Annotated in this window: 48 protein-coding genes; 27 read left to right on the forward strand and 21 right to left on the reverse strand. The window is 68.8% G+C overall.

Annotated features, from left to right (window positions below; genetic code table 11):
* The first annotated feature begins 17 nt into the window (after positions 1-17).
* The 4 genes from D0D37_RS04280 to D0D37_RS04295 are packed head-to-tail and all read left to right on the forward strand — an operon-like array spanning position 18 to position 4,539.
* Positions 18-1,250, forward strand: a complete 1,233-nt coding sequence (locus D0D37_RS04280) for an ABC transporter substrate-binding protein (RefSeq protein ID WP_208719801.1) — start codon at positions 18-20, stop codon at positions 1,248-1,250.
* 31 nt (positions 1,251-1,281) lie between these two features.
* Positions 1,282-2,142 (forward strand): branched-chain amino acid ABC transporter permease, encoded by an 861-nt coding sequence (locus D0D37_RS04285; protein WP_116199195.1) that lies wholly within the window; start codon positions 1,282-1,284, stop codon positions 2,140-2,142.
* Complete coding sequence (locus D0D37_RS04290; protein WP_116199196.1) at positions 2,129-3,847, forward strand: branched-chain amino acid ABC transporter ATP-binding protein/permease; 1,719 nt, start codon at positions 2,129-2,131, stop codon at positions 3,845-3,847. Before D0D37_RS04285 ends, D0D37_RS04290 begins: the two co-directional genes overlap by 14 nt.
* Positions 3,844-4,539 (forward strand): ABC transporter ATP-binding protein, encoded by a 696-nt coding sequence (locus D0D37_RS04295; RefSeq protein WP_116199197.1) that lies wholly within the window; start codon positions 3,844-3,846, stop codon positions 4,537-4,539. The genes D0D37_RS04290 and D0D37_RS04295 overlap by 4 nt, the downstream gene beginning before the upstream one ends.
* A gap of 46 nt (positions 4,540-4,585) precedes the next feature.
* Here D0D37_RS04295 and D0D37_RS04300 read toward each other — a convergent pair whose 3' ends face one another.
* On the reverse strand, positions 4,586-4,924 hold the full coding sequence (locus D0D37_RS04300) for a nuclear transport factor 2 family protein (RefSeq protein WP_116199198.1): 339 nt from the start codon (positions 4,922-4,924) through the stop codon (positions 4,586-4,588).
* A 29-nt stretch (positions 4,925-4,953) separates the two neighbouring features.
* The gene (locus D0D37_RS04305) at positions 4,954-5,709 is read right to left on the reverse strand and encodes an SDR family oxidoreductase (protein WP_116199199.1); all 756 of its coding nucleotides are present in this window, start codon (positions 5,707-5,709) and stop codon (positions 4,954-4,956) included.
* Between the two features lie 70 nt (positions 5,710-5,779).
* On the opposite strand from D0D37_RS04305, the gene D0D37_RS04310 reads away from it, so the two are divergent.
* Complete coding sequence (locus D0D37_RS04310) at positions 5,780-6,466, forward strand: TetR/AcrR family transcriptional regulator (protein WP_116199200.1); 687 nt, start codon at positions 5,780-5,782, stop codon at positions 6,464-6,466.
* A 100-nt stretch (positions 6,467-6,566) separates the two neighbouring features.
* On the opposite strand, the gene D0D37_RS04315 is transcribed toward D0D37_RS04310, so the two are convergent.
* Entirely contained in the window at positions 6,567-7,370 is an 804-nt protein-coding gene (locus D0D37_RS04315) for an SDR family NAD(P)-dependent oxidoreductase (RefSeq protein WP_116199276.1), read from the reverse strand.
* A 16-nt stretch (positions 7,371-7,386) separates the two neighbouring features.
* A complete protein-coding gene (locus tag D0D37_RS04320) occupies positions 7,387-8,103 on the reverse strand; it encodes an SDR family NAD(P)-dependent oxidoreductase (protein ID WP_116199201.1) in 717 nt (238 codons plus the stop codon).
* Positions 8,104-8,244: 141 nt separating this feature from the next.
* On the opposite strand from D0D37_RS04320, the gene D0D37_RS04325 reads away from it, so the two are divergent.
* The 3 genes from D0D37_RS04325 to D0D37_RS04335 are packed head-to-tail and all read left to right on the forward strand — an operon-like array spanning position 8,245 to position 12,529.
* Complete coding sequence (locus tag D0D37_RS04325; RefSeq protein ID WP_116199202.1) at positions 8,245-10,116, forward strand: primary-amine oxidase; 1,872 nt, start codon at positions 8,245-8,247, stop codon at positions 10,114-10,116.
* 10 nt (positions 10,117-10,126) lie between these two features.
* The gene (locus D0D37_RS04330; RefSeq protein ID WP_116199203.1) at positions 10,127-10,915 is read left to right on the forward strand and encodes a molybdenum cofactor biosynthesis F family protein; all 789 of its coding nucleotides are present in this window, start codon (positions 10,127-10,129) and stop codon (positions 10,913-10,915) included.
* A 3-nt stretch (positions 10,916-10,918) separates the two neighbouring features.
* Positions 10,919-12,529, forward strand: a complete 1,611-nt coding sequence (locus D0D37_RS04335; protein WP_116199204.1) for an amidohydrolase — start codon at positions 10,919-10,921, stop codon at positions 12,527-12,529.
* Positions 12,530-13,162: 633 nt separating this feature from the next.
* Here the strand turns inward: D0D37_RS04335 and D0D37_RS04340 are convergent.
* Entirely contained in the window at positions 13,163-14,602 is a 1,440-nt protein-coding gene (locus tag D0D37_RS04340) for a GMC family oxidoreductase (RefSeq protein WP_116199205.1), read from the reverse strand.
* Between the two features lie 141 nt (positions 14,603-14,743).
* Between D0D37_RS04340 and D0D37_RS04345 the strand changes: the two genes are divergently transcribed.
* Positions 14,744-16,180, forward strand: a complete 1,437-nt coding sequence (locus D0D37_RS04345) for an aldehyde dehydrogenase family protein (RefSeq protein WP_116199206.1) — start codon at positions 14,744-14,746, stop codon at positions 16,178-16,180.
* A 39-nt stretch (positions 16,181-16,219) separates the two neighbouring features.
* Here the strand turns inward: D0D37_RS04345 and D0D37_RS04350 are convergent, their stop codons facing one another.
* The 5 genes from D0D37_RS04350 to D0D37_RS04365 all read right to left on the reverse strand — a co-directional run bounded on the left by D0D37_RS04350 (position 16,220) and on the right by D0D37_RS04365 (position 24,907).
* Positions 16,220-17,194 carry an alpha/beta hydrolase gene (locus D0D37_RS04350; RefSeq protein WP_162834075.1) on the reverse strand — a complete coding sequence of 325 codons (975 nt, stop codon included), beginning with the start codon at positions 17,192-17,194 and terminating at the stop codon, positions 16,220-16,222.
* Positions 17,191-18,471: a hypothetical protein gene (locus D0D37_RS46455; protein WP_162834076.1), complete on the reverse strand. Its 1,281-nt coding sequence runs from the start codon at positions 18,469-18,471 to the stop codon at positions 17,191-17,193. The genes D0D37_RS04350 and D0D37_RS46455 overlap by 4 nt, the downstream gene beginning before the upstream one ends.
* A complete protein-coding gene (locus D0D37_RS04355) occupies positions 18,468-22,217 on the reverse strand; it encodes a serine/threonine-protein kinase (protein WP_116199208.1) in 3,750 nt (1,249 codons plus the stop codon). Before D0D37_RS04355 ends, D0D37_RS46455 begins: the two co-directional genes overlap by 4 nt.
* Positions 22,218-22,277: 60 nt before the next feature.
* The gene (locus D0D37_RS04360) at positions 22,278-23,633 is read right to left on the reverse strand and encodes a serine hydrolase domain-containing protein (protein WP_116199209.1); all 1,356 of its coding nucleotides are present in this window, start codon (positions 23,631-23,633) and stop codon (positions 22,278-22,280) included.
* 86 nt (positions 23,634-23,719) lie between these two features.
* Positions 23,720-24,907: an amidohydrolase gene (locus D0D37_RS04365; RefSeq protein ID WP_116199210.1), complete on the reverse strand. Its 1,188-nt coding sequence runs from the start codon at positions 24,905-24,907 to the stop codon at positions 23,720-23,722.
* A 150-nt stretch (positions 24,908-25,057) separates the two neighbouring features.
* Here D0D37_RS04365 and D0D37_RS04370 point away from each other — a divergent pair, with 150 nt between their 5' ends.
* Both D0D37_RS04370 and D0D37_RS04375 read left to right on the forward strand, forming a co-directional pair.
* Positions 25,058-25,927 carry an oxidoreductase gene (locus D0D37_RS04370; protein ID WP_116199211.1) on the forward strand — a complete coding sequence of 290 codons (870 nt, stop codon included), beginning with the start codon at positions 25,058-25,060 and terminating at the stop codon, positions 25,925-25,927.
* A 122-nt stretch (positions 25,928-26,049) separates the two neighbouring features.
* The gene (locus D0D37_RS04375) at positions 26,050-26,316 is read left to right on the forward strand and encodes a hypothetical protein (protein WP_208719798.1); all 267 of its coding nucleotides are present in this window, start codon (positions 26,050-26,052) and stop codon (positions 26,314-26,316) included.
* Positions 26,317-26,348: 32 nt separating this feature from the next.
* Here D0D37_RS04375 and D0D37_RS04380 read toward each other — a convergent pair whose 3' ends face one another.
* Positions 26,349-27,083 carry an SDR family oxidoreductase gene (locus tag D0D37_RS04380; protein WP_116199277.1) on the reverse strand — a complete coding sequence of 245 codons (735 nt, stop codon included), beginning with the start codon at positions 27,081-27,083 and terminating at the stop codon, positions 26,349-26,351.
* Between the two features lie 136 nt (positions 27,084-27,219).
* On the opposite strand from D0D37_RS04380, the gene D0D37_RS04385 reads away from it, so the two are divergent.
* The 5 genes from D0D37_RS04385 to D0D37_RS04405 all read left to right on the forward strand — a co-directional run bounded on the left by D0D37_RS04385 (position 27,220) and on the right by D0D37_RS04405 (position 30,367).
* Entirely contained in the window at positions 27,220-28,086 is an 867-nt protein-coding gene (locus D0D37_RS04385) for an RNA polymerase sigma-70 factor (RefSeq protein WP_116199212.1), read from the forward strand.
* A gap of 20 nt (positions 28,087-28,106) precedes the next feature.
* The gene (locus D0D37_RS04390) at positions 28,107-28,469 is read left to right on the forward strand and encodes a DUF5313 family protein (RefSeq protein WP_167493492.1); all 363 of its coding nucleotides are present in this window, start codon (positions 28,107-28,109) and stop codon (positions 28,467-28,469) included.
* A 41-nt stretch (positions 28,470-28,510) separates the two neighbouring features.
* Positions 28,511-28,867, forward strand: a complete 357-nt coding sequence (locus tag D0D37_RS04395) for a metalloregulator ArsR/SmtB family transcription factor (protein WP_167493493.1) — start codon at positions 28,511-28,513, stop codon at positions 28,865-28,867.
* On the forward strand, positions 28,864-29,367 hold the full coding sequence (locus D0D37_RS04400; RefSeq protein WP_116199214.1) for an SRPBCC family protein: 504 nt from the start codon (positions 28,864-28,866) through the stop codon (positions 29,365-29,367). The genes D0D37_RS04395 and D0D37_RS04400 overlap by 4 nt, the downstream gene beginning before the upstream one ends.
* 211 nt (positions 29,368-29,578) lie before the next feature.
* Entirely contained in the window at positions 29,579-30,367 is a 789-nt protein-coding gene (locus D0D37_RS04405) for a sigma-70 family RNA polymerase sigma factor (protein WP_244223379.1), read from the forward strand.
* 66 nt (positions 30,368-30,433) lie between these two features.
* Here D0D37_RS04405 and D0D37_RS04410 read toward each other — a convergent pair whose 3' ends face one another.
* Entirely contained in the window at positions 30,434-31,162 is a 729-nt protein-coding gene (locus D0D37_RS04410; RefSeq protein WP_116199216.1) for a TetR/AcrR family transcriptional regulator, read from the reverse strand.
* 52 nt (positions 31,163-31,214) lie between these two features.
* On the opposite strand from D0D37_RS04410, the gene D0D37_RS04415 reads away from it, so the two are divergent.
* Together D0D37_RS04415 and D0D37_RS04420 are read left to right on the forward strand one after the other, a co-directional pair.
* Positions 31,215-32,645, forward strand: coding sequence for an MFS transporter (locus D0D37_RS04415; RefSeq protein ID WP_244223380.1), 1,431 nt, complete (start codon positions 31,215-31,217; stop codon positions 32,643-32,645).
* 20 nt (positions 32,646-32,665) lie between these two features.
* Complete coding sequence (locus D0D37_RS04420) at positions 32,666-33,427, forward strand: SDR family NAD(P)-dependent oxidoreductase (RefSeq protein ID WP_244223381.1); 762 nt, start codon at positions 32,666-32,668, stop codon at positions 33,425-33,427.
* 91 nt (positions 33,428-33,518) lie between these two features.
* Here D0D37_RS04420 and D0D37_RS04425 read toward each other — a convergent pair whose 3' ends face one another.
* Together D0D37_RS04425 and D0D37_RS04430 are read right to left on the reverse strand one after the other, a co-directional pair.
* The gene (locus D0D37_RS04425; RefSeq protein WP_116199218.1) at positions 33,519-34,865 is read right to left on the reverse strand and encodes an IniB N-terminal domain-containing protein; all 1,347 of its coding nucleotides are present in this window, start codon (positions 34,863-34,865) and stop codon (positions 33,519-33,521) included.
* 735 nt (positions 34,866-35,600) lie between these two features.
* Positions 35,601-39,044, reverse strand: coding sequence for an indolepyruvate ferredoxin oxidoreductase family protein (locus D0D37_RS04430; protein ID WP_116199219.1), 3,444 nt, complete (start codon positions 39,042-39,044; stop codon positions 35,601-35,603).
* A gap of 174 nt (positions 39,045-39,218) precedes the next feature.
* Here D0D37_RS04430 and D0D37_RS04435 point away from each other — a divergent pair, with 174 nt between their 5' ends.
* Both D0D37_RS04435 and D0D37_RS04440 read left to right on the forward strand, forming a co-directional pair.
* Positions 39,219-39,677, forward strand: a complete 459-nt coding sequence (locus D0D37_RS04435; protein ID WP_116199280.1) for an Lrp/AsnC family transcriptional regulator — start codon at positions 39,219-39,221, stop codon at positions 39,675-39,677.
* Between the two features lie 83 nt (positions 39,678-39,760).
* Positions 39,761-40,378, forward strand: coding sequence for a cupin domain-containing protein (locus D0D37_RS04440; RefSeq protein WP_116199220.1), 618 nt, complete (start codon positions 39,761-39,763; stop codon positions 40,376-40,378).
* Between the two features lie 6 nt (positions 40,379-40,384).
* On the opposite strand, the gene D0D37_RS04445 is transcribed toward D0D37_RS04440, so the two are convergent.
* Positions 40,385-40,993 (reverse strand): acetate uptake transporter, encoded by a 609-nt coding sequence (locus D0D37_RS04445; RefSeq protein WP_116199281.1) that lies wholly within the window; start codon positions 40,991-40,993, stop codon positions 40,385-40,387.
* Between the two features lie 291 nt (positions 40,994-41,284).
* Between D0D37_RS04445 and mftR the strand changes: the two genes are divergently transcribed.
* On the forward strand, positions 41,285-41,926 hold the full coding sequence (gene mftR, locus D0D37_RS04450) for a mycofactocin system transcriptional regulator (protein ID WP_116199221.1): 642 nt from the start codon (positions 41,285-41,287) through the stop codon (positions 41,924-41,926).
* A gap of 525 nt (positions 41,927-42,451) precedes the next feature.
* On the opposite strand, the gene D0D37_RS04455 is transcribed toward mftR, so the two are convergent.
* The 5 genes from D0D37_RS04455 to D0D37_RS04475 form a co-directional block, all read right to left on the reverse strand.
* Positions 42,452-43,207, reverse strand: coding sequence for a VWA domain-containing protein (locus D0D37_RS04455; protein WP_167493494.1), 756 nt, complete (start codon positions 43,205-43,207; stop codon positions 42,452-42,454).
* 176 nt (positions 43,208-43,383) lie between these two features.
* Positions 43,384-44,262: an AAA family ATPase gene (locus D0D37_RS04460; RefSeq protein ID WP_244223382.1), complete on the reverse strand. Its 879-nt coding sequence runs from the start codon at positions 44,260-44,262 to the stop codon at positions 43,384-43,386.
* A gap of 65 nt (positions 44,263-44,327) precedes the next feature.
* On the reverse strand, positions 44,328-45,449 hold the full coding sequence (locus tag D0D37_RS04465; protein WP_116199223.1) for an NDMA-dependent alcohol dehydrogenase: 1,122 nt from the start codon (positions 45,447-45,449) through the stop codon (positions 44,328-44,330).
* Between the two features lie 28 nt (positions 45,450-45,477).
* The gene (locus D0D37_RS04470) at positions 45,478-46,977 is read right to left on the reverse strand and encodes an aldehyde dehydrogenase family protein (protein WP_116199224.1); all 1,500 of its coding nucleotides are present in this window, start codon (positions 46,975-46,977) and stop codon (positions 45,478-45,480) included.
* A 63-nt stretch (positions 46,978-47,040) separates the two neighbouring features.
* Positions 47,041-48,684: a sigma-54-dependent Fis family transcriptional regulator gene (locus D0D37_RS04475; protein WP_116199225.1), complete on the reverse strand. Its 1,644-nt coding sequence runs from the start codon at positions 48,682-48,684 to the stop codon at positions 47,041-47,043.
* A gap of 118 nt (positions 48,685-48,802) precedes the next feature.
* Between D0D37_RS04475 and D0D37_RS04480 the strand changes: the two genes are divergently transcribed.
* Positions 48,803-49,372, forward strand: a complete 570-nt coding sequence (locus D0D37_RS04480) for a YdcF family protein (protein WP_244223383.1) — start codon at positions 48,803-48,805, stop codon at positions 49,370-49,372.
* Positions 49,373-49,873: 501 nt separating this feature from the next.
* Here D0D37_RS04480 and D0D37_RS47290 read toward each other — a convergent pair.
* Positions 49,874-50,917 (reverse strand): TetR/AcrR family transcriptional regulator C-terminal ligand-binding domain-containing protein, encoded by a 1,044-nt coding sequence (locus D0D37_RS47290; RefSeq protein ID WP_208719799.1) that lies wholly within the window; start codon positions 50,915-50,917, stop codon positions 49,874-49,876.
* An 87-nt stretch (positions 50,918-51,004) separates the two neighbouring features.
* Here D0D37_RS47290 and D0D37_RS04495 point away from each other — a divergent pair, with 87 nt between their 5' ends.
* The 5 genes from D0D37_RS04495 to D0D37_RS04515 all read left to right on the forward strand — a co-directional run bounded on the left by D0D37_RS04495 (position 51,005) and on the right by D0D37_RS04515 (position 57,332).
* Positions 51,005-52,471 carry an FAD-dependent oxidoreductase gene (locus tag D0D37_RS04495; RefSeq protein ID WP_116199226.1) on the forward strand — a complete coding sequence of 489 codons (1,467 nt, stop codon included), beginning with the start codon at positions 51,005-51,007 and terminating at the stop codon, positions 52,469-52,471.
* Between the two features lie 9 nt (positions 52,472-52,480).
* On the forward strand, positions 52,481-52,909 hold the full coding sequence (locus D0D37_RS04500) for a MarR family winged helix-turn-helix transcriptional regulator (protein ID WP_116199227.1): 429 nt from the start codon (positions 52,481-52,483) through the stop codon (positions 52,907-52,909).
* 42 nt (positions 52,910-52,951) lie between these two features.
* Positions 52,952-53,149 (forward strand): hypothetical protein, encoded by a 198-nt coding sequence (locus D0D37_RS04505; RefSeq protein WP_116199228.1) that lies wholly within the window; start codon positions 52,952-52,954, stop codon positions 53,147-53,149.
* A gap of 947 nt (positions 53,150-54,096) precedes the next feature.
* Positions 54,097-55,719 carry a ribosomal protection-like ABC-F family protein gene (gene abc-f, locus D0D37_RS04510; RefSeq protein ID WP_116199229.1) on the forward strand — a complete coding sequence of 541 codons (1,623 nt, stop codon included), beginning with the start codon at positions 54,097-54,099 and terminating at the stop codon, positions 55,717-55,719.
* Positions 55,716-57,332, forward strand: coding sequence for an ABC-F family ATP-binding cassette domain-containing protein (locus D0D37_RS04515; protein ID WP_116199230.1), 1,617 nt, complete (start codon positions 55,716-55,718; stop codon positions 57,330-57,332). Before abc-f ends, D0D37_RS04515 begins: the two co-directional genes overlap by 4 nt.
* Position 57,333: the final 1 nt, after the last annotated feature.

Below are 57,333 nucleotides of genomic sequence, written 5' to 3' on the forward strand. Positions count from 1 at the left end.
GCAGAAGACGCCATACGATGTCGTCTTCGGTCTCGTGGGTTCGGAGATGTGTATACGAGCCGGCGTTCGGCCCGTTCGGATCGGCGGTGCCCGCGCTCGCCCCGGCCGTGCTGGTCACGCTGGTCGCGGCGGGCTGCGCGGGCACCGCCGATCCGAACGGGCCGATCGTGGTCGGCTCGGTCAACGCGCTGAGCGGACCCGCCACCTTCCCGGAATCCTCCCAGGCCGCCAAGGCCGTCTTCGACGCGGCGAACGCGGCGGGCGGCGTGCACGGGCGCAAGATCGAGTACCACGCCATCGACGACAAGGGCGACCCGGCAGCAGCGGCGGCCGCCGCGCGCGAAATCGTCGGCGGCGATCAGGCGGTGGCGCTGGTCGGTTCTTCCAGCCTCATCGAGTGCCAGATCAACGCCAAGTACTACCAGCAGGAGAAGGTGCTTTCCATCTCCGGCATCGGCGTCGACCCGTCATGCTTCACCAGCCCGAACATCGGGCCGGCCAACGTCGGGCCGTTCCACGACATGACGCTGACCCTGCTGTACGGCTCGGAAGTACTGCACCTGCAGGACATGTGCGCGCTGCTGGAAATCGCCGGGAACACGTTGCCATACTACCGCGCCGCCATCGACGAATGGTCGAAAATCACCGGCAAGAAACTGAAGTACGTCGACGCGACCGTGCCCTACAACGGTTCCGACTACACGCCCTACATCGTCAAGGCTCGCGCGGCCGGCTGCAAAGCGGTGACGGTCAACCCCGTCGAGCCGGACTCGATCGGCCAGCTGAAAGCCGCGCAGGCACAGGGTTGGAAAGATGTGACCTGGCTGCTGCTCACGAGTGTCTACAGTGAACAGTACGCGAAGGCCGTTTCCGACGCGGGCAAGGGCGTTTACGTCCCCGCCGAGTTCTACCCGTTCACCGACCCGTCGAGCCCGCGCACCAAGGAGTGGCGGGATCTCATGACCCGCAACAACATTCCGCTGACCTCGTTCAGCCAGGGCGGCTACCTCGCGGCGAAATACTTCCTGCAGGTGCTGAACGGCATGCAGGGCGACATCACGCGGGAATCGGTGACGAAGGCGCTGCGGGAGATGAAACCGATCACCGATCCGATGGTCGGCACGCCGTACGTGTTCGGCCCCGGGCAGACCCACCACGACAACATCGCGGGCTGGCCGGTGAAGCTCGCGACGGGCACGAACCGGTGGGAGATCTCCGGTACCGACTGGCTGCGGATTCCGCGGCGCTAGCCCGATCCACTCTGGACAGAGGAGAACTGCAATGGTGCAGGGAGCGCTGGCCGGGCTGGCCGCCGGCGGGCTTTACGCGGTGCTGGCGGTGTGCCTGACGTTGATGTCGCGACTGGTCCGCGTCGTCAACTTCGCCCAGGCGGCCACCGGCATGTTCGGCAGTTACGTCGGGGTGGCCCTGTCCGTCCACGGTGGACTGCCGGAATGGCTGGCAGTGGTGCTCGGCGTGCTGCTGGGCGGGTTGCTGAGCGTGCTGATCGGCTGGGTCGTGTCGACCTGGCTGGCCGAAGCAGGCACCGGCACCCGCTCGGCCGTGACTGTCGCGGTATTGCTGCTGTTGATTTCGCTGTCGTTCATCTTGTTCGGCAACAAACCGCAGCCGTTCCAGGCGTTGCTGGCCGGTCCGGCCTTCACCGTCGGCGGCGTGGTGATCAGCCAGGTGACCGTCGTGACGGTCGCGCTGGCGGTGGTGATCGCCTTCGCCGCGCGGCTGATCCTGACAAAGACGCCCGTTGGTATCTCACTGCGCGCTTTGTCGGAACGCCCGACGACAGCTGAGCTGTTAGGCATCCCCGCGAAACGGCTCAGTGCCGCGGTCTGGGGCGCCACCGGCCTGATCAGCACCATCATCATCGTGATCGTCGCACCGTCCCAGTCGAACGACGCCACGTCGCTGGCCATGCTGGTCGTGCCCGCCGCGGCGGCGGCCCTGCTCGGCGGGTTCCGCCGGCTGGACCTCGCCGTCGTCGGCGGTCTGGTGCTCGGCATGCTGCAGGGCGCGCTCGCGCAGGTCGACCAGCTTTCGGTAGTGCGGAATTTCGTCCCGTTCCTGGCCATCGTCGGCCTGCTCGTGTGGTCTCAGCGCAAGGAGGTGTGGGATGCAGCTCGCTGACCGGGGCGCAGTGTCCCGCTTCGGAACCCCACTGGTCGTCGCGGTGGTCGCGGTTCTGGTCGGAATCGGCCTGACCGTCGGCCTCAACGGCTACTTCGCCTACCTCGGCGTGAGCGTCGTAGTAGCCGCCATCGCCCTGCTCGGCCTGGGCGTCGTCACCGGCAGCGCTGGCATGATCTCGTTGTGCCAGCTGACTTTCGGTGCGATCGGCGCGTGGGTCGTCTCCGCGCTGAACGTCGCCGACGCTCCCGGCGGCTTCCTCTTCTGGCTCCTGCTGGGCGGTCTCGCGGCAGGCGTCGTCGGTGTCCTTATTGGACTTCCGGCGCTGCGTCTGCGCGGGATCAACCTGGCGGTGGTGACGCTCGGTCTGGCCGCGGCCGCCGACGTCACTCTGGTGGAAATCCAGTTCCCCGGCACCACTGACGGCGTGTCGGTGGATCGTCCGTCCTTGGTCGCCGACGACAACGCGTACTTCCTGCTCTGCGTCATCGTTCTGATCGTCTGCGCGTTGCTCGTGCACTTCCTCCGGCGCGGTCCGTGGGGCAGCAGCTGGGCCGCGGTAGCGTTCTCCGAGCGCGGCACCGCTGCAGCCGGGGCCAGTGTCCGTACTGCGAAACTCTCGGCTTTCGCGGTCAGCGCCACCCTGGGCGGCATCAGCGGCGGTCTGCTCACCGCGCAGGTCGGGTTCGCGTTCCCGACAAGTTTCGCCCCGATGCAGTCGCTGGCGTTGTACGTCCTCGCCATCATGTCCGGTGCACACCTGATTGATATGGCAGTGTTCGGCGCTGTCCTCTGGGTTGCCGTACCAGAGCTGTTGAAGCGATGGGGAGTCCCGCAAGACTGGGGTTACGTGATCTTCGGCTTGCTGGGCATCCAAGCTCTGGCTGGCCGCGGCAACCTGGGTACCGCGATCCGTGAACTGTGGCGTCGCCGTTCGAGGGCCAGCGCCGGAGTCCAGATCACCGCACTGGGCGAAGAACCTCCGCGCCTGCCACCCGGTGAGCCGGTGCTCGTGGTCCGCGGACTGAGCGTCACCTTCGGCCAAGTCAAAGCACTGTCCGGAGTGGACTTAGCCGTCCCGAAGGGCGGAGTGCTAGGCGTGATCGGGCCGAACGGTGCCGGAAAGTCCACTTTGGTCGACGCGATCAGCGGCTTCCTGCCCCAAGCCGAGGGAACCGTCGAGCTAGCCGACCGTCCGCTCACCGGCAACCCCACGCAACGAGCCCGCTCCGGTCTCCGCCGAACGTTCCAGCAAGACCGGGTCCCGTCGGGCTTGACCATCGAGGCGTACGTCCGCTTCGTAGCTCGCCGTCGCCCGCCCGCCGCCGAAGTCGCTGCAGCGCTGGAGTTTTTCGGCTGTCCGCCAGCCGCAACGCCGCTGGACCGGGTCGACGTGGGCGCGCGCCGGTTGGTCGAAGTCGTCGGCCACCTCATGGCAAAGCCCCAGGTGCTGCTCCTGGACGAACCAGCGGCGGGCCTTCCGCACGAGGAGCACGTGGCCTTCGGCGAACGCCTGCGTCAGGTTCCGGCCAGGTTCGGCGTCTCGGTGCTGATCATCGAACACGACCTCGACCTGGTCCGGTCGGTCTGCGACACCCTGACCGTGCTCGACTTCGGCGAGGTGCTGGCGAGCGGTCCGCAAGCAGAGGTACTGGCCGATCCGGCGGTGCTGAAGGCATACCTGGGCGAAACGGAGATGCTGTGAGCACGCTGCGAATCGAGAACCTGACCGTCACACGCGGCGCGGGCCCAGTCATCGCCGACGTCGGCCTGACGCTGGAACCGGGCAAGATCACCGCCCTCGTCGGCCCGAACGGTGCGGGCAAGACCAGCCTGCTGGAAGCGTTGTCCGGCGTGATCCCCGCGGCGTCCGGGACTATCCACGTTGGACACACGGACGTCACCAAGCACTCCCGGGTGTCCAGAGCGCGGCTCGGACTGGCGCATGTGGAACAGGGACGGGCGGTCTTCGCCAGCCTGACCGTCCTGGAAAACCTCCGCCTGACCGCCAAAACCCCCGCCGGGGTCGACGAAGTCCTGGCGCTCTTCCCAGAACTGGAGAAACGCAAGAACTCGCCCGCCGCCCTGCTGTCCGGCGGCGAGCAGCAGATGGTGGTGCTGGGCCGGGCCTTCGCGGCGAAGCCCAAATTCCTGCTTATCGACGAGATGTCCCTGGGTCTGGCACCCGCCGTCTTCACCAGACTTCTCCCGGCAGTAACCGAGTTCGCCAACGCGGGCGCGGCGATCCTTCTGGTGGAACAGTTCACCCACCTGGCGCTGAAAGTCGCACAGGAAGCCCTGGTCGTCTCCTCGGGCAAGGTCACCTACACCGGCGAGTCGCAGCCGCTGCTGGACAACCCGGGCACCTTGCACCAGGCGTACCTGGGCACCAACTGACCCGGGGCGTGGGCGTTCCGCGGTGGAACGCCCACGCCCCGGCCGTTCAGCCTTCGCGGATGGTCATCTTGGCGAGCCGGTCGCCGTCGACGTCGAAGACGAACTTCGACCGTCCGTTGGCGTGCTTGCTGCGCCAATCCCCGACAACGGTGACGGTGCCGCCGTCGTCGCCGGAGACCGTGACCTCCTCCGGGGTCAGGACGCCGCGCGAGCCGATGAACTCGACGTCGCTCCAGCCCTTGATCTCGGCGCGTCCGGTGAACGACCGGCCCCAGTCGTCCACGACGCCGTTTTCGGTGAACGCGTCGAGGAACGCGGCGTCGTCGTGCCGGTTGACCGCGTCGACGAACGACGCCACCGGTTCCGGAATCTCCACTTCGGACATTGCGTTTCCCTTGCTGTCGTAGGTGAAACTCAGCGGGTGGTGTAACCGCCGTTGGCGAAGACAGTCTGCCCGGTGATCCACCAGCCGGACGTCGCGAGGAACGACACGATCGGGGCGATGTCCTCGATCTTGGTCAGCTGCCCGCCCATCGCCTGCGACTTGTGGAATTCCACCCGTTCCGGGGTTTCCTGGCCGTAGAAGAACGGCGTGTCCATCGGGCCGGGCCCGACCGCGGTGACCGAGATCCCGCGCGGGGCGAATTCCTTGGCCGCGGCGCGGGTGAAGTGCTCTACCGGGCTCTTGCCGCCGGCGTAGGTCGAGTACCCGTCGGTGAACGCCGCGAGCAGGCTGGTCACGATGGTGATGATCTTGCCGCCGTCGGCGACGTTCTTGCCCGCTTCTTTGATGAAGAAGTACGCGGCCTTCGAGTTGATGTCGAACATCGAGTCGTACTCGTCCTCGGTGGTCTCGACGATCGGCTTGCGCAGCACCTTGCCCACCGTGTTCACCGCGACGTCGATCTTCCCGAGCGCGGCCTCGGCGTCCGCGAACAACTTCGCCACGTTCGCCGGGACGGTCAGGTCGCCGGTGAGGACGACGCCCTTGCCGCCCGCCTCCTCGACCGCGGCGAGAGTCTCCTCCGCCCGCGGACGGGTCGACTCGGAGTTGTAGTGGATCGCGACGTTCGCGCCGGCCTGCGCGGCCTGCCTGCTGATGAGCCCGCCCAGGTTCTTCGCCCCGGCGGCGACCAGGACGTTCTTGCCCTTGAGGGTGTGGTCGGTCATGAGGACCCCTCCATCTCTTTATCGCTGATATGCGTCACTGTATCAGTGACACAGCGGCTACCATAGCGGTGTGACACAGATTGCGAACGCGGATACACGGACCCGGCTCTTGGACGCCGCCGCCGAGCAGGTCGCCGCGACGCCGGGCGAGGACATCTCGCTGCGCGCGATCTGCGCCCAAGCCGGCGTGAAAATGCCGACGCTGTACCACTTCTTCGGCAGCAAACAGGGCCTGCTGGACGCGGTCGTCGAGCGCGGTTTCGACCTGTACCTGGCGGAAAAAGGCGCGCACGAGCCGTCCGGCGACCCGATCCAGGACCTGCGCGACGGCTGGGACGCCCACGTCGCCTTCGGGATCGCGAACCCCGGCTTCTACACGCTCATGTACGGCCAGGTCCACCCCGGCCACGCCCCCGCGGCGCAAGAACGGCCCAGCGCGATGCTCCGAGCCCTGACGAAAGCCGCCGCCGACCAGGGACGCCTGACGGTCCCGCCGGACCAGGCAGCCGCGCACATCCTCGTGGCCAACATCGGCGTCACGCTGCGCCAGATCATCCTCGCCGAAGAGGACCGCCCGCTGTCGACGGCGGTCCGGGAAGGCGCGATCGCCGCGATCACCGGCACCGCCGCCACCGACAACCGGCACTCCGAAATCCACCGCGTACTGGAACACGCGGCCGCGAACCCGGAAATCCTGGGCTCGGAGGAAACACAACTGCTGACCAAATGGCTGCGAAAACTGGCCGAATCAAGCTGACCCATGCCACCGCGAACCAACCCTGGTGGGCAATGCAGAAGTCCGTGAGGGGAACCCTCACGGACTTCTCAACGGAGCAGAGATGCTCAGGCTGGGGTGCTTACGACCCCATCCCAGCCCGCTCGAACGCCAGCGTCGGCAGGTCGACCGCGTGCGCCCCACCATCAGCGACCAACACCGCACCGGTGATGTACGAAGACTCCGAAGACCCGAGGAACCGAACAATAGAAGCAATTTCCTCCGGCTCGGCAGGACGCCGCAGCGGCACCTCAGCAGTCACCCGCCGATACCCCTCGTCATGCCCGCCGTCAAATCCGGCCGCCTCAGCGAACTGCTCCATTTCCCCATCCGCCATCGGAGTCCGAACCCACCCCGGGCACACCGCATTAGCCCGCACCCCGCGCGGGCCGTAATCCCGGGCAATAGACCGAGTCAACCCGATCAACGCGTGCTTGGCCACCGTGTACCCCGCGACATTGGGCCCAGCGAACAACCCGGCCAGCGAAGAAACAATAACGACCTGCCCGCCGCTCTTCACCAGCGAAGGCAATGCCGCACGGCAAAACACAAACGCACTGGACAAATTGGACCGAAGCGCGATCTCCCACTCCTCGTCCCCGGTGTCCACCACCGAAGACAGCCCATGCCCGCCGGCATTAGCCACGATCACGTCCAGCCGCCCGTACTTCTCGAGAATCTCCGCGATCGCCGCCTCCGCGTCCTCGCGAACGCTGGCGTCACAGGCGATCACGTGCGCGCCGGTCTCCGCCGCGACCTTCTCCAGCGGTTCCCGCCGCCGGCCCAGAACCACGACCTGCGCACCTTCTCCGGCGTACCGCCGAGCAACCGCAGCCCCAATGCCCGTCCCTCCGCCGGTAATCGCCACGACCCGCGTGTCTGCCATCGTCATTCCATCCCTTTCAAGCAGGAAACCCAGACCGAGCCGAAAAGCCGAAGTCGGCGAGCAAGGCCTGTCCGTTCACCGTCCGCGCCCGCGCGGAAGCCAGATACAACACCTGCTGGGCCACCTCCTCGGCCGCCTGCACCGGGAATCCCGGTTCGTCCAGCAGGTCCCCCAAATCCCCCCGCGCCATCGGCGTATCGACCACCGACGGGCACACGCAGTTGACCCGCACCCCGTCGAACTCGACCGACAGCGCCCGCGTCAACGACACCACCGCGCCCTTCGACGCGCAGTAGGGCACCATCCCCGGCGCACACACGAACGCCGAATCGCTGGCCAGGAAGACGATCGAACTCCCGGCTCCCAGCCACGGCCGCGCGTGCTTCGCGACCAGGAACTGGCCCAGCACGTTCACCGACATGACCGCGGTGAAGTCCGCGGCGCTGGTCTCCGCGAGCGGCCGTCCGACCGGCCCTGATATCCCAGCGCAGCCGACTACCACGTCAAGCCCGCCGAACGACTCCGCCACGAGCTGCACCGCCGCGGCGACCTGGTCCTCGTCGGTGAGGTCCGCCCGCGCCGCGACGACGTCGCCCGGCAACGAGGGCGGCCGGACCCGGTCGAGGACCCCGACCCGCGCGCCCTCCTCCAGGAACGCCCGCGCGCAGGCCAGTCCGATCCCGGACGCCGCCCCGGTGATCAGCACGGCCTTGCCGGAAAGGTCGAGTCGCATTCCGCAATCCTGCAGCAACGGCCCTTCCGGGGATTGGCGACGAGTGCATCCTTGTTGTCAGCGACCGCACGACCCCCGAGCCCGGCTACCGCTGCCCCCGGGCCACCGCGAACACTGCGGCGAGGAGCGCGAAGGGACACCATGAGCAACGCACACCCCCACCCCCTTGACCCGCTGACCGCCGACGAGCTCGCGGCCGGCCGGGCAGTGCTGGAGGCACAGGGGCTGATCACCGAGACGACCCGGTTTCCGCAGGTCCTCCCGGTGGAGCCGGACAAGGCCGCCGTACTGGCCGGTGCCCGGACCGACCGCCGGATCCAGTTCACCCTGCTCGACACCGCGACCGGCGAATCGGCCGACGCGGTCGTCTCGGTGACGGGCAAGGAGCTGGTCAGCCACGAGAAGTGCGGCGAGGGCCAGCCGCCGTATCTCTTCGAGGAATACGACCTGGCCGAGGCCATCACGAAGGCCTCCCCGGAGTGGCAGGCCGCGATGCGGCGCCGCGGCCTCGGCGACCGCATCGAGCACGCGTTCTGCGCCCCGCTCGCCCCCGGTTACTTCGGTCGCGAGGACGAGACCGGCCGGGTCATCCGTTCGCTCACCTTCCTGCGCGAGGACAGCACCGACAGCCCCTGGGCGCATCCGGTCGAGGGCCTGGTCGCGCACCTCAACCTCACCGAGCAGCGCGTCCTCCGCGTCGAGGACGAGGGCGACACCCCAGTCCCGGAGGACTCCGGCCGCTACGGCCACCACCCCGCGCGGACCACGCTCAAGCCGATCGAGATCACCCAGCCGGAAGGCCCGAGCTTCCAGGTCGACGGCTCGCTGGTGACGTGGGAGGGCTGGCAGCTGCGCGTCGGCTTCAACGCGCGCGAGGGCCTCACCCTGCACCAGCTGACCTTCCAGGACCGCTCGGTGATATATCGCGCCTCGGTGCCTGAGATGGTTGTTCCCTACGGTGACACCTCAATCGGCCGGTTCTGGATCAGCTACTTCGACGCCGGCGAATACCTGCTCGGCAAGAACGGCAACAGCCTGCGCCTGGGCTGCGACTGCCTCGGCGTGATCCACTACTTCGACGCCTTCCTCGCCGACGACCACGGCCAGCCGGTGCGCGTGCCGAACGCGATCTGCATGCACGAGGAGGACTACGGGATCCTCTGGAAGCACACGGATCTCGACTCCCATGCCGAGGTGCGCCGTTCGCGTCGCCTGGTGATCTCGTCGATCTCCACCATCGGCAACTACGACTACGGCTTCTTCTGGTATCTCTACCTCGACGGCACCATCGAATGCGAGGCCAAAGCGACCGGCATCGTCTTCTCCGGCGCCGGCGAACCCGGGTCTGCGCAGCCGCACGCGTCCGAGATCGCGCCCGGTCTGTTCGCTCCGGTGCACCAGCACCTGTTCTGCGCCCGGCTCGACTTCGCCGTCGACGGCCAGCGCAACTCGGTGTACGAAGTGGACGCTGTCGGGATTCCGATCGGCGAAGACAACCCGTATGGCAACGCCTTCACCTGGAAGGCCACGGAACTGCGCACCGAACAGGAAGCGAAACGGCACGCGAACCCGGCGACCGCACGGGTGTGGGAAGTCCGCAGCACCGAGCACACCAACCGGCTTGGCGCGCCGACCGCCTACCAGCTCGTGCCGCGGCCGTCGGCAACCCTGATGGCGCAACCGGAATCGTCGGTGTACCAGCGCGCGACATTCGCCACGAACCACCTGTGGGTCACGCCGTACGCGCCCGGTGAACGCTTCCCGGCGGGCGACCGTCCCAACGCGCACCCGGGAGGGGCCGGCCTGCCCACGTGGACGGCGGCGGACCGCTCCGTCAGCGACACCGACGTCGTGCTGTGGCACGTCTTCGGCCCCACGCACATCCCGCGTCCGGAGGACTGGCCGGTCATGCCGGTCGACTACTCCGGATTCATGGTGCGCCCCTACGGGTTCTGCGACCGGAACCCGGCACTCGACCTGCCCGCCGCCGCTCACGGCCACTGCGAACACTGAGGAAGGCTCCATGCCCGCGACCAATCTGTCCGACACCTCCACCTGGCTCCCGCTCGACGGTCTCGCTCCCGGCTTCGACGCCAACAAAGCGGCCACTGTGGACGATCTCGACAACCAGTCGTTCACTTTGGACTGTGCCGACGGTGGCACGTTCTCGATCAGCTTCTCCGCAGGCCGCGCGTCCTGGGACGAGGACGGTGCCACCGGCGAGACCGCTTCCGAGACGTTCCTCGTGGACGCCGGACTGTTCTACGTGCAGTTCCACCCCGGCGCGGAAACCTCGTTCAGCCTGCTGCTGGACGTCCGCCAGGGCCGCGCGCTGGTCATCACGAGCACGATCGGCGACGGACTTCCCCGGGTGACGCAACGGTTCCGTCCGGCGACCATTCAGGGCCGCGAGGCGCACGGCGAGGAGATTGCGCCCAGCACCGCGCTGATCGGCCGCCGCGTGCAGTGGGTCTACAGCGAGGAGCACGCGTACGAGCACGTTTACCTCACCCCGCACTGGTACAGCTGGCAGTGCCTCTCCGGTCCGGAGCGCGGGCTCGCCGACACCGACGAGAACTCCGTTTACCAGATCCGGCCCGGGATCTACGTGTTCTCCTGGCGCGAGAAGGTCATCCCGTGCGCGTCGGTGACCGTGGCCGACCACCGGAACGTGCGGGAACTGCGGTCGCACGGTTCGCTGTTCGGGCTGGGCGAGGACGGCAAGTCGCCGACGCACTTCACCTTCGGCGCGTACGGCCGGCTGCTCAGCAACACCGCCTATTCGCCGGACTACGACCCCGCTGGACAGTGACCCGTGGCGCCTGAACTGCTTCTCACCAACGCCACTGTGTACACAGTGGACGAAGACCGGCCGTGGGCGACCTCGCTCGCGGTGGAGAACGGCCGGGTGTCGACCGCCGAGGCCGGTCCGGACACCGAGGTCCTCGATCTCGGCGGCGCGTTTGTGTTGCCGGGATTCGTGGACGTGCACAGCCATCACGCCCTCGCCGGACGTGAATTGTTCGAGCTGCGCCTGGAAAGCGGCTCGGGGTTGCCGGAAATCCTCGCCGCAGTACGGGAATGGTCTTCGCGGCTCGGGCCGGACGAATGGGTGGTCGGCGGTGCCTGGCCGTCCACTTTGGCCTCCGAGCTTGGCCACGACTCCGTGCGGCAAGCCTTGGACGAGGCGGCGGGCGGACGTCCGGTCGTGCTCATGGAGGACAGCAGGCACAACCGCTGGGCGAGCAGCCGGGCGCTGGAACTGGCCGGAATCGACGCGTCCACTCCGGACCCGACGGGCGGGACGATCCACCGCGACCTGACGAGCGGCGCGCCGACCGGTTTGCTCATCGAGACCGCGGGCTTGGCGGTAGAGCGGGCGATGCGGGACACGCGCACGCTCACCGCCGAGCAGCACGCCGAGGCGTCGCGGCGGGCGATCGAAATCCTGCACTCGTACGGGATTACGGCGTTCCAGGACGCTGGTGCCACGCTGGACATCCTCGCCGCGCTGAAGTCCCTCGACGACGCTGGTGAACTGGCCGCGTGGGTCGTGTCGTCGATGCTGGTGAACGACCCGATCTTCGGCGCGGACCCGATCGGCAAGCCGCTGCTCGACCGCGCCGCGGCGTACCGCAGCGAGCATCACCGTCCGGACTTCGTGAAGATCTTCCTCGACGGCACCCCGCCCGCGCACACCGCGGCGTTCCTGGAGCCGTACCTGCACCACGAGTGCTTCTGCGGCGACACCACGATGCCGCCGGAGGAACTCGCGGGCTGGCTGGACGTCGCAGTCTCGGCCGGGCTTTCGGCGAAGATCCACTGCGCGGGCGACGCGGCTGTCCGGGCCACTTTGGACGCTGCCGGAGCCCTGCGAGCCGGTGGCGACTACACGACGAAAATCCAAGTCGCGCACGGACAGTTCATCCACCCGGACGACCTGGAGCGGTTCGCGACGCTCAACGTCTCGGCGGACATCTCCCCGTTCCTGTGGGTCCCCGGAGTGATCCCGGACGCCATCGCACAGGTGATTCCCGCCGAACGCGCGGCGCGGATGCAGCCGAACCGCACCCTGCTGGACACCGGCGCGCTGGTCGCGGGCGGCTCGGACTGGCCGGTGAGCGAATCCCCGAACGCCTGGGAGGGCATCGAGGGCCTGATCACCCGGCAGGACCCGTACGGCAAGCATCCCGGGAGCCTGTGGCCGGAGCAGGCGATCACGCTGGCCGAGGCGATCCAGGTGTTCACGCTGAACTCGGCGCGGGCGTGCGGGCTGGACGACGTGACTGGGTCGCTGTCGCCGGGGAAGTCGGCGGATTTCGCGGTGCTGGACCAGGATCCGTTCAAGACCCCGGCGAACGAGCTGGCCGGGATCAAGGTGCGGGAGACGTGGTTCGGGGGGAAGCGGGTTTTCGCGCGGGATTGACGCGGGATTGACGCCGGATTGACGGGGTCGTGCGTGGTTGTGCCGGTTCTAAGCGGGATAACCACGCACGACCTCCGCGGCGCGTGCGGGATTTTCCCCAAGTCGCGCTTGCTGTGGACAACCCGGCTGCGAGGGCCGGGGTTGTCGGTGGGGGCGGATAGACTGGGCAAGGGCCGTCCCCCAGAGGAGGGCGGGGGTTTGCGCCGCCCGGGGTTTGTTCCGCCCGGGGCATGGCGCGCCAAGGCATCGCGTCGCCGGGCCATTGCGCCGCTGGGAGTCTGCGCCGCCAGGGCATTGCGCGCCGGGCCGTTGTGCCGCCGGAGGTTTGCGCCGCAGGGGGTCTGCGCCGCCGGAGGTTTGCGCGCCAAGGCATCGCGTCGCCGGGCATCGCACGCCAAGGCATCGCGCCCGCCAGGGCACACGCCGCCGGGGAGTCGCGCCGCCGAGATCTGCGCTGCCAGGGCATTGGCAAGGAGCACGAATCCGCGATAACGCGACCCCACCATGGCAGCACGGCGGCCAAGCGGCCGGGCAACAATACCCGTCCAGAACCGCACCCACCAGCAACCACCCCCGGCGTGGCCTCGTGCGTGGCAATCACGGTTAGAACCGCGCTCACCACGCACGACGCCGTCACGCCAGCAAGAACTCCGCCACCCGCTCCCCCATCAGCACCGCGGGCGCGTTCGTGTTCCCGCTGATCACCCGCGGCAGCACCGAAGCATCCGCGACCCGCAGCCCGGACACCCCACGCACCGCCAACGTCGGATCCGTCACTGCCAGCTCGTCCGTCCCCATCCGGCAGGTGCCCACCTGGTGGTGATAGGTGATCGCCGTGCGCCGCACGTACTCCCGGACATCCGCAGGCCCCGGATACAACTCCCGCGCGCCCCATTCCTCAGCCAAGGCCGGTGCCTGGCCGATCAACCGACATTGCTCCACCGAAGCGACCAGGCTCTCGAAGTCCGCCGGGTGCGTCAGCGCGGCCAGATCGATCAACGGCATCTCGGACGGATCCGCGCTCCGCAGCCGCAACGTTCCCCGGCTCTGCGGCGTGATCATGCCTGCCATCAGCGAAAACCCGGTCGTGGGCCCGGTCATCCACGGCTCGTACATCGGCACGCTGAAGTGGATCGGTTGCGTGTCCGGAACCGCCAACCCCGGGCGGCTGCGCCAGAACAGGTGCGTCTGCGTCACCGAAAGGCCGGTCTGCGGCGGTGCGACCTCGCGCCGGTCGGTGGCGAACACGACCGGCGACAGCAGATGGTCGTGCAGGTTTTCCCCGACGCCCGGCAGGTCCGCGACGACGTCCAGGCCCAGTGAGGCGACGTCGTCGGCCGGGCCGATTCCGCTGCGCAGCAGGATCGCCGGGGACGCCAGCGCGCCGGCGGCGAGCACGACCTGGTCGGCGAACAGCGGCTCCAGTTCGCCGTCGATCTCCGCCAGGACACCGATGCAGCGGTCGCCTTCGAAGAGCACGCGGTGCACCAGGGCTCCGGTGCGCACGGTCATCTGGTCGGCGACCGGTTCGGAGTAGCAGAGCCAGGTGTTGCGCCGCCGTCCACCGGTCATCGTGACCTGTTGCACGGAGATGCCGTCGAGCACGCCGCTGTTGTAATTGCCGTTGAACGGCAACCCGATCTGCTGCGCGGCATCCACAATGGACTGCTGGATCGGCTGCAGCGGGTCGTGCTGTTCCAGGTCGAGCAGGTCGCGTTCGATCCGCTCATATACCGGGCGCACGTCGTCCCAGGTCCAGCCGGGCAGTTCCCAGCCGTCGTAGTCCGCCGCCGCGCCGCGGACCCAGATCATCGCGTTCAGCGAGTGCGAGCCGCCGAGCACTTTGCCGCGCGGCAGGTGCAGCCTACGGTTTCCGGCGTGCGGCTGCGGCACCGTGTAGTAGTCCCAGTCCTCGGCGGCGTGCCACAGCTCCGCCGCGCGCGATGGGTCGTGGATCGCCGCGTTCGTGTCCGGTCCGCCCGCTTCCAGCAACGTCACCTTCGCGCCCGCGTCGACCAGCCGCCGGCACACCACCGAGCCCGCCGAGCCCGCACCCACCACGATCACGTCCATCTCCTGATCCTGGCCGGTCCCCTGGCTCCGCCCGGCATTGTCTTCACTCGCCGACAACGGGCGTGCCCTCGCGGACAAGACCGCCCGGGCGCCGCGCGCCGATACTCGGAAGCGACCAGAAGATCGGGACTAGGGAGCACCATGGCGACACGCCTGTTCATCGACGGTCAGTGGACCGAGGCCGGCGGGGAGCCCATCCCGACCCGCGATCCGGCCACCGGCACGGTTCTCGAAGACGTCGGGACGGCGACCCAGTCCGACGTCGACGCCGCGGTCGCCGCCGCGCGCCGCGCGCTGACCTCGCCGGAGTGGGCCGGGCTCGCGCCGGTGCAGCGCGCGAAACTGCTGTTCCGCCTCGCCGACCTCGTCGAGCAGCACCACGAGGAACTCGCCGCGCTGGAAACCCGCGACCAGGGCCAGCCGATCGGCGTCTCGCGGCAGGTGAGCGTCACCGGCGCGGCCGAGCACCTGCGCTATTTCGCCGGCTGGGTCACGAAAATCCAGGGCACCACGAACCCGGTTTCGTTCCCGGACACCCTGCACTACACGCGCCGCGAGCCGGTCGGCGTGAACGCGCTGATCACGCCGTGGAACTTCCCGCTGATGATCCTCGTGTGGAAGCTCGCGCCCGCGCTCGCCACCGGCAACACCGTGGTGATCAAGCCGAGCGAGGTCACACCGCTCACCAGCATCCGGCTGGTACAGCTGGCCGAGCAGGCTGGTATCCCAGCGGGCGTCGTTAACCTGGTCATGGGCGACGGTCCAGTGGGCGCGATGCTGAGCGCGCACCACGACGTCGACCACGTCTCCTACACCGGCTCCACCGCGGTCGGGAAGCTGATCACCGCGGCGAGCGCGGAGTCCAACCTCAAGCGGCTGACGCTCGAACTCGGCGGCAAGGCCCCGAGCATCATCGCCGCGGACGCCGACCTGGACGCGGCCGTCGCGGGCAACCTCGCCGGTGCGACGCTGAACACGGGCCAGGTCTGCGCGGCGTACACGCGGTTCTACGTCGACCGCAAGCGCGAGCAGGAGTTCGTCGAGAAGATGGCCGCCGGGCTCGCCGGACTGCAGGTCGGCCCCGGTCTGGAGGAGACGACGCAGGTCGGCCCGCTGGTGTCGGACAAGCACCGCAAGCACGTGGCGAACCTCGTCGCGACCGGCCGATCCGAAGGCGCGGACCTGATCACCGGCGGTTCGGAAGTCGACCGCGACGGCTATTTCTACCAGCCGACGCTGTTCGCGGGCGTCACCGACAGCATGACGATCATGCGCGAGGAGATCTTCGGCCCGGTGCTGGCGGTGACGCCGTACGACGACCCGGACGAACTGGTCGCCCGCGCGAACGACACGCAGTACGGCCTCGCCGCGACTGTCTGGACCCGCGACATCCGTACCGCGCAACGCTATGCGGACGGGATCCGCGCGGGTGCGGTGTTCGTGAACATGCCGCCGATCCCGGACATGGCCGCGCCGTGGGGCGGGTACAAGGCGTCGGGCTGGGGCCGCGAGATGGGTCCGTGGGCGCTGGACGCGTACACCGAGACCAAGGCGGTCTGGCTGCATTACGGCTACTGAACGCCTTCGGGGCTCGACAGCAGGACTGTCGAGCCCCGTTCAGCGGGCCAGTTCGGCCAGCGACAACAGCAGATGCGCCGACTCCGGGTACCAGATGTCCGAATGCGCCCCGGCTGGATTCCACCACCGCCCGCGCCGGAACCGCCAGCCCGCCTCGACATTGACGATCCTCCGGTCCATTTCGGACCGTAGATACTCCGTGTCCACTTTGTGCAGCACGGTGTTCGCCACGTCGTCAGCCGGGGCCTGCACGCCGACGTTCCCGATCCCTCGCACGCCCTCCGCCAGCCGGTGCCACAACCCAGTGGCCCGGTCCGCGCGGGACCGGGTCAGCACGATCGGGCCGTTGATCGGGGCGTCGCGCAAGACGGGGGCGAAACGATTGGTGAAGATGTCCGGCCGGGCAGCCATCTGGAACGCCAGCAGAGTGTCCACAGTGTACGGATAACGCGGGTCGACCCGGTCCCAGCCGAGGACGGGCGGACCGTCCCCCGCAGCGGCCTGCACCGCTTCCACCACGAACCGGCCGCCGAAAGAATGGCCGACGCAATGCAGGTACTGGCCAGTGACAGTCCGCAAACTCGGCGCACTGCCCGGCAATTGCCGTTCCGCGTTCAGATACCCGAGCAACTGGCCGAGCGCCTCCGCGGCCCGCCCGTCAGTGGTCATCTTGTGTGCGCGATCGCGGATCCGCCGGTACCCGGTCAGGAACGGGTTGCTCATCGACGGCCAGCGCACCATGACGTAAAACCCTTGCCACGCACCGAGTCCTTCGTAAGACCCGGCCGCGTAGCGCTCTTCCAGCAGGCCGAAGAACTGCCGGGCCCGCCGGCCCGCGGTCTCCCGGTTGTTCTGCCACCCGTGCACGAACACGACGATGTCGGTAGCCGTCGCCGGAACCTCCAGCCACCGGGCCAAAAACCGCGGCGTCGCCTCGGCGGGCACCGGCTTCCCGGTTTCCGGATCCACGAAATAGCCGTGCTCGTCGAGGTCCAGGATCACCGGTTCGGTCACGGTCGCCCTTCCTGCCACAGATGCACGTCGATCCCGCGGTACAGCGAAAACATCAGCCCGAGCGGATTGTGGTGGTCGTCGGCGAACGCACGCGCCAGCGACCGCACGATGTCGCCCAGTTTCGCGCCCGAATCGATGAATTCGGTGAACAACCGCTGCGAATACTCGCGCGCGAACGCGGGCGGCAGGTCGATCTGCGGGCCGATCAGGCAGCGTCCGCCGTGGCCGAGCAACGCTTTGCCGAAAGCCGAGTAGAACGCCGACGTCACCTGTCCGCCCTGGCACGCCCCGACGTACACGAACGGCCGAGTCGGCAGCGGCGCTTCCTCCAGCCACGCGATCAGGTCGGTGCCGTAAATCCGTTCCCCGTCGCCGAGTTTGAGGTAAGGCTGCTCGACCAGACCGCCGGAACCGCTCACCTTGCCGTGGCAGCCGAAATACGTTACATGATCACCGAAATCACGACTGCGGAAGTGCGCGGCCAGTGTTTTCTTGTCCGGCCGCAGCACCACTTCCGCCCGGCCGTGGAAGAAATCGACCACCGGCGCGATGTACGGCGTGTCCGGGAATTGCCGGTCCACCCCGTGGTCGACATTGAGCCCGACGACCGGTTTGCCACCGTCCACGGTGATCCGCGCGTCGAAGTCGTCAACGCGAGAGAAGGTGTGCTCCACGACGTGCCGGTAGCCCCAAAACCCGGCGAGCGACCAGTTTTCGTCGTCCGGGTACTCGTCCGGCCGCCGCGGCGACGTGTAGAGCATGCCCCACGGCACGATCAGGCTGTCCGATTCGATGCTGATCACGTTCTCGCCCTCGGCGAGCGCCAGTTCCAGCAGCGAACGGATCCGCCGCAACCCTTCGTCCGGACCGGCGAACAGCAGCCGGTACATCACGTATCCGGCTTCGGCGAGCGCGTAACCGGCGTGCCGCAACAGTTCCGGCCTCTCCGCCAGGTCCCAGCCGTCGGCGAACGGATGCCGGCGCGGCCCGCGTTCGGTCCGCTCGGCGAGGTCCACGACGTGCCGCTGCCACGTTTCGCGGAGGATGTCGATCCGGGAGTTCAGCTCGTCGAGACTGTGCGTGATCCGGCCCTGGTACCCGCCGCCGCCGTCCTCCGGGAACGCGCTGCCCCACGCTTGCACGAGAAGCCCTGGCACCCCAGGGAATTCGAGGAACCGCAGGTTGACCGTCCGCGCGCGGTTGTACGGCGGCACCGCGACCCGACTCAGCCCAGCGGTGTTGTCGACAGTCACCTCGGCGCTCAGCTGGCGGGTCATGACGGCACCTCCACCGGCAGCTCTGCCGCGATTTCCAAGAGCAACTGGGCGTCGTGCTCGCGGTAGATCCGGAACACCAGCCGCAGCGGTCCCGGTTCGGCCGGGACGACCCCGAACGCCGCCGGATCGCGCAGCCGGTCGCCGGTGATCCAGCCGACCCGCGACATCGGCACGGCCACCCCGGGCGCGGCGTCGAGCAGCACCCGGACGCGCACCACACCCGACTGGGCGGACGTGGATTCCTTGCGCCGCACCGAAACCGCGACACCCACCAGTTGCCCGACGACGGCCGGACCGTCGGACTGGCACTCGACAGTCGCCTCCAGCAAGCCCGGAGCCGGTTCCGGGGCGTCGTCCCGCGGTGTCGCGCCGATCGCCCGCAGTCCCGCCCAGATCACGTGCTGGGAGTCGAACGGATCCGGCCCGGGATCCAGCTGGTCAGGCCGCACCGGATAGCCCACCCGGCCGGTACGCCAGGTTCCGGGCCGCTGGTCGGCCCGGCGGGAATCCGCGCGCCGGGAGTCGGCCCGGCGGGAATCGACCCGACGGGAGTCGGCGCGCCGCGAATCGACGCGACGGGAATCGACCCGCGCGCTGAGCACCGCACCGTAATCGGCCGCATCGGGCGCCACGAGGTCGTAATCCAACTCGCCGGGCTCCGCCGGATCGGCGGCGGCAGGCCCCCGGGGCCGGTACGGCACCGAGATCCGCTCCGACAGAAAGTCCTCCCCCGCCGGCGACCCGCGGAAACTCACGAGCCCGCTCTCCGCGTCGACGATATCCACCAGCAACCGCAACCGGCCCAGCACGGCCTCGTTGCCTTGCGCGGTCGCCAAAGTCACCGCCGAGCCCAGCGCTTCCAACGCGGCACTCACGTTTCCATTGCGGTACGCGGAAAGCGCGGCCTCGACCGTGCCCTCAAGACCTGCTTGACCCGTCGGCGAGTGAGCCAGCCGAGCCGGATCGTCGGTCAGCCGCACGTAAACGGTCTCCGCCTCCGACTGCTCAGAGCCCTGTCGCGCCCACACCGCGACCAGCTGGCTCTCTTGCTCGGTCGCCGTCCTCGACGGCACGAGCAAGCTCAGCGCGTAGTTCCTGGTTTCCCCGGCCGCCCATTGCCCGAGTTCGAGCACCGAGTCGCTGATTCGCCGCTGCGGCAACGGCAGCGGCGTTTCCTCCGGGGACAGCTGGCTGACCCGGTACACCACGCAACCCGGCGAATCCCGGACGAACAGCCGCAGCGGACCACCGCCGGAGCCAGCCGTGACCGTCACCTGCACGGTCGTGCTGGAAGTGCGCGACGGCAGGTAGCGAGGGTGGTGCACCACGACTTTCGGCTGCGAAGCCGAGATCGGTTCAGGCACCGCGAGGCCGCGCACCCGGCTCGCATGGTCCCGCAACCTCGACCACGCCCGGCTCGCCTGCTCCCAGTAGATCTGCGCGAGGCCGTGCCGCACCTCGCGCAGGTCAGGCAACCGGACAGCGGCGGCCGCGGGACGTTCGCCCCCCAGGCGCAGCAGCGTTTCCCCGGCCACCGCGGTGAGCCGGTCCTGTTCGTCCTCGTCCAGGCCCAGCTCGCCGAGCCGGGACCAAGCGGCGGCCGCTTCGTCCAAACTGGGCAGTTCCGGGGCAACCGAAGCAAGCGCCCGCACCGCCCCGACCCGCGCAGCGGCACCGGATTCCCGGCCAGCTGAGGGCACTTCGTCCAAAACCGCGGCCGCGCCGACCCGATCGCCGTGTGCGAGCTTCGTCCGAGCAAGCCCGAACGCCGCCGCGACCACGTCCCGGTCGCACACCCACACCGCTTCGTAGTACCGCGCCGCGCTCGCGGTCATGCCGCGCAGTTCCGCGCAGAAACCCAATGCCAGCAACGGTGCCAGCTCGCCCGGCACCAACCGCGCACACTCCCGGAACTGGTTTTCCGCCTCGACGGTACTTCCGTTCTCCAGCGCCAGGACAGCACTGCCCCAAACCCGCGAAAGTTCTTCGCGAGCGGAGGGAAGCACGGGTGGCAGAACCGTCGCTACGTCGTGGTGCTGCGGAATTCCGTCGGCACGCAGCGGTGGTTCCCGGTCCCAGGCACCCCACTCCGGCACGCCGAGCCCCGCCGCGGCGAATCCGCCGGGTCCGCCGAACACCCCGGACACCGCCGGACGCGGCATCCGGGTGCGCTGGCTGAGCAACTGGCGCAGCACCCCGCGCAACTGTTCGGCCATGTCGTCGGCGGTGGCGAACCGCTCGCCGTAGCCGGCGGTCGCCCGGTCGATCAGCGCCTCGAGCATTTCCCGCCCGAGACCGCCGTCCGGCCCGGAACACGCGCGCAGCAACTCCGCCATGGTGCGGCCGAGCGAATAGAGATCCGAGCGGACGGTGATGCCTTCCCGGTCCAGCTCGGACCGCGACGGCTGATAATCCGGGGTGGCGACGATCGCGCCTCCCCGGTCGTTCGCCCGCCGCACCGAGCCCAGGTCGACCAGCGTGATCCGGTCGCCGTCCTGCAGCACGTTGTCCGGTTTCAGGTCGACGTACAGCAACCCCCGCTGATGCAGGTAGCCGACGGCCTCGAGCAACTGCAGCCCGTACGCGGCGACGTGCTCCGGGCGCAGCCGCTTCGCGCGCTGGAACACCGTCCGCAGCGAAATCCCGCGCACGTACTCCATCACCAGGTACCCGACGGGCTGGCCGGTCTCCGGGTCCGGGTCTTCGACGTGGGCGAGGGTGCGGACGACGTTCGGATGATCCAGTTCCAGCAGTTCCGGCACGACGGCGGATTGCGCGGCGGCCAGCGCGCCGCTGCGGTCGCGTTCGCCGATCAAGCTTTTGAGCACCACGAACCGGCCGTCGTCGGCCTCGTCGCGGGCGAGGTAGATCCAGCTGAATCCGCCGTGCGCGATGCAGCCGAGCACCGCGTAGCGACCGGCGACGACCGTGCCTCGCTCCAGCGTTGGCAGGAAAGTGAACGGCGTGCCGCAGCGTGCGCAGTAACCGCGCACCCGGCCGGGCCGCCCGCCCTCGCCGCGGCCCACCGGATTGCCGCATTCCGCGCAGAACCGGTGCCGCTCCGGCAGTGCCGCGTCGGACAGCACGGCGTCGAACGGATCCGGCAGAGTCGCTTTCGGCAGCGCGACCCGCAGGTCCCCGGTGTGCGGCAGCGGCACCCCGCCGGTGCGGACGAGGAGTTCGTCGAGCCGGTCCTCGACCGTCGAATCGTCGGTCACCCATTCGCGCAGCTGGGGGAAGTACTCCAGCACGGTGTCCGCCGGAACCAGCCGCACCGCGTGGTCGACCACCACGATGCCGAGCAGCCGTCCGGTGGCGCTGTCGAACGCGGGACAGCCGGACAGATCCGGGTCGACCCGGCCCTCCAGCAGAGTGAGCGGCACCCGTTCGCCGTCCGGCACCCCGGCGGTGGCGCGCACCCAAATGCCGTAACCGAGGCGGAGGGGAAGACTGTGGATCCGGACTTCCCGCCCGGATTCGACCTTTCGCCGGAGCACAGCGCCGTGCTGCACCGGAGTGTCCAGCTCGAGCAGCGCCAGGTCGCCGCGCGCGCCCGCGAGCGGCGGGACCAGCCCGGCCAGCGCCGCGAGACCTGCCGGTTCGACCTGGAAAGCGGTTTCGGCGCGGGCCGCCCGGGAGCAGGTCAGGACGTATCGGCCGCCGATCAGCACGCCCGCGCCGAGCAGGCGGCCGTCGGCAGCGTGGATCCGCGTCTGCCCCGTATTCCACCCCAGATCAACGGCCACGAGGTAAAACCTTACCCGCGGAAGGCCTCCGGATCGTTCAGTTCCGGCAAAGCCGTCCAGTCACCCGGCGCGACGGGTCGCCCTCCCCGAATGGACGTATTGCGCATGGCCGCTGCCGTCGTCGCCCAGGAAGACCAGCGGCAGATGGATCCCGCCCTGGGCCTCGCGCAGGATCAACGTGTCGCCTTCGAGAAAGACCAGCTCAGACTTGCTGGCGGCGCTCAATTCCGCGGCTGTCCCTTTAGGACGTTGCTCCAGCCAGACCCGTCCGTCGTCGTCCTGGGAGACCACGAGATCGGCGACCGTGCTGGCGTAAGTGCCGAGGTACCGGTCCGCGGCGAACGCCTCCGGCTCGGACGGCGGACGCGGCGGCAGCGACACCTCGACGCCCCCGAATTCCTTGAGCAGCGCGGGAACGAGGTCGGCGTACAGGCTCATCGCGTCGCCGCCGTTGGTCAGCAACGCCACCGCGAGGTCGCTTTCGGGCACCAGCCGCAGGAACGCCGCCTGGCCGATGGTGTTGCCGTCGTGACCGTAGACCTGGCCGCTCGGGGTGTCGAACAGCTCCCAGCCGAGCCCCCAGGCATCGCCCATGATGCCGAGCGGCGGGAGGCTGACCTGCCGCTGCAACATGGCCGCGGCGCTCTTCGCGCTCAGCACCTCGGCCCCGCCCGCGAGGTGCATCCGGGCGAACGCGAGCAGATCCGCCGCGGACATCGCGAGCGACGACCCGGCCGGTCCGTTGGACCGCAACATCGACCAGAACGGCGCGGGCACGAGAGCGGCGCCTGGTTCGGGTTCGAGATGCCCGATCGCCGCGCGGAAGCGGATCGCGTCGAGGGCATTCGGGGAGAACTGCCGGAGTTTCAGCGGGGCGGCGAGGTGCTCGCGAAGGCAGTCCTCGTAATGCTTGCCGCGCAACACTTCCACCAGCCGCCCGAGGACGACGTACCCGGCATTGTTGTAGGAGAACAGCTCACCGGGCGGGAAAAGCTGGGCGACACCGTCGAGGGTCGCGACGAACTTCTCGACCGCGTCGTCGCCGGGACCGGTGTCGGTGAAGAGGTCGCCCTCGAACCCGGCGGTGTGGCTGAGCAGCTGGCGCACGGTGATGGCCGCGTCGCCGAGCTTGAGGCCGGGGAGGTACTGCCGGATCGGGGCGTCGAGGTCGACCAGGCCCTCGTCCACGAGCTGCAGGACGAGGGTGGCGGTCCACACCTTGGTGATCGAGCCGATTTGGAATACCGAATCGGTGGTGGCGGGGACGCCGGTGCCAAGATTCAGCACCCCGGCGGCCGCGGTGGCCGTCTCCTCGCCGACAGCCACCGCGATCACCGCGGCGGGGACGTGGTGTTGTTCGAGCAGCGCGGGAAGGTCGTGCTCCAGCCGCCTGCGGAGAGCGTCGAGCTTGTCCATCCCGGGAAGCTATCGCTCCGCCGAGGCGAAAACTTCGTCTCCGGCTACGGAAAAACCGGCGGCGGGCTGGAGGACCGGACGAACTGTCAGACGAGCACCTCGCCGTCCCGCACCACCACCCGGCCACCCGCGATCACCAACGCACGCACCGGCACTCGCATCAACGCATCCGGCACATTCTCCGCCGCCACCAACACCACATCCGCCCGGCAACCTGGTGCCAGATCATGCCGCTCCCGAGCCACGAACGACGCCGCCCGACGCGTCGCCAGCTCAACCGCCGCCGTCAGATCCTCATCCGTCCGCAGGCCGTGCAACCGAGCGAAACCGAGCGCGATCTGCAGGACATCGCCATCGCCGTACGGGGACCACAGGTCGCGGATCCCGTCAGTGCCGAGGCCGACCGGGACCTCGCGCGCGGACAGCTCGGTCCACGGCAGCGGGGCCGTCCGCACCGGCGCGACGGTTGCCAGCGAGATGCCCGCCTCGGTGATCCGGTCGAGCAATGCCGCCTGCCGCGCCGCGGGGACCTCGCCGAGGGCGAAGCCGTGCGACACGGTGACCTTGCCCTGCAGTCCAGTGCGCACCGTCCGGTCGGCGATCAGCTCGTACTGGAACGCACCCAGCTCGCCGCCGTCGTGCAGGTGGATGTCGAGGCCGACACCGCGCCGCTCGGCGATCTCGAACAGCCCGTCGAGCTGGCCGACCGGGTCGCGGTCGATGCCCGCCGGGTCGAGGCCGCCGATCCAGCCCGCGCCCGCCGCCGCGGCCTCGTCGAGCAGCTTGAGCACGCCGGGCCGGCGCAGCACGCCGTCCTGCGGGAAGGCCACGATCTCGACCTCGACCGCACCGCCCAGCCGTTCCGCGGCTTCCCGCACGATCTCGATGCCGCGCAGGCCGAGCCCGAGGTCGACGTCCACGTGGCTGCGCGCCGCGGTGGTGCCGTGCCGCAGGAACTCCCGCAGCACTGTCTCGGCGACCTCGACGCTCGGGATCCCCAGCGCATCCCGCTCGGCCCGCTCGTGCGCGATGCGGCCTTCGGTGCTCGCGACACCGCCGTAGGAGACCCACGGCTTGCCCCACCAGCTCTTGTCGACGTGCGCGTGCGAGTTGACGAACCCGGGCAGCGCGAGCAGACCCGCGCCGTCGATCCGTTCGCCCTCGACCGGGGCCGAACCGGCGGGCCGGACGTCGGAGATGCGGTCGCCGTCGAGGACGAGGTCGGCCGGGTCGCCGCCCCACGGGCGCACGCCGGTCACAGTGAGAGAAGCCATGTCAATGGTATACCAAATTATCCGGAACCTGTCCCGCGAGCCTGGCCCTGACACTCCCAGGACCGAGGGGTACTGGCCGCGCCGCGCCGCCGGCAGCACGATGGAGGACAGCCGCGACGGCACCGGCGCGGCGGAAAGAAGGGCGGAACATTGACCGACAACCTCCCCGGCGGGACGTTCACGTTGGCCGGGCGCACCGTCGCCCGCCTGGGATACGGCGCGATGCAGCTGGCCGGACCCGGCGTCTTCGGGCCGCCGAACGACCGCGACGAGGCGCTCGCGGTGCTGCGCACGGCCGTCGAACTGGGCGTGAACCACATCGACACCGCTGACTTCTACGGGCCGCAGGTGACGAACGAACTGCTCCGCGAAGCGCTCTCGCCGTACGACGGATTGCAGATCGTCACCAAGGTCGGCGCGGTGCGCGACGACTCCGGCGGCTGGATCCACGAGCGTTCGCCCGAGCAGCTGCGCGACCAGGTGGAGTCGAACCTGCGGAACCTCGGCGTCGAGGCGCTCGACGTGGTCAACCTGCGAGTCGGCGGCGGAGCGGACGGCCACTCGCCGGTGCCGGGCTCGCTGGCCGAACCGTTCGGCGCACTCGCCGAGCTGCGCCAGGAAGGCAAGATCAAGGAACTCGGCGTGAGCGTGGTCGACGCCGAGCAGGTGGCCGAGGCGCAGTCGATCGCGCCGGTGGTCACCGTGCAGAACTGGTACAACGTCGCGCACCGGGGAGACGAGAAGCTGATCGAATCCCTTGCTGCCCAAGGGATTTCCTACGTCCCGTTCTGGCCGCTCGGCGGGTTCAGCCCGCTGCAGTCCTCGACGCTGGACGACGTCGCCGCCCGGCTCGGCGCCAGCCCGAAGGCGGTCGCGCTGGCCTGGCTGCTGCACCAGTCGCCGAACATCCTGCTGATCCCCGGCACGTCGTCGGTCGCGCACCTGCGGGAGAACGTCGCGGCGGCCGACCTGGAGCTGCCCGCGGACGCGTTGGCGGAATTGGACACCATCGCCGGATAACGCCAGGCGAAGGTCCGTGAGGGGAACCCTGAGGGACTCAGAGTCCCTCAGGGTTCCCCTCACGGACATCTGCCGCGCAGCCCGCCGACCGGGTCGCCCACGGCGGTTCCGGGCTGGCGATCGTGCTTGACATCGACAACACCTCGCTCGAAACCGAGTACCACCCCGGCGAGCCGAACCGGCCGGTGCTAGCGGTCGCCCAGTGGGCAGGCCAGCACCAGGTGTCCGTCCTGTTCGTGACGGCGCGGACCAGCTCCTCCTCCGCGCGCAAGCAGCTGAGCAGCGCGGGCTACCCGATCGACGCGATCTGCGCCCGCAAGTCCGGCGGGGGCACCGCGGACGGCAACCAGCGCTGCCGGACTACGACGGCCAGCTTTCCTGACTCGTGAGTGGCGATCACGGTTAGAACCGGGATCGCCACTCACGACCTCAACCACTCCGCTAGCCCAACCTTCCCCCGCCACGAGCCTTCCGCGGGCACCAGGCTGTCCTTGCCCAGCACGGTCCCGAAGTACTTCGCGGCCGGATCGGTCACCACCTCGCGCGGGTCCTTCCGAGCGGTCAGCACCCGCCGGATCCACTCGTCCATCGGCAACACCTCCGGCCCGCCGATCTCGACGATCCCGCCGACCGCAGGCTCGCCCGCGGCCCGTGCGACCGCCAGTGCGACATCCTCCGCCGCGATCGGCTGCGTGCCGCCGTCGGAAAGCCGCACCACGCCGTCGACCGTCGAGGTGTCCGCGATCGCGACGGCGAACTCCAGGAACTGCGTCGCCCGCACGATCGTGTAGTTCAGTCCGCTTTCCCGGATCAGCTTCTCCTGCGCGGCCTTCGCCCGCAGGTAACCGGAATCCGGCAGCTCATCGGCGCCCACCACGGAAAGCGCGACGAAATGGCCCACCCCGGCTTCGCGCGCGGCCCGCACCAGATTCCCGGTCGAGCGCTGGAAGAATTCCATGACGTCGTCGTCCGCGAAAGACGGCGAGTTCGACACGTCCACCAGCACGTCGGCGCCCCGCAGCACGCCGGACAGCCCTTCGCCGGTCAAGGTGTTCACGCCGGTGCTCGGCGCGGCCGCCACGACCTCATGCCCTTCGAGCAGCCGCACGACCTGCGAACCGATCCGCCCGGTCCCGCCGATGACGACGATCTTCATGCTCGTTCCCTCCGTTTCCGCCGCGACGGCCGCCGCGAGCGTCACCAGTCAGGACCGGACAGCTCGCCGATTTGTGACACCCCTGCCCGCTAAGCTCGCGAATGCCCCGCCGGACCAGGAAAGGAACGCGCCTCAGATGGAGGAACTCGCCGAGGCCGCCTCGGTGTTCGCGCAGGTCCGGCCGCGATTGTTCGGGATCGCCTACCGGATGCTCGGCAGCGTCGCCGACGCCGAAGATCTCCTGCAGGACGTCTGGCTCCGCTGGCAGACCTGCGACCGCTCGGTCGTCCGCAACCCGGGCGCGTTCCTCGCCACCACCACGACCCGGCTGGCCATCACCGCGAGCCAGACCGCGCGCGTGCGGCACGAAACCTACGTCGGCCCGTGGCTGCCCGAACCCGTCGACACCTCCGCCGACCCGCAGCTCGGCGCCGAGCGGGCCGCCGCGCTCGAGGTAGCCGTGCTGTTCCTGCTGGAGAAGCTGCCGCCGACGGAACGGGCGGCGTACGTGCTGCGCGAGGCATTCGACTATCCGTATCAGCAGATCGCCGACATCGTGCAGACCACCGAGGTGAGCGCGCGACAGCTGGTCAGCCGCGCCCGCAAGCACCTCGCCGCGGAACGCCGGACGCCGGTCGAACTGTCGGAGCAGCGGCGGCTGCTCACCGCGTTCGTGGACGCCGCACGCACCGGAGACCTGGCGACGCTGGAGAAACTGCTCGCCGAGGACGTCGTCAGCTACTCCGACGGCGGCGGCGCGGTCCGCGCGACGCGCATCCCGGTGGTCGGCGCGGTCACCGTGGCGAAGTACGTCCGCGCGTTCGCCAGCCGGTTCTGGCCCGGCACCGAGGTGGGCTGGGGCGACGTCAACGGCCAGCCCGCCGCGGTGGTGAGCCACGGCGGCACTGTGATCGCGGTGCTGACCGTGTCCGCGTCGGCCGAGGGCATCGACCGGCTGTTCTGGCTGATGAACCCGGCCAAGCTCGGCGCGTACGCCGCCTGAACGCGGGGTACCCACCGGGTATGAAGCGTCCCGGCCCGGTGCGCTGGCTGCACTACGTCTACGGCGGAGTACTCCCCGACGAGTACCGCGAGTGGGTGCTGCACGACGCGACCTCGAAAACCTGGGTACTGCGCTTCGCGTTCCGGATCTTCATCGAGGCGCTGCCCTGGCTGATCGCGGGCTACGTCGTGCTCACCCTGGTCACGCCGATGCCCGCCGGAATGATCGTCGCCGCGCTGCTGATCAGCCTGCTGCTGAGCTTGTTCCTTACCGTCACCAGCGCCGACGAACTCGCCGAAGTCCGGCTCACCAAGCACGGTTTCCCTCCTGGCACGGGGAAAGAGGTCCGCAAACGCCGCGGCGGCGCGTCGACCTGGCCGTGAGCTTCTTGCCGAACGCGTAACCACTGCGTTACGCTTCCGTCGTGGATCTGGTCGCCAGCGCGATCGCCGACCCGGTGCGGCGGGACATCCTGGCACTCCTGCAGCGGCAACGGCTGCCCGCCGGGGAAATCGCCGCGCGCTTCACCATCAGCCGGCCGGCCGTGTCGCGCCATCTGCGCGTGCTGCGGGAAGCCGGGCTGGTGCGCGACGAACTCGTGGGCAGACAACGGTTTTACGCACTCGACCCGCGAGGATTCGCCGAACTCACCGCCTGGCTCACCCGGCTCGTCACCCCGCCGGCTTGGCAGCAGCGGCTCGACGCGCTGGAGACCGAGGTCCACCGCACCCGTCGCGAACGCCGCCGGGACCCCGCTTCCGGAGAGGAAAACACCGCATGAAGCCCGTGCCCACCGCAAGAGCGCAGCGGCTCGCCGACAGCATCGACCTGGTCCTGCCGCGGACCTTCCGCGCGCCGATCGACGACGTGTGGGCCGCGATCACCGAACCGGAGCGCACCGCGCGCTGGTTCGGCCCCTGGAAGGGCGACGCGGCGCCCGGCCGGATGATCCAGGTCCAGATGGTGTTCGAGGAAGAGGAACCCTGGATGGACCTCCGCGTCGACGCCTGCGAGCCGCCGCACCGGCTGGCTGTTTCGTCGACCGACGGATCCGGGGCCTGGCGGATGGAGCTGCGGCTCGAGTCCCGTGGCGCGGCAACGGAACTCCAGCTGGTGCACCACCTGGACTCGGCGGACAAGATCCCGGACGCCGGTCCCGGCTGGGAGTACTACCTGGACATGTTCGCGGCCGCCTTCGACGGCACGCCGAGGCCGGACTTCGCCGACTACCACCCGGCGATGACGCCCTATTTCACCGAATTGGCCGGGAAGTTCTCCTGACCCCGCGTCAATAGTCCACTTCGGACAGTCGGCGGCCGAACCAAATGTCCTTGAACGGCCAAGGCTTCCCGCCTGGCCGATTGCGCCCGCCGGTGCCGAATCGCGCGGCCGACTGCCCGATCTTTCGCGGCGTATGGAGTACACTGCTGTACCAGTTACTTTCAGTAGTCCCGCGTGACGAGGTGTGGGCCGGTCCGGTGGGAGGTGCACGGTGGACGCGAGCACTTTGGTCGCCGATACGCACGACGACGAGCGCACCGACGCCGAACTCCTTGCCGCCGTACGCGCCGGGGATTGCCAGGCCGGCGGGGAACTGTTCCGGCGGCACGTCACGTTGATGCGCCGCGTCGCCGCCGGTTTGGTGCGCCAGCAGGCCGAACGCGACGACCTGGTCGCCGAAGCCTTCGCCCGCGTCCTCAGCACAGTCGCGGCGGGCGGCGGCCCGGAGTCCAACGCTCCGGCCTATCTCGTGGCCACGATGCGCAATCTCTTCGCACGCTGGAGCCGCCACGAAAATCGTATCGATCTCTATGCGACCGTTCCGGAACCCGTAACTCTCGACGGCGGGGCTGACGAACTCGCAGTCATGCGCTCGGAAGACCGGCTGGTGTGGTCGGCCTACCGGACCCTGCCCGGCCGCTGGCGAACCGTGCTGTGGCGGATGTCCGCCGAAGGCAACACTCCGGCGGAACTCGCGCCGGTACTCGGCGTTTCCCCGAACGGCGTCGCGGTGCTGGCCCGCCGCGCCCGCGAAGGACTGCGGCAGGCGTACCTGCAAGTCCAGGTGCCGGACGCGGAATTGCCGCAGTGCCAGGAAGTCCGCCGCCGGATGGGCGCGTGGCTGCGCGGCACCCTGCCCGCCCGCCGGGCCGGGGTTCTCGCCGGGCACCTGGCCGTATGCGAACCGTGCCACGCGGTGGCCGCCGAACTGGCCGAGGTCAACCGCGAACTGCCCCGGATGACCGGTTGCTGCGATCCGGCGATCCCGGAACCCCGCTAGCCAGATCCTCGCCCCAGACGTCCGTGAAGGGACCCCTGAGGGAATCTGGTTCCCTCAGGGGTCCCCTCACGGACCTTCCGGAGCCTCGCCAGCCAGATTCCGCGTGATCAGGTTGACCATGAAGTCGAACCGGTCATGCCCGGTGCCCGCCGTCAGCTCCGCCGCGTACTGCCGCGTGCGAGGAAACTTCCCCTCCGGCAGCGCGGTGAACCGCTCGATCAGATCCTCCCGGCTGAGCACCCACTCGCCGCCGTGCTGCTGCCGTTGCCGGACCAGTGACACCTCCCACGCGTACGCGGTGACGTAGAGCGTCAGAGAATCCAACGCCCACGCGGCAGTCTGCGGCTCGATCCCCCCAGCCAGCAGAATCGCCAGGATCCCCTCGCTGACCCGCAGCGTCTCCAGGTGCGTCGGGACCATCGCGAGCGCGGCGCGGGACACGCCGGGGTACTTCAGATAAAGGTCGCGGATCTGCCCGTAAACGTCCAGGACCTGCTGCTGCCACGTCGCCGGGTCCGGTTCGGGCAGTTCGATTTGCGCGCAGAGCCTGCCGATGAGCAGGTCGTCGAGATCCTCTTTGTTGACGATGTGCGCGTACAGCGACGACGGCCCGGTGCCGAGCACGGCGGTGACCCGGCGGACGGTCAGCGCGTCGTAGCCCTCGGTGGCGACGACCTGCAGCGCGGCGTCGGTGATCCGGTCGATCGTGATGGGTTCTTTCCGCGGTTTCGGCTCGGGCTCGGCGCTGGTGGACGCGTGCCGGGCGGCGCGGCGTTCTCGGGGAGCAGCGGGCATGCCCGTCACTATAGCTTGACACGAACTTAGTTCGTCATCTAGAACTTAGTTCGTGACTACTGAACTTAGTTCGTCCCCGCGTGCCGCACCGTTACCGCTGGTCCAGGCGTGGCTGGTGCTGGCGGTCGTGGTGATCGCCGACCTGATGGACCTCATCGACACGAGCGTCGCCGCCCTCGCCGGCCCCTCGATCCGCGCCGACCTCGGCGGCGGGGAGATGACCCTGCAGTGGGTGCTGTCGGCCTACACCGCGGCGTTCGCGCTCGGCCTCGTGACCTCCGGCCGCCTCGGCGACCTGCTCGGGCGCCGCAGGCTGTTCCTGCTCGGCATGACCGGCTTCACCCTCGCGTCGCTGGCCTGCGGGCTCGCGCCCGGCCCCGGCTTCCTGATCGGCGCCCGCGTGTTCCAGGGCCTCTTCGGCGCGGCGATGATCCCGCAGGGCATCGCGCTGGTGAAGGTCGTCTTCCCGCCCGATCAGCTGCGCAAAGCCCTGATGCCGTTCGGGCCGATCATGGGCCTGGCCACCGTCGCCGGGCCGATCCTCGCCGGATGGCTGCTGCACCTGAACCTCTTCGGCAGCGAATGGCGCTCGATCTTCCTGATCAACGTTCCGTTCGGCATCCTCGCCGGACTGCTCGCCCTGCGCGTGCTGCCGCGACACAGCGGCGAAGACCGCAGCGCCCGCCTCGATCTGCGCGGCGTCGGTCTGCTCACCGCCGCGTCAGCGCTGCTCATCGTGCCGCTCATCCAAGGCCGCGAACTCGGCTGGCCCGTGTGGACGTACGTGCTGATGGCGGCCGGCGTGGTCGCGTTCGGCTTGTTCGCGAGATCTGAACGCCGGAGCAGCCACCCGGTTATCGCGCCGTCGCTGTTTTCCAAGCGCGGCTTCGTCTTCGGCCTGCTGATCACCGGCGGGTTTTACGCCTCGCTCAGCGGATTCGTCCTGGTCGTGAACCTGCTGTTGCAATCCGGCCTCGGCTGGACGCCGCTGCAGTCCGGTTTCGCCCTGCTCCCCTGGGCCGCCGGCACCGCGATCGCGACCCTGTTGTCCGGAGCGGTGCTCGCCGCGAAACTCGGCCGCGCGTCGCTCCACTTAGGACTGGCCATCGCGGTCGTCGGCCTGCTCGTCCTGTGGTGGTCGATCGCGCACTGGGGCGCCGCCATCACCGTCTGGCAGCTCGCCCCCGCGCTGTTCATCACCGGCGCCGGTTCCGGATTGCTGTTCATTCCGCTTTTCGACTTCATCCTCGGCGACGCGACTCCCGAAGAGGTCGGCAGCGGTTCCGGAATGCTCAACGCCGCCCAGCAATTCGCCGGAGCCATCGGGGTCGCCGCGCTCGGCACGGTGTTTTTCGCCCGCGTCGGACCGGCCGCCGCGCCGTCCTGGATCCCTGCCGCCGAGCTGGTTTTCGGTCTCTGCGCCGGTCTGTACCTCGTGGCACTGGCCCTCGTCGGATTCCTGCCGAAACATTCCGCTCAATAACTCGTGAAATGAGCAGCGCAGTGCCCAGAACCGCCCTGATCACCGGAACCAGCCGCGCCGCCGGACTCGGCTTCGCCACCGCCCGGCTTCTGTCCGAGCAGGACTACCACGTAATCCTCACCGCACGCGACCTCGCCCGCGCCGAAGCCCTTGCCGCGCGACTCCCGAACGCTACCGCGGTGCGGCTCGACCTCGCCGATCTCGCCACGATGACCGCAGCCGCCGACTACGTGTCCGAATCCTTCGGGTGCCTCGACGTATTGATCAACAACGCCAGCGACACCGTCGATTTCGCCACGCTGTCCGCGCTCGACGCCGACCTGGCCGCCGTCCAGTCCGCATTGGACATTGACGTGCTCGGCCCCTGGCAGCTGACGCAACTGTTGCTGCCGCTGCTGAAAGCCGCACCGGCGGCCCGGATCGTCAATGTTTCCAGCGTTTCCGCACTGCAGATCTCCACCGGACTCGACCTGGGCGCGAGCCTGCGCGCCCCGGCGCACTCCTTCGCCAAACACGCGCTGAACACCCTCACTGGGGTGCTGGCCTCGGCGCTGCGGGAGACCCCGATCCTCGTCAACGCCGTCGATCCGGGAGAAACCGCAACCCATCCCGAACGCGGCGACGAGGACACCGCCCGCCCCGCGCTCGAAAGCGCCCGCGGCGTGGTGTGGGCCGCGACGCTGCCGCCCGGCGGCCCGACCGGCGGCCTCTTCCTCGACGGCCAGCCATTGCTGTCCTTGCCGCCCGGCGCGGAGAAACCTTTGGTACCTCAGGGTCCGTGACCCGGCCCTTGCCGCCCGGCACAAAACACACCGCGGGCCCAGACCGTGAAAGGTCCGGGCCCGCGGCGGGAAAGCCCTTGCTACGCCAGGATCAGTGACCCAGGTGCAGGCTGTCCAGGTGCACGTTGCTCGCGTGCGACTCGAGAGCGCCCGCGACGTCGTGCAGGTGGTTCTGCACCTCGTTGAGCGGCGCGGCGTGCGAGACGTCCGGCAGTTCGCCGGTCGTCGCGTGCTGGGCGCCGGTCTCGACCGCGTCCTGGACGGTGCTCGTGACGTGCTGCGCGGCGGCGTTCACGGCCGGCGCGTGCGCGGTCGCACCCTCGATCGCGTGGGTCAGCGAACCCGCGTTCGGGGCGGCCGGAGCCTGCGGCAGCTCCGGAGCGTGCGGCAGCTCGCCGACACCCGGGACCGACGGGACCTGCGGCAGTTCGCCGACACCGGGGACCTGCGGCAGCGCACCGACACCGGGGACCTGCGGCAGCGCGCCGACGCCCGGCACCTGCGGCAGCTCGCCCGCGCCCGGCACCGCCGGAAGGGCCGGGAGGCCCGGAACGGCCGGAAGCGAACCGGCCGCGTGGTCCAGCGTGCCGGACAGGTCGCCGGCCGAGGTCAGGTCGCCGGTCGCGTGCGTCAGGTCGGCGCGGAGGCTGTCGCCGTGGACGCCCACCGGGGTCGAGCCGATCGCCTCGTTGACGGTGCCCAGCAGGTGCGAGCCGCCCTGGCGGACGTCCTCGACGATGCCGCTGACCGGGCCGCCGACGCCGGGGAGCTTCCCGGTCTCGGCGACCACGGCCTTCCACGTCAGCGCGTCGCCGAGGTGGTTGGTGGTCGCGTCCACCGCGGAGCCGACGAGCTTGCCGTCGAAGACGTGCTCGCCCACCGCGTTCACGGTGTTCTGGGTGTCGATCGCGGCGGCGTCGACGATCGGGCCGACGACCGGGATCGGGTGCGTCGCGGCGGCGACGTGGTCCAGCACGCCGGAGACCGCGCCCAGGGTGCCGTGGGTGACGGTGTTGAGGCCGGTCGCGTCGGCGACGTTGCTGACGCCCTCGAAGACCGGGCTGAGGTTCGGCAGCGCACCGGCCAGTCCGCCGAGGCCGTCGCCGACCTGGTGCGCCACCGGCTCGGCGGCGGCGTCGGCCTTGTCGAAGGCACCGGCCAGGTCAGCGGACGGAACGCTCGGGGCGGCGGGCACACCCGGCACGGCCGGGAGGCTCGGGGCCGCCGGGACGCCCGGCGCCGCGGGAACGGCCGGGACGGCGGGCAGCGGGGCGCTGTCCATGACCAGCGGCATGATGTCCTGCACGTCCGACGGGTTCAGCTCGCCCAGACCGGCGCCGTTCAGCACGCCTTGCGGGTCGGCTTTGTAGTCCGCCATCGACTGCGGGTCGTTCAGCAGGTTCAGCGCGAATTCGTGCAGGGTCTGCACCGGGCCCATAGTTTGTATTCTCCTGTGGTGACAACGGATCGGGGTGGGGTGTCCGGGAAACGGACGAGCCGGCCCCAGAGCCGGCTCCTTTTCCGAAGATAGGACTCCGCCGAACGCCCGCCATCGGGGGGTCACCCGGGTTGGCCGGGGACCCCACTAGGGACTTTCTCGGACCCCCGATTAGGGGCATTAGGGGATTCGGCGCGTCTGCACTGGTCACAGCGCTGCCGCCGAGCCACCCCGCCGAGCGCCGCCCACCCCACCGATCGGGGGACGGACGCGGGACTCCGGAAGAGGTTCGCCAGGACCACCCATTGGTGTGACACCTACATGGCTTTTCGGGCGAGGCCGGGCTCAGGAGGAAGGCTGAAACGGCGGGGAGATCGGGTTCGTCCGGTTCCTCGGCGTTTCGGATACCGCCGGGAATCTGGACGCGGAATCCGCGTTTAATGATGTTCGGCGGAGTTGATCACGTTCCCATTAAGGAGATTCTGCGCGGAATCCGCCGACCAGCTGGCGAGACGGGCGTTCGGCAGCGAAACCGGCGCAGTCGCTGAGCCGGGTCTGGCCGCCGGACCGCATGGCTGTTTTCTCAGGTCCGTGAGGGGAACCCTGAGGGACTCTGATTCCCTCAGGGTTCCCCTCACGGACAGCAAAACCCCGCTGGCAGCAACTGCTCAACGCAACCAGCCCACCAGGCCGTAGCCGCTGCGGCACGATCCCGTCCCGCGGCGGCTCCCGCCCTCAGGCAGTGGCGACCCGCACCGAATCCGGCATCTCCAGCTCCTTCAGCAGCTCCTCCTGCCGCCGCCGGTACGACGCCACGTTCGCCAGCTTGATCTCCTCGTATCCGCGCACCGCATCCGGCAGCGCGGCCAGTTCGACCAGCCGGGCGTCGCTCCGGTCGGCCACCTCGAGGGCGCGCGTCAGCGCCTGCCGGTACTCCCCGATCAGCGCCCGCTCGACCCGCCGGACCTCCGCGCGGCCGAACGGGTCCAGCTTCGTCCCGCGAAGTTTCCGCATTGCCTTCAGCGCCGCGAACGCGGGCCGGAAGCTGCGGCCGCCGAGGCTGATCTTGCGGTCCATGCCCAGCGCGCGCAGCACCGGCGGGTGCAGCCGGTGCGCGAATCGCGTGCCGACGCCGAACTGGGCTTCGATTTCCGCGGTCAGCTGCGGGTCCAGCGACAGCCGCGCCACCTCGTACTCGTCCTTGTAGGCCATGAGCTTGTAGAGGTTCCGCGCGACCGCTTCGGTCACCGAAGCACTGGCGCGCGTGCGGATCCGCTCGACGAACTCCGCGTACTGCCGCGCGTACCGCTCGTCCTGGTAGGCGATCAGGTCCGGGATGCGGATGTCGAGCACCCGGGCGAGTTCGCCGTCCGCCCGCACCAGCGCGCGCACCCGGCGGACCGCTTCCGGGTCGACCGCGGCCGGAGCCGCGTCGTCCGATGACGGGGAGAGTTCCGCGTTGAGCGCGTCCGGGTCGGCGACCAGCTGCCTGCCGCGCCGGAACGCCTGCAGGTTCGTCTCCACCGCGGTCCCGTTGATCTTGATGGCCTGTTCCAGGCTTTCCGCCGAGACGGCCAGCGAGCCGGTCTGGTAGGCCGCGCCGAGCTGGAGGATGTTGGCGAACTGGTCGTCGCCGAAGATCTGCTCGGCGAGGCCGCGCGCGTCGAGGTAGTGCCCGGCGGCGGTCGCGTCGCCGAGCGCGCCGCGGATGCTCGACTGGTCCGGGTAGGAAACTTCCTTGTCCACCACCATTCGGCCGGTCGGAACCTCCGAAGTGGACACTACGGCGACTGTCCGCTCCGCGTCGGACACGCCGAGATAGGCGGGATCGGCGGCGACCAGCGCGTCGCACGCGAGGTAGAGGTCGCACTCCCCGTTGGCGAGCTTCGGGGCCTGCTCGACGGCACCGGTGGAGATCTTCACGTCCGAGACGACCGCGCCGCCCTTTTGCGCGAGGCCGGTCTGGTCGAGGGTGCGGACCTGCTTGCCGTCGAGAACCCCTGCGACACCAAGGATTTGCGCGACGGTGACCACGCCGGTGCCGCCGATGCCGGTGATCCGGACGGCGACGTCAGACAGGGTCTTCTCCGGTTCCGGCAGGACGTCCGCGCCGATCGGGGCGAGGTGCCGCCGCTTGACCTCGCCAGTCGGGACGACGGTCAGGAACGACGGGCAGTCACCGTCGAGGCACGAGTAGTCGACGTTGCACGACGCCTGGTGAATCTGGGTCTTACGGCCGAACTCCGTCTCAACCGGCTGCACCGAAAGACAATTCGACTTCACGCCACAGTCGCCGCAGCCTTCGCAAACGCGCTCGTTCACGAACACCTTGCGCGCAGGCGTTTCCTGCTTCCCCCGCCGACGCTTGCGCCGCTTCTCCGCCGCGCACTCCTGCTCGTGAATCAACACCGTGACACCACGGTGCGCAGCAAGTTCTTCTTGCGTACGAAGAAGTTCCGACCGGTCACGCACCTCGACCCCACGCGGCAGCTTCCGCTTGCGCAGCCGCCGCGGAGCATCCGAGGTGATGACCACCTTCGCCGCGCCCTCAGTAAGCAGCAGTGCGGCCACCTTCTCCACGGACAGCCCGCCGACAGCGTCCTGGCCGCCGGTCATCGCGACCGCGGAGTTGTAGAGCAGCTTGTAAGTGATGTCGACGCCCGCAGCGACCGCCGCGCGCACGGCGAGGCTGCCGGAGTGCATGAACGTACCGTCGCCGATGTTCTGCATCAGGTGCGGCGTCTCGACGAACGGGGCCATGCCGATCCACTGCGCGCCCTCGCCGCCCATCTGGGTCAGCCCGACGACCTCGCCGACCTGCTCCGGCTCCATGAACAAAGCCATGGTGTGGCAGCCGATCCCGGCACCGACAAGGGTTCCGTCCGGGACCTTGGTGGACGAGTTGTGCGGGCAGCCGGAGCAGAAGTACGGCGTGCGAGCCAGCAGCGGCACCGAAATCCGCTCGCGACGACGCCGTTGTTTCCACGCCGCAACAGGTTCCGCATCCGGCAAACGCTTGGCCAGGCCGCTGGCGATGCGGTCCGGGTCCAGCTCGCCGAGTTCGGTGAACAGCACCTGACCGTGCTGGTCGGACTTGCCGTACACGCGCGGCGCGCCGGTGCGGCCGTAGAGGATTTCCTTGATCGCCGGTTCGACCAGCGCGCGCTTTTCCTCGATCACCAGGATCTCGTCGAGGCCCTCGGCGAATTCCTTGATGACGTTGGGTTCGATCGGATACACGACGCCGAGTTTCAGCAGCCGGATGCCGTAGCGGGACAGCTCGGCTTCGTCGAGGCCGAGCATCCGCAGCGCCTGCCGAAGGTCCAAATAGGACTTCCCGGCGGTGACGATGCCGACGCGGTCGTTCGGTCCGGATCGGACGATCCGGTTGATTCCGCTGGCGCGCACGTATTCCATCGCGAGCGGCAGCCGGACGCGGTGCAGGCTGTGCTCCAGCGTGATCAGCTCCGGCCCGAGAAGACGGCTGTTCGGCTGGTGCTTGTACGCCCCCTCAGGCATTTCCGGCGCGGTCCATTCCGAATCGACCAGCGCGGTGCCGCCGGAATCGGCGACGTTCGCGACGATCTTCATCGCGGACCACAGCCCGCTCGCACGGGAAAGTTCGACCGCGTGCCTGCCGTGCTCCAGCACGTCCTGCGCGTCGGCCGGGAAGAACACCGGCATCGCGAGGTCGGCGAGCGCGTGCTCGGACGCACACGGGATGGTCGAGGACTTCGCGTTGGGATCGTCGCCGACCAGCGCGACCGCGCCGCCGCGCGGATCGGTGCCGGCGAGGTTCGCGTGCCGCAGCGCGTCGGTGGCCCGGTCGAGGCCCGGGGCCTTGCCGTACCACATGCCGACCACGCCGTCGGGCCGCATCGTGCCCGCTCGGGAGGCCAGCTGGCTGCCCATGACCGCGGTCGCGCCGAGTTCCTCGTTGACGCCCGGCTTGTGCACGATGTTGTGCTCGGCCAGCAAACCGGACCGCCGCGCCAGCTCCAGGTCGAACCCGCCGAGCGGCGAGCCCTGGTACCCGGACACGAAGGCCGCCGAGTCCGCGCCGTTGCGGCGGTCCAGCCGGATCCGGTCGAGCAGGACGCGCACCAGCGCCTGCACCCCGGTCAAGTAGACAGTGCCCGCTTCGCGCACGTACCGGTCTTCCAACGTGAAGGCGTTCATCCGCACTTCCCTTCCGCACGCCATCAGCCCACGGGCACCCGCCGTTGGGACGTGAGCCACCTCACCCCATCCCTGCGCCCAGGCGCAACGTGCCCGGCCACTGTAGTGGCAAGGACGCAAAGGATGACGCGCGAGAGGACCGATCAGGCAGATCTGTTGCGTACGATGCCGCTCATGGCCGAAGAACTGCTGGACGCGACCGACCACGAGATCATCGCGTTGCTCCGCGAGGACGCCCGGCGCACGTTCTCGGACATCGCCACACGCGTGTCGCTCTCCACCGCGGCGGTGAAGCGGCGCGTCGACCGGCTCCGGGAGAAGGGCGTGATCACCGGCTTCACCGTGCAGGTCGACCACGCGAAACTCGGCTGGGGCATCGAGGCGTTCGCGCAGCTGCGATTCTTCGGCAGCACGAACGTCGCCGAGATCGTCGAGACCACCACGCGAATCCCGGAGGCGCAGGCGGTGTTCACCATCGCCGGCGACCCGGACGCGGTGGTGTGGCTGCGCAGCCGCGACATGGCGCATCTGCAGAGCACGATCGACGAACTGCGGCGCAGCCACCGGATCACCAGCACGCGCACCCTGATCGTGCTCGACTCGTGGGTGCGTGGCGAGGACCGGCCGGAGTGACCTTCGGGCAGCGTCGCGGCGATCCGGTTGCCGCTCGGTCCCTTGCGTCGGCATGGTCGAGGTGACGCCAAGAAGGGGTGCCGATGCCGAGCCACACCGCGACTTTCTCCCCCGCAGGCTGGGCCGAGGCCGGGCCCGGGGCCTGGACGAAGGATCTGCTGCGCTCGCCCGGTGACTCATTCACGCTGGTCCGGCTGAGTGCCGGTGCGGTGCTGTCCGAACCCGGAGACCGGGTGTTGGTGCTAGAAGGCGCGATCGCGCACCATCGCGCCGGTGCTTACCTGGCTGCTGACGGCCCACTGTCCAGTCCGGACGGCTGTCTCGCGCTGAGCCTCAGCGGCGAGCGGCTCGGCGAACCGGCCGACGACGTGTTCGGACCCGCGGGCTGGCAGAAATCCAGTCCTGGCCTGTGGTTCCGGCTGCTGCTCGATGTGACGTTCGACGAGACCTTCGACGAACGCGTCGTCGGACTGTCCTATTTCGAGTCAGGCTCGTTCTCGGCGCGGCATCCGCATCCGACCGCGCACCGGTTTCTGTTCCTCGACGGAGAAGCCGACGACGAACTGGTCTACCCGGACGGCACCCGTGTTACGGCCCGCCGTGCTCGTGGCGACTTCGTGGACTATCCCGCCCAGGTCGAGCACCAGACGTTCAGCCGCGGCGGCTGCCTGATCCTGTTCCTGCACGAACCGGTGCGCTGAGCGGTCTCAGCGGTTGCCGATCGGCCACGTCGGCAGCAGGGTGCGGCCCGCGGTGGCGTTGGTGACGACCGCGAACGAGCCGTACCAGGCGACTACCGCGGTGGCCAGTCCGAGCCAGCCGCCGATCTTGCCCGCGCCTTCCGCGCCGCCCAATTCGCCGATGGTGAGGAAGAGGAAGGTCAGGAACAACAGGACGAAGACCCCGATGAGGACAGCGTTCGTGCGCAGCGACGCGATAGTCATGTAGCCGGTGAAAATGGTGAACACCAACAGGAACATCCCGGTCGCGGTCGCCGCGTCGGCGGGCGGGATCTTCGCCGCGAACTGCCAGACGTAGAAGGCGAAAGCCAGCCAGAACGCGCCGAAGGTGCCGAACGCGGTGGCGCCGAAGGTGTTGTTCTTGCGGAATTCCCACATCCCGGCCAGGAGCTGGGCCAGTCCGCCGTAGAACAGGGCGAGCGGGAGGACTACCGGTTCGACGGATTTGGGGATGAGTCCGGCGTTGACCGCGCTCAGCACGAAGGTGGTGGCGGCGAAGCCTGCCAGACCGAGCGGGCCTGGGTCCGCGATGCCGGTGGCGGCGGTTGAGGTCGGGCGAGCAGCGGTATCACTCATCGGATCCTCGATTCTGCTTTGCGGCAGGATCTTCACATCTGACACCTGGCGCAACAGACTTGTCCACTGTCCACAACGTCCCTCTTTCGAGTGGTAACCGGAGAATGCGGGTTCAGGAACCGGTAAATGGGGTTTATTCCGGACTTACCGGATCGGATTGCGCATTCTTCGGTTATTCGACAGTCCATTGTGGATCGCCGCCTGTGGTCTTGCGTTGGCCGCCGGTGCTGCTCGTGGGTCGTGACCGAGTAGTGTCACCCGGTGACAGAAGCGTCTGCGGGAGGGGGAGGCATGCCTGCTGATCCGGTCGGCGAGTCCGGCGAGGCTCGGCCCCGGCGGGGGCGTCCTCGGGGCACCAGCGCGCGGCAGTTAGAGGAGATCGCGCTGCGGCTGTTCACCGAGCAGGGCTTCCACGAGACCACGGTGGATCAGATCGCCGCTGCGGCTGGGGTTAGCCGGCGGACGTTCTTTCGGTACTACGACGCCAAGTCGGACGTGTTGTGGAACGAGTTCGACTCTGAGGTGGATACGATCCGGGATCTGCTCGCGGATGCCCCGGACGATCTTCCCGTGCTCGAAGCGGTTCGGCGGGCGGTGTTGGCGGCCAATCATTATCGGGCTGAGGATGTGCCTGAGTTGCGGATGCGGATGAATCTGCTCAGTACCGTGGCTGAGTTGGCGGCCAGTGCTACTCGGCATTATGACGCTTGGGAACGGGCCGTGATCAGTTTTGTGGCGCGGAGGACTGGGCAGGCCGAGGATTCGTTGTATCCGCTAGCTGTGGGGCGGGCTGTGTTGGCTACGTGCCGGGCGGCTTATGAGCGGTGGTCTGCTCGGGCTGATGCTGATTTGACTTTGTATTTGGATGCTGGGTTGCGGGCTTTGGCTGCCGGGTTTGCTGATGAGGTGCTTGTTGGGGAGCCTGGGGTTTGAGGTGCTGCTCGTCGCCTGGCGGCGACATTGCGCACGGTGGTTGCGTGGGGCACCCCGAAGCTTGATTGTGATGACGGTCTGAGGGTGGTTGTCAAGGCGGGAAAGATGCCTTGACAACCACCCTCAGACCGCATTTTGGCTTCGTATCGGGGTGCGGGGGTGGTGTGGGTGCCTCGACAGTTGGGTGCATCGGCTGCGGTTGGGCAGCGGGCGGGTGGTCCGTGAAGGGCTCCTTGAGGGAATTAGGTTCCCTCAAGGAGCCCTTCACGGACTTTCGAAGGGTCGTGAGGGGAACCCTGAGGGACTCGGAGTCCCTCAGGGTTCCCCTCACGACCACCGCCCAACAGCCACCGGCGCACCCAACGATCGAGGCACCCAGACCCTGCCCTGCACCCCGATACGAAGCCTCCCTGCGGTCTGGGGTTGCTTGTCAAGGCATCTTTCCCGCCTTGACAAGCAACCCCAGACCGTCAGCACAATTGGCTTCGGGGTGCCCCACCGCACCAAGGTCCGTGAGGGGAACCCTCACGGACGGTCCAACAGCGTAGCTAGTGCGGCGGGGGCGGCCGCGGCTCCAGTGAGCGGGTGCCAGCGCGCACCTGATTCCCTGGCGAAGCGTTCCGCTTCCTCACAGTCTTCAGCCGGGGCCAAAATCAGCAGTTCCTCGCATGCGCGAGCGGCGGGCAGCGGATCCTGGTCGTCCGTAGCTCGGCAATCCGACAGCAGTAGAACCGTTTTTCGGGCCGCCCTTGACGAAGTCAGTTGCTCATTCGCCTTCCGCAGAGCCGCCGCCAATGCGGTAACTCCGTGTCCTCGCAGCGACAACACCGAATCCACCACCGCTGCCTTCGGCCGAGAAGACCGCATCGGGCGGATTACCTCTGCGGTCCGGGCGAAGGACACCACCGCGTGTTCCACCGGGGCTCGCCACGAACACGCTGCCGCGGTAAGCGCCGCCGCGGCTAAGCGGGCTCCGGTCATTGAACCGCTAGTGTCAATTACCAAGCATAGGGCCAATTCTGGTCGTGCCCACCGTCGCGACACCAGGTCGTCCAGCGCTGGCACACCGCCTACTGCAGCCGCGTCTACCAAGGCAGGCAGTGAGCGGTCTAGGTCTAGTTCGCCGCCTCGGTCGGCTCGGTCGCGGCGTAGTTTTCCTACGCCGCGGGCGCGCGCGACGCCGCGCCGGGCGACGTCGATCATCAGGCGACGGGCCAAGCCTCGGGCGGCTGCGCGCAGAGACTCGTCGGTGGCTTTGCTCATCTCGACCAGCAAGGCCATTGCCTCGTCGGCGTCCTCGCGGAAGGCCGCGCTGAAGGCTTCTTCGTCCAGTACGCCGACTTCGGGCGAGATTTCTGCGAAGCGGCTGTTGCGTGACAGTTCGGAGCGTGGTGTGGTGCTGCTCCGTGCTGAGCCTGGCCGGGGTGACCGCTGCTGTTGGCCCGCCGGTGGCGGGCTTAGGCTTCCCCCGGCGGGTCACCGTCCTTCGAATCCGGTGGAGGGGATTCCGCGCCAAAGACTGCCACATACAGTTCATCGATCACTGATTCCGCCGTACGCCCGCTGGATTCGTGCAGGGCGATCCGGCCGGACAAGGCGGCCAGTGCGGCGTCGTGGCCGATTCGCCAGTCCGTGGTCGAGGCGCCGCGGATGCGGGCCAAGGAAACTGCCAGGCGTACCACGTCGATCGCGCCGCGCACTGAGGAGCCGACTCGCACATCGGCATGTTCGCGGGTGCGGCGTACCAGATCTACTACGTGGTCTCGCCATTCGGAGGGCACCGAAGGGCTGCGGCGGCCGACGATGTCGGCTTCCTCGTCCTGGCTTTGGTAGCCCATGACGATTCGGCAGACTCGATCGTAAATCGCCGAGGAGATTCGGGCGGTGCCGACTGCGTCGAACGGGTTCATCGCGGCTACTAAACGGAATCCGTCCGCTGCGCGTACTCGGCCTAGGCGGGGGACGTGCAGTTCGGCTTCGGACATGACGGTGATCAGGACGTTGAGGGTTTCCTCCGGGATTCGGTTGACCTCCTCGACGTACAGCAGGCCGCCGGTGCGCAGCGCTTCGATCAGCGGACCGTCCACAAAGGTCTCTGGTACGTAGCCTTCGGCCAGTACCCGCGAAGGGTCGAACTGTCCGACCAGGCGGGCAGGGGTCAGTTCGGCGTTGCCCTCGACGAACACGAACGGTGAGCCGCCTGCTTCCGCGACTGCGCGCAGCAGCGTGGTTTTGCCGGTGCCTGGCGGGCCTTCGAGCACGACGTGTGCGCCGCAGTCGAGTCCGGCCAGCAGCAGTTCGATTTCGCGGCGGCGGCCGACTACGTCCGCGGTCAACAGGGGAACCGCGGACTGCGGACCGGAAACCGGCCCGCAGTCCGCCGACAAAGCTGACACGGCCGTCACGGAGCGTCGTGGACCAGCACGCCGCGCACGTTCCGGCCCTCCAGCAGATCGTCGTACCCCTGGTTGACCTCGTCCAGGGTGTACGTGCGGGTGATGATCTCGTCCAGCTTCAGGTCCCCGCTCTGGTACAGCCCGAGGATCTTCGGGATGTCCACGGTCGGGTTGCAGTCGCCGAACAGGCTGCCCTTCACGGTCTTCTTGAACAGCGTCAGGATCGAACCGGGGAGGTTGACGTTGTTGACCGACAGCTTGTTCAGCCCGGTCAGCACGATCGTGCCGCCCTTGCCGGTGGCGTTGAACGCGCCGGTCACGATCTCCTCGGTGACGATGCCCGCGGTGACGATCGTCTTGTCCGCGCCGTTGCCGTTGGTGAACGACTGGGCCAGCTCAGCCGCTTCCTCCGGTGTCGCGACCGCGTGCGTCGCGCCGAGTTCCATCGCCTTTTCGCGCTTGTTCTCCAGCGGGTCCAGCGCGATCACGTTCTTCGCACCGGCGTAGCGCGCGCCCTGCACCGCATTGATGCCGATGCCGCCGACGCCGGACACGATCACCGTCTCGCCCGGGCGTACGTTGGCCGCGTTGACGGCCGAACCCCATCCGGTCGGGACGCCGCAGCCAACCAGCACCGCCTTGTCGAGCGGCAGGTCGTCGTCGACCTTCACGACCGAATTCTGGTGAATGGTCGAGTACTGACTGAACGTGCCGAGCATGCACATCGCGCCGTACTGCTTGACCGGGCCGGGGCCGCTGAACGGGAACCGCTCGCCGGGCAGGTAGCCCTCGAGGATCGTGGCGCCCATGTCGCAGATCGCCTGCTGCCCGGTGGAACACCAGCGGCACACGCCGCAGTTCGGGATGAACGAGCACACCACGTGGTCGCCCGGCTTGACGCGGGTGACGCCGACGCCGACGTCCTCGATGATGCCCGCGCCCTCGTGGCCGAGCACCATCGGCAGCCGGGCCTCCAGGTCGCCGTGCGCGATGTGCACGTCCGAGTGGCACAGTCCGGCGTGCGTGTACCGGATCAGCACTTCGCCGGGGCCGGGGCCTTCGAGGTCGAGTTCGACCACCTCGATCGGCTTGCCCACCTCGTAGACGACTGCGGCTTTCGTCTTCATCGGGAACTCCTTTGTTCGAGCGGGCGGATCAAAGCGCGATGTTCACGGACTTGGTCTGGGTGTAGAGGTCGAGCGCGGCCGCGCCCAGCTCCCGGCCCCAGCCGGACTGCTTGTAGCCGCCGAACGGCATCGCCGTGTCGAAGCCGTTGTACTGGTTGACCCACACCGAGCCTGCCTTCAACTCCTTGGCAGTACGGTGCGCCTTGGCGACGTCGCGTGTCCAGACCCCGGCGGCCAGTCCGTACTCGCTGTTGTTGGCCGCGGCGGCCACGCCCTGTTCGGCGTTGAACGGCATGGCCGCCACGACCGGGCCGAAGATTTCTTCCCGGACGATGCTGAATTCCGGTTTGACGTCAACGAAAACGGTCGGCTCGATGAAGTATCCGGTGTCGCCCCAGCGTTTTCCGCCGGTGAGCGCGCGGGCGCCGTCGGCGAGCCCCTCGCCGAGATAGCGCGAAACGCGGTCGAACTGCTCTTGGGAAACCATCGGTCCCAGCTGGGTTTCCGGGTCGAGGCCCGGCCCGATTTTCACCTGGCTCGCCGCCTGCGCGACCGCCTGGGTGAACTCCTCGAAGATCGTGTCCTCCACGTACAACCGCGTTCCGGCTACGCAGCACTGGCCGTGGTTGAACATCCACGCGTTCACCGAACCCGGCACCGCGAGGTCGAGATCGGCGTCGGCGAACACCACGTTCGGGCTCTTTCCGCCCAGCTCCAGAGAAACCTTTTTCAGATTTCCGCTCGCCGCCTGGACGATCTTCTTGCCCACCTCGGTCGAACCGGTGAAAGCGACCTTGTCGACGCCGTCATGCGCGGCCAGCGCGGCCCCGGCGTCGCCGAAACCGGTGACGATGTTGACCACGCCGGGCGGGAATCCGGCTTCCTCGAACAGTTTGCCCAGCAGCAGCGCGGTCAGCGGCGTCTGCTCGGCGGGCTTGAGCACCACGGCGTTGCCCGCGGCGAGCGCCGGCGCGATCTTCCACGCGGCCATCAGCAGCGGGAAGTTCCACGGGATGATCTGCCCGCACACGCCGACCGGCTCGCGCAGCGTGTAGGCGTGGAACTGGGCATCCGGTGCGAACGGCATCGACACGTTTACCGTGCTGCCTTCGATCTTGGTCGCCCAGCCCGCGTAATAGCGGAAGACGTCGGCGGCCCAGTTCGTGTCGACCGCCGTCGCGATCGCCGCGGACTTGCCGTTGTCGAGCGCTTCCAGCTGGCCGAAGATCTCCGCGCGCTCGGACAGCAGATCGCCGATGCGCCAGATCAGCCGTTCGCGCTCGTTCGGCTTCATCGCCGCCCACGGGCCCTCGTCGAACGCCTTGCGCGCGGCGGCGACGGCGCGGTTGACGTCCTCGGCCTCGCCGTGCGCGACCTCGGCGATCTTCTCCCCGCTGGCCGGGTCGTAGGTCGGGAACGTCCGGCCCGACGCGGCCGGGACCCAGCGCCCGCCGATCAAGAGCTCCAGCGGGCCAGAAACAAACTCCTGGACCTGGGTGTGCAGGGGGAATTCCACCGTTGCGGTCACCTGGCGCCTCCTCACTTCGTTGTGATGGAGGTCATCGTCACCCGGCGGACCGGGGGCGAAGTGTTACAGAAGTGGACAGTCGTCGGTCACGCCCAGCGCCTGCATGCGGCGATAGAGCGTGGTGCGGCTGATGCCGAGTTCGCGGGCCGCGCGCAGCTTGTTGCCTTCGCTGGCGCGCAACGCCGTGACGATCGCGTTCCGTTCGGCGAGTTCGCGCCCGCCGAGCTGCCTCGTGCGCGAACTGCCGCGGCACGCGGGCGGCAGTTGCGCGAGGTCGATCACCCCCGTGTACGGGAGGCCGGACACCTCGCGCATCACCGCGCGGAGTTCGTGCAGGTTGCCCGGCCACGGGTGCGTGCGCAGCGCGGCCAGCGCGGTGCCGGTGAAATGCGGTTTCCGGTCCGGATATTCGTCGCGGAGCATCGTTACGGCGATCGCGGGCAGGTCGTCGAGGCGCTCGCGCAGCGGGACGAGGGTGACGGTTTCCGCGCACCTCGCCGCTATCGCTGCGACGGCCGGGGACATCGCGTTCGACGGAACGGAAGTGAGCAGCAACCGGGCCGATTCGGGGTTGTCGAGCGCCTCGCCGACCAACGGGAGCAGGCTCTCCGGGAGCAGGTGGACGTCATCCAGGACAACTGCGGTGCGTGGTTGCGCGACGAGGTCAGTGAATCTTGTTGCCCAGGCGCGCGGTTCCTCGCGCAGCGCGGCGGCGTGCAGGACGACCGGATCGTCGACGCCAGCTCGCGCGCGGGCCGCGGTGGTCCGGCCGGTGCCCGGTTCGCCCGTGATGAGGATCGAGCGTGCGGGTTTTGTCATGGCGGGAGCCGGTTTCCGACTGCTGTTCGGGCTCTTCGCGATGCGGAAGACGGCACCGTCCGTCGAACCCTCGACGCGTTCGGCTACGACCGAAAGACTGATTCCGTCACCCACATCGAGGCGAGTGTCGAATACTCCGCGTTCCGGTACTTGCGGCAACAGCGTGCGCAGCAGGGTCGGATCGGCGGGACGAAGCTGTTCGATGCAGGTTTCGTTGGCGAACACGAGGTCCCCGCCGAGCACCGCGACCGGCACGCTGCGGTGGTGCGTGGCCTGCTGGAACGCCAGGAAAAGCCGCCTTTCGCAGGCGCGGGCGCTCTCCAGCACGAGCTGTTCGATGTCGCCGACGACGCGTTTCACCAGCGGCCCGAACAGCGGGTTGCCGCTGTCGCTCTCGCCGGTGATGTCGAGGACGCCCTCGATACGCCCGGTAAGCGGATGCCGGATCGGATGGCCGTAGCAGCTGAACCGCTTCAACGCGTCGGCGTAGTGCTCCTGTCCGTGGATTTCTACCGCCTGGCGCGATTCGTGCGGCGTGCCCAGCGCGTTCGTGCCGACGCGGCCCTCGCTGAGCTGCGAACCGTGCAGCACGCCGAGGTCCTCCAGCTGGCGTTGCAGGCCGCGGTCGCCGAACCAGCGGAAGACGAGGCGGCAGTCGCGGTCGGCGAGCAGGATGGAGAACCGGGTGCCGGTGAGCTGCTCGACGAGCTGGTCCAGCACCGGACGGGCGGCGGTCATCAGCCGGCTGCGCGGATCGACCTCGGCGATCGAAATCGCGGCCCGGTCCAGCTCCGGCTCCACGCCGAACAGCCGGGACCGGCGCCACGAATCGGCGATCGGCGGCCGCAGGACGGCGGAGCCCTGCGACGGTATCCCTCCGAGCGACACTGCTCCTCCCGACTACCGGACGGCGACGTAGCGGTTCGTGTGACAGTACCTTCGCGGATCGACAAGTTCCAGACGTGCGTCTTCCGTGTCCTTTGTGGACAATGGTAGGATCGGGTGAATGCCGCGGCGTTTTCTGATGTTTTTCGTCCTGTTGTTCGGCTGGGCCGAATGGGAACACTGGCGATCCTCGCGCCGCGGAATGGGCGGCCGTCCCGGGACCGCGGGCACCGGCGAGGCGGTCGTCGTGCTCGGCTACCGCAACGGCGGGTCGCGGGCCAATTTCGTGAACCGCTGGCGAGTGCGAGCGGCAGTACGTTCCCAGGCGCCCGGACCTTCGCGACTGGTGCTGTGCGGCGGGGCTGTCGGGGGTTCGGAGGCGGAGGCTGTGCTGATGGCGCGGTATGCGCGGGAGCGCGGTTACCGGGGCGAGCTGACGCTGGAGACAGCGAGCCGGTCGACGTGGGAGAACGTGCTCGGCGCGGTGCCGCTGATCGAGGACGCGGACCGGATCAAGATCGTCTCGAATTCCTTGCACGCGGAAAAAGCACGCCACTACCTTCGGCGGCTGCGACCGGACTTGGCGGAGCGGTTGGTGCCCGCGGAGGATTACCGGTTCGGTGAGCTGCTCGCGGTGAAGCCGGTGCTGGCGGTGATGGGAAAGCAGAGATTGCGAAGGCTGCGGCGGTGAGCCTGGGTTGCTGTGCGCTCATCGCGGAATCGCTGGGAAGCGACAACTCCGCACCGTGGTTGCGGCGAAGCGCGCTCGATCAGCGCTGGCGCTGCCCGAAACGGAAGCCGGGTTCCGCCGCCGTGGCCGTCTTTTCGCAGCTCGGCGCCTTGCCGCGAAGAGCCGTCGCCCCCGACGATGCCGGAATGCGAGAGCCACGACAGCAGCTGCCCCATCCCGGCCCTAGCTTGCCCCTGCGACGCAGGGCCGTCGTCCGGCGGAGCCCGCCGACGCCCCAACCCGGCAACAACGGTGCCGGAAAGCGAAACCGCGCCCCTTTCCTGACCACAGCTCGCCCCGCACGAGACAGGGCCACCTTCCAGGAAGCCGCCAGCGCCCCAACCGACGGCACCCGGAAGCGGCAGATGCGGCCGCCTACCGCGGCGAAGCCAACCCGCCTGCGGCCGGGCAGGCGCTCCGGGCCTCGTGAGTGGCGATCCCGGTTCTAACCGGGATCGCCACTCACGAGGCCCCCGGCAGGTGCGCGTTGATCTTGGCCACCAACGACTCCAGCCCGGCTCGCTCGTCCCGGTCGAGCGAAGCGAAGACCATCTCGTCAGCCTCGGCCAGCACCGCGTCGAGGCCGGTGACCAGGTCGATCCCGGCGGGGGTGGCGTAGACGCGCTTGCGCCCGCCCTCCGTCCGCCGCTCGATCAATCCACGACGTTCGAGCCCCTTGAGCAGCAGCGAGACGTTCGCCGGAGTCGTGTGGCTCATCTCCGCGACGTCACGCTGGATGACTCCAGGCTGCCGCTCCAGGTAGCCGAGCACCATGGCCTGCTCGAAGGTGAGTTCGCGCGCACGGCTCCATTCCTCGATCCGCTTGCGCTGCGCCCAGCGAATCGACCGGAAAAGGTCGCCGGGCATCGGTTCCGGTCGCTTTTCCGGCTCTGGTGTTAAGTCTTTAACTCCGGCGTCCGCCTGAACGAGCGGCAGGAAAAGCTCGTCGACGATCGACCGGATCCGGGCGGGCCGGAGCGGTGCGAGGTCCAGCAGCAGGTCGTGGCGCACCAGCTGGAACGGCATCTCGAGCACCGCGCTGGAGAGGCCCGCCAGGTCGATCTCGCCCCGCGCGTGGGCACGCTGGTAGAGCGTCCGCCCGTGCGGGAGCAACCGGTCGCCGACGATCCGGTCGCGAACCTGGCCGGGAGTGGCGCCGGTGCTGGCCGACAGTCCGGAGGAAGCAGCGGCGGCCGCGATGGCCAAGAACCCGGCCAGGGCTTCGCTCACCGCGGTCAGGTACGCAAGAAGATCGCCGCGCAAAGTCCCGGTGTCGGGAACGGCGATCGGGTTGACGTCCCGGTGCCGCCGCATCGCGGCCAGCACGAGCTGGTCCTTGTTGGCCCATCGCCGATAAAGCACGGCCGCGCTCGTGCGAGCACGGACGGCGACCGATTCCATGGTCAGCCGCGCGTATCCGGCTTCGACCAGTTCGTCCCATCCGGCGGCCAGCAACGCGGACTCCAGCTGCTCTCCGCGGCGTCGGCGGACGGGTTCAGAGGCCATGCCGTTCACAGTAGAAAGGTTTGCCTTTCTTAGCAAGTTTCCCTACGCTGGCGTCCAGAATTTCTTCGGGAACCAGGGGGATGGAAAATGTCGCAGGAAAACCTGTCCGCGCCGGAATTGCCGGTCCTGATCGCCGGAGCGGGCCCGACCGGGCTGACGCTGGCCTGTGAACTGGCCCGGCGCGGCGTCGAGTTCCGGCTGGTGGAAGCGTCTCCCGGCCCGCGCCCGGGCTCGCGCGGCAAGGGGCTCCAGCCGCGCAGTCTCGAGGTGTTCGACAACCTCGGCGTAATCGACCGCATCCTCGCCAACGGCCGGTCGGCGATGCCGATCCGGCTGATCGACCCCGACGGCCGGACGAGCGGCGGCCCGACCTACGAGGAGCGGCCCGATGTTCCTTACCCCGCAACGGTAATCACCCCGCAGTGGCGGGTCGAGGAAACCCTCCGCCGCCACCTCGACGAACTCGGCGGAACAGTCGAATTCGGCACCGCGCTTGAGAGTTTCGAGCAATCGGCCGACGCGGTGACAGCAGTCCTCCGCAGCGGGGACCAGACCGAAACCGTCGGCGCGCAATGGCTGGTCAGCTGCGAAGGCGGTCGCAGCGTCGTCCGCAAACAGGCTGGAATCGCCTTCGAAGGCGAGACGGACGAGCGGATCCGGATGATCGTCGCCGACCTGGCCGTTGACGGCATCGACCGCGACGCCTGGCACATGTGGCGCTGCGAGGAGGGCTTCGTCAGCCTTTGCCCGCTGCCCTCCACCGAACTGTTCCAGTACCAAGCGCCCATTCTCGGCGAAACCGACCTCGACCTCGCCACCCTGCAAACGATCCTCGACCGGCGAAGCGGCCGCAGCGACGTCCGCCTGCGAAGCCCGGAATGGACGTCGGTGTGGCGCTCCAACACCCGGCTGGCCGCCCGCTACCGCAACGGCCGCGTCTTCCTCGCCGGCGACGCCGCGCACGTGCACTCCCCCGCCGGCGGCCAGGGCATGAACACCGGCATCCAAGACGCACACAACCTGGGCTGGAAACTCGCCGCCGCCTCGCCCGCCCTGCTCGACACCTACGAGTCCGAACGCCGCCCGATCGCCGCCGGCGTGCTGCAGTTGTCGACCGCGCGGATGGCCGAAGCCGCCAAGCAAAGGAGCATCCCGATCCGCAGCGATCGAGCCACGACCCAGCTCAGCGTCAACTACCGCGGGTCCGTTCTGGCCCGCGACGACCGTGCCGATTCCGCCCAGCTCCGCGCAGGCGACCGCGCCCCCGACGCCCCCGGCCTCACCACCGCGACCGGCGAACGCCGCCTCTTCGACCTCACCCGCGGCGGCCAGTTCACGCTGCTGAACTTCGGCCCGCGGTTCGACTCGACCGTCCGCACCTTCCACGTCGTCGCGCACCCCTCCGCGGCCGACGAGATCGCCGATTCCGCCGGCCACCTGGCCCGCGCGTACTCCCCGACCGAACGCACCCTGGTTCTGCTCCGCCCCGACGGCTACATCGGCCTGATCTCGGACGCGGGCGACTTCGCAGCTGTCACGGAGTACCTGCTCTAGCCTCTTCCCATGTCCGCCCCCGACGAACTGGCCGCGACGCTGTACGGCGCGGTCAGCCTGATCGCCCGCAGGCTGCGCCAGAGCCAGGTCGCGGCCGAACTGTCCCTGCCGGAACGCTCCGCGCTGTCCCGCCTGGACCGCGACGGCCCGGCCACCACCGCCGCGCTGGCCCGCGCCGAGCAAATCACTCCGCAGGCGATGAGCACGACCATCAGCGGCCTGGCCACGCGCGGCTTCGTAACCCGCGACGCCGACCCCGCCGACGGACGGCAGATGATCGTCACGCTCACTCCCGAAGGCAGCGAGGTCCTGCGGGCTCGCCGCGATGCCCGGATGCGTCAGTTCGAGGCTTCGCTCAGCACCGGATTCTCGCCGGAGGAGCTGGCGGTGCTGAAGGAAGCAGCCCCACTGCTGGAACGGCTAGGCCAGACGTTCTGAACCGCTCCACCGCACGCCTTTGACTCGCTACGGTGGAGCGTCATGAGCGGGCTGGAGACGGGCGCTGTCAAGATCGGCGGGAAAATCGCGACACACGGGGCGAAGTCGTGGCTGCTGCGGTGGAAGGACCGGAAGACCCGCGGATTGAGCCTGGTCGATCTCGCTGCTGGCGCTGGACCGCTCGCACGGGCGAACTTGGACTCGTTGATTCGCCGCTCCTCCACGGACGCATCCGAGTGACCAGCACCCGGCTGATTCCGCACGCGCGAAGGTTGAAGAATCTCAAATCGCTGTCGGTCCGCGTCTTCGATTCCGATCTTGCCGTCATTTCGAAGGCACCAGCAACTACCCCGACGTGAAAGCCCGGAAAAGGGCTTCCGCGACTGCGCGCTCTCGGCCTGTTCCGCTATGTCGCATGGCGGAGATTTCGAGTATTCGCGGGGCTCTCGAACCTCACCGACTTGGCTCTCGGCAACTTGTCCGCCGTAGAAAGCCTCGATGCCTTGGCCGGGATGAAAACCTCGCCGAACTGACCGTGCGCGCGATCGCCGCCACGCCGCCTCTCATACAGGTGCGAACGTTGGAGCATTTCGATCTCCGGCCTCACCACGTTCGCCGACGCTTTTCCGGAACTCACCAGACTGAGCCTGCTCCACGAAAGCGCGCCGAACCTGGAGCCGCTACTCGCCTTGCCGCTCCAGAAACTGAGCCCGTTGAAAGGCTGCGAGCTGAAACTGCGGATAAGCCAGGCTGGGGAGCTGATCGGAGCCGACCAGCTCGGCCCCGGCATAAAACTAGAGCGCTGCTAGCCGCCGGGCCACAGTGGAACTCGGATGCGCTTCGTCCGCTTCCTGGTATCCTGGCCGACGGACAGCAGACTCGATCCAAGAGGATTCCTATCGTGGTGGGTGAAGACGACATCTCCGGGTGAGCCCGGGGCACGGGCCATTACGGCACCGGCCCCTCGCTGATCCCTGCGCGGCTCCCAGACCGCGCGTGGAGGTTCCCCGTGCCGGTCACACGACCCACGGGCTGCGAGGCACCCCGACCCCAGGCAGGCGCGAGCGCGCCGCCGCTCCAGGTCGGACGAAGCCCGGGAACGGGCAGGTCGCGGATGGCCCTACCCAAGTCGTCCACACCAACACCAGCAGGACCACACTCCTGCCGATCCACCGCGAGGCCGCACCATGTCCGATCTTCGTATTGTCCTGTCCGGGATTTCCTTCTCCTGGCCCGACGACACCCTCGTCTTCGACCAGCTTTCCGCCACTTTCCCCGCTGGCCGGACGGGTCTCGTCGCGCCCAACGGGGCCGGGAAGTCCACTCTTCTGAAGCTCATCGCCGGGCAGCTCAAACCCGCGGCGGGCAGTGTCGGCGTCGACGGGGTTCTCGGGTATCTCCCCCAGGACCTGCCGCTCACCGCCGACCGCACGGTTGCCGAGGTGCTCGGCATCGACGCGATCCTCAAGGCCATCACGGCCGTCGAGGAGGGGGACGCGGCCGAAGCGCACTTCACCGCGATCGGCGCGGACTGGGACATCGAGGACCGCACCCGGGCGCAGCTGGACCGGCTCGGGCTGGGCGATCTCGCGCTCGACCGGCTGCTCGGCACGCTCAGCGGCGGCCAGGTCGTCTCCCTCGGGCTCGCCGCGCAGCTGTTGCGCGGCCCGGACGTCCTGCTGCTCGACGAACCCACCAACAACCTCGACCAGACCGCCCGCCAGCAGCTCTACGACGTGCTTTCCGACTGGTCCGGCTGTCTCGTCGTGGTCAGCCACGACCGCGCGCTGCTCGATCGGATGGACCGGATCGCGGAGCTTGGCGCGGACGAAATCCGGTTCTACGGCGGCAATTTCACCGAATACGAAGAGACCGTGCGGGCCGAACGCGAGGTCGCGGAGAAGAATATCCGCAACGCCGAACAAGAGGTCAAACGCGAGAAGCGCGAAATGCAGCAGGCTCGGGAACGCGCGGCGAAACGGGCCAGCAACGCGCAGCGGAATCTGTCCAACGCCGGGTTGCCGAAAATCTTCGCGGGCACGATGAAGCGCAACGCGCAGGAGTCCGCGGGGAAGGCGGACGGGACGCACGCGGCGCGGGTCAGCGCGGCGAAGGCCAAGCTCGACCAGGCGGAACGGTCGCTGCGGGAGGATCAGAAGATCAGTCTGGAGCTGCCCAAGACCGCGGTTCCGGCGGGGCGGACGTTGTTTGACGGCAAGCATCTTCGGGTGCGCGAGCTGTTCGCGGGCGAGGGCGCGGACCTGTCGATCCGGGGTCCGGAAAGGATCGCGCTCACCGGACCGAACGGCGTCGGCAAGTCGACGTTGCTGCGACTGATGCACGGCACGCTCACGCCGGACGCGGGCGAGATCAGCCGGGCGGACGGACGGATCGCGTATCTGTCGCAGCGGCTCGATTTGCTGGATTCCGAACGCACGGTCGCGGAGAATCTTGCCGACGCGGCACCGGAAATGCTTCCTGCGGACAGGATGAATCTGTTGGCGCGCTTCCTGTTTCGCGGCGCGCGGGCGCACTTGCCGGTCGGGGTGCTGTCCGGCGGCGAACGACTGCGCGCGACGCTCGCGTGTGTCCTGTTCGCCGAGCCTGCCCCGCAACTGCTGCTGCTCGACGAGCCGACGAACAACCTCGACCTGGTCAGCGCCGGCCAGCTGGAAAGCGCGCTCAACGCCTACCAGGGCGGGTTCGTGGTGGTCAGCCACGACGAGCGGTTCCTGGCCGAGATCGGCGTCGACCGCTGGCTGCGGCTGGAAAACGGCCAGCTTCGGGAGACGGCCGGGATCACGGAATGACCGCCCTGCGCGCGCACGAGATCGTGCGGGTGCTCGGGGAACGGCGCGTGCTCGACGGAGTGTCGATCACCGCCGCCCCCGGTCGCCGGATCGGGGTGATCGGCGAGAACGGCACTGGGAAAACGACGCTGCTGAGAGTGCTCGCGGGTGTGGACTCGCCGGATCGCGGCGAGGTCGAGCGGCCGTCGGATCTGGGTTTCCTGCACCAGGAAATGCCGTTCGACCCGGCCGAGACGGTCGCTGACGTCCTCGATCAAGCCCTCGCCGCGGCCCGCGAAGTGCTGGCCGAACTCGACCGGGTCGCGGCACTGCTCGCCGAAGCACCCGAGGATGCCGCACTGCTGACCGAGTACGCCGAATTGCTCGACCAGGCGCAGCAACACGAGGCGTGGGACGCGGACCGACGGGCGGAAATCGTGCTCACGGGGCTGGGACTCGCCGGGATCAACCGAGAGCGCACGCTCGGCTCGCTTTCCGGCGGTCAGCGCGGACGGCTCGCCCTGACCGGGCTGTTGGTCCGCCGTCCGTCGGCGGTGCTGCTCGACGAACCGACCAACCACCTCGACGCAGAAGCCGCCGCATTCCTCGAAGGCCAACTGCGCGAACTGCCCGGCACCGTGGTGTTCGCGAGCCACGACCGGGCGTTCCTCGACGCGGTATGCACCGACATCCTCGACCTGGACCCGGCCCGGGACGGTCCGGTGCGCCACGGCGGCACCTACACCGAATACCTCGGCTGGAAACGAGCCGAACGCGAGCGCTGGGAACGGCAGTACGTCGAGGAACAGGAAGAGCTGGAGGAACTGCGCGACACGCTCTGCGTCACCGCGCATCGGGTCGCGCCGGGCCGCCTCGCGCCGGACAACGAGAAAATGGGCCTCGGCCGCAGGTCCGGCCGGGTGCAGAACCAGATCTCCCGCCGGACCCGGGCCACCACGCGACGGCTGGACGAGCGGGAACGCACCCAGCTTCCCGCGCCCCCGCCGCCGCTCCGGTTCCGTCCCCCAGCGCTGGCCGTCGAGAACCCGCTAGAAACCCTTGTCACGCTGGACAATGTGCACCTGCCAGACCGGCTTTCCCTCGACCGGTTGGAAATCCGGCCCGACACCCGGCTGCTGGTCACCGGTCCGAACGGAGCGGGAAAGTCAACACTGCTTCTGCTCCTCGCCGGAGACCTCCCCGCAGATGGCGTAACTCGGCAGTCCGACATAAGCACCGGAATCCTCAGTCAGGACACCACTTTCGCCCGTCCGCAACGCACCGCCCGCGCCACCTATCTCGCCGCGCTCGGCCCCGAACGCGTCGCGGCAGTCCCGCTGAACTCGTTGGGACTGCTGACAAACCGCGAAGCTTCCCGGCCGGTCGGCGAGCTGTCCGTCGGGCAGCGCCGCCGCCTGGCGCTCGCGCTCCTCATCGCCGACCCGCCGCACCTGCTGCTGCTCGACGAACCGACCAACCACCTCTCCCCCACGCTGTGCGACGAACTGGAGGACGCCCTCGGTACCAGCCCGGGCGCGATCGTCGCCGCCACGCACGACCGGCGGCTGCGCGAAAACTGGACCGGGCAGGTGCTCCAGATCGAACCCGACCACCGCGTTACGCCGTTAGAGTGAG

This window comes from Amycolatopsis circi (genome assembly GCF_003385235.1).
Taxonomy (GTDB): domain Bacteria; phylum Actinomycetota; class Actinomycetes; order Mycobacteriales; family Pseudonocardiaceae; genus Amycolatopsis; species Amycolatopsis circi.

What these genes read in the sequence shown, in the direction of transcription:
- D0D37_RS47290 (WP_208719799.1), bottom strand. Translation starts at nt 50,917, where the DNA reads ATGGCCTCTGAACCCGTCCGCCGACGCCGCGGAGAGCAGCTGGAGTCC.
- D0D37_RS04425 (WP_116199218.1), bottom strand. Translation starts at nt 34,865, where the DNA reads ATGGGCCCGGTGCAGACCCTGCACGAATTCGCGCTGAACCTGCTGAAC.
- D0D37_RS04305 (WP_116199199.1), bottom strand. Translation starts at nt 5,709, where the DNA reads ATGACCGACCACACCCTCAAGGGCAAGAACGTCCTGGTCGCCGCCGGG.
- D0D37_RS04330 (WP_116199203.1), top strand. Translation starts at nt 10,127, where the DNA reads ATGCCCGCGACCAATCTGTCCGACACCTCCACCTGGCTCCCGCTCGAC.
- D0D37_RS04315 (WP_116199276.1), bottom strand. Translation starts at nt 7,370, where the DNA reads ATGGCAGACACGCGGGTCGTGGCGATTACCGGCGGAGGGACGGGCATT.
- D0D37_RS04325 (WP_116199202.1), top strand. Translation starts at nt 8,245, where the DNA reads ATGAGCAACGCACACCCCCACCCCCTTGACCCGCTGACCGCCGACGAG.
- D0D37_RS04455 (WP_167493494.1), bottom strand. Translation starts at nt 43,207, where the DNA reads ATGGCCTTGCTGGTCGAGATGAGCAAAGCCACCGACGAGTCTCTGCGC.
- D0D37_RS04360 (WP_116199209.1), bottom strand. Translation starts at nt 23,633, where the DNA reads ATGGACAAGCTCGACGCTCTCCGCAGGCGGCTGGAGCACGACCTTCCC.
- D0D37_RS04365 (WP_116199210.1), bottom strand. Translation starts at nt 24,907, where the DNA reads ATGGCTTCTCTCACTGTGACCGGCGTGCGCCCGTGGGGCGGCGACCCG.
- D0D37_RS46455 (WP_162834076.1), bottom strand. Translation starts at nt 18,471, where the DNA reads ATGACCCGCCAGCTGAGCGCCGAGGTGACTGTCGACAACACCGCTGGG.
- D0D37_RS04430 (WP_116199219.1), bottom strand. Translation starts at nt 39,044, where the DNA reads ATGAACGCCTTCACGTTGGAAGACCGGTACGTGCGCGAAGCGGGCACT.
- D0D37_RS04300 (WP_116199198.1), bottom strand. Translation starts at nt 4,924, where the DNA reads ATGTCCGAAGTGGAGATTCCGGAACCGGTGGCGTCGTTCGTCGACGCG.
- D0D37_RS04290 (WP_116199196.1), top strand. Translation starts at nt 2,129, where the DNA reads ATGCAGCTCGCTGACCGGGGCGCAGTGTCCCGCTTCGGAACCCCACTG.
- D0D37_RS04385 (WP_116199212.1), top strand. Translation starts at nt 27,220, where the DNA reads ATGGAGGAACTCGCCGAGGCCGCCTCGGTGTTCGCGCAGGTCCGGCCG.
- mftR (WP_116199221.1), top strand. Translation starts at nt 41,285, where the DNA reads ATGCCTGCTGATCCGGTCGGCGAGTCCGGCGAGGCTCGGCCCCGGCGG.
- D0D37_RS04285 (WP_116199195.1), top strand. Translation starts at nt 1,282, where the DNA reads ATGGTGCAGGGAGCGCTGGCCGGGCTGGCCGCCGGCGGGCTTTACGCG.
- D0D37_RS04280 (WP_208719801.1), top strand. Translation starts at nt 18, where the DNA reads ATGTCGTCTTCGGTCTCGTGGGTTCGGAGATGTGTATACGAGCCGGCG.
- D0D37_RS04465 (WP_116199223.1), bottom strand. Translation starts at nt 45,449, where the DNA reads ATGAAGACGAAAGCCGCAGTCGTCTACGAGGTGGGCAAGCCGATCGAG.
- D0D37_RS04515 (WP_116199230.1), top strand. Translation starts at nt 55,716, where the DNA reads ATGACCGCCCTGCGCGCGCACGAGATCGTGCGGGTGCTCGGGGAACGG.
- D0D37_RS04500 (WP_116199227.1), top strand. Translation starts at nt 52,481, where the DNA reads ATGTCCGCCCCCGACGAACTGGCCGCGACGCTGTACGGCGCGGTCAGC.
- D0D37_RS04435 (WP_116199280.1), top strand. Translation starts at nt 39,219, where the DNA reads ATGGCCGAAGAACTGCTGGACGCGACCGACCACGAGATCATCGCGTTG.
- D0D37_RS04345 (WP_116199206.1), top strand. Translation starts at nt 14,744, where the DNA reads ATGGCGACACGCCTGTTCATCGACGGTCAGTGGACCGAGGCCGGCGGG.
- D0D37_RS04390 (WP_167493492.1), top strand. Translation starts at nt 28,107, where the DNA reads ATGAAGCGTCCCGGCCCGGTGCGCTGGCTGCACTACGTCTACGGCGGA.
- abc-f (WP_116199229.1), top strand. Translation starts at nt 54,097, where the DNA reads ATGTCCGATCTTCGTATTGTCCTGTCCGGGATTTCCTTCTCCTGGCCC.
- D0D37_RS04440 (WP_116199220.1), top strand. Translation starts at nt 39,761, where the DNA reads ATGCCGAGCCACACCGCGACTTTCTCCCCCGCAGGCTGGGCCGAGGCC.
- D0D37_RS04480 (WP_244223383.1), top strand. Translation starts at nt 48,803, where the DNA reads ATGCCGCGGCGTTTTCTGATGTTTTTCGTCCTGTTGTTCGGCTGGGCC.
- D0D37_RS04380 (WP_116199277.1), bottom strand. Translation starts at nt 27,083, where the DNA reads ATGAAGATCGTCGTCATCGGCGGGACCGGGCGGATCGGTTCGCAGGTC.
- D0D37_RS04505 (WP_116199228.1), top strand. Translation starts at nt 52,952, where the DNA reads ATGAGCGGGCTGGAGACGGGCGCTGTCAAGATCGGCGGGAAAATCGCG.
- D0D37_RS04340 (WP_116199205.1), bottom strand. Translation starts at nt 14,602, where the DNA reads ATGGACGTGATCGTGGTGGGTGCGGGCTCGGCGGGCTCGGTGGTGTGC.
- D0D37_RS04410 (WP_116199216.1), bottom strand. Translation starts at nt 31,162, where the DNA reads ATGCCCGCTGCTCCCCGAGAACGCCGCGCCGCCCGGCACGCGTCCACC.
- D0D37_RS04445 (WP_116199281.1), bottom strand. Translation starts at nt 40,993, where the DNA reads ATGAGTGATACCGCTGCTCGCCCGACCTCAACCGCCGCCACCGGCATC.
- D0D37_RS04495 (WP_116199226.1), top strand. Translation starts at nt 51,005, where the DNA reads ATGTCGCAGGAAAACCTGTCCGCGCCGGAATTGCCGGTCCTGATCGCC.
- D0D37_RS04320 (WP_116199201.1), bottom strand. Translation starts at nt 8,103, where the DNA reads ATGCGACTCGACCTTTCCGGCAAGGCCGTGCTGATCACCGGGGCGGCG.
- D0D37_RS04400 (WP_116199214.1), top strand. Translation starts at nt 28,864, where the DNA reads ATGAAGCCCGTGCCCACCGCAAGAGCGCAGCGGCTCGCCGACAGCATC.